Below are 57,671 nucleotides of genomic sequence, written 5' to 3'. Positions count from 1 at the left end.
TTCTTATTGGGAGATAATAAAGAACCTAAAGTCAAAGTACCGTTAATATCTCAAGTCAAAGTATTGGCTAAAAATTATAAATTATACTATTTGAGTTTTTGGTACTTCATAACTTTTGGTGCGTTTGTTGCATTTGGATTATTCTTACCAAATTATTTAGTGCATCATTTTACTATCGATAAGGTAGATGCAGGGATTCGATCAGGTATTTTTATAGCTCTTGCAACATTTTTACGTCCACTTGGTGGCATTTTAGGGGATAAATTTAATGCTGTGAAGGTACTCATTATAGATTTTGTAATAATGATTATTGGAGGTTTAATTTTAACTTTATTCGATGGAATCATCTATTTTACTATTGGTTGTTTAACTATAAGCGTTTGTGCAGGCATAGGTAATGGCCTCGTGTTTAAGTTAGTACCTTCTTATTTCTCGAAAGAAGCAGGCTCTGCAAATGGAATTGTTTCTATGATGGGAGGTTTGGGTGGTTTCTTCCCACCTTTAGTGATTACATTTGTCACAGGACTAACAGGTTCAAGTCATCTTGCATTTGGTTTATTAGTACTATTTGCACTTATCGCTTTAATCACAATGGTTCATTTATATAAAAAAGAGACTGTAATAGGTACAACACTCTATAGTGACTAATGTTAGTTAATATGTAGATAAATAATTGTATTTAACATATTTTTGCATATTATACAGTAAAAACCCTCAACTTTTTTCAGAGTTGAGGGTTCTTTTATTATTATTGAATTGAAATTGTAGTAGCTTTGTCATCTTCATTGATTTGTTTAGGTAATGTGACATATAAAACGCCATCAGTGTAATTAGCTACTATACCTTCTTTATCAATATCATCGAATTCAAAGCGTCTTTCTAATTCACCATTAGAACGTTCATTAAGTTGTGATTTATAATTTTCATTATTGATTTTTTTGTATGCTTTAATAGTTAAAATATGTTGTTCAAATTTAAGTGAAATATCTTCTTTGCTTAAACCAGGAAGTTCAGCTTCTAATACATAAGCATCATTTTTATCATAAATATTAGTAGGAAATGCTCTTGATGAAAATTGATTGTATACTTGTTTCCCTAAGTCTTTAAATAATTCGCTAGGATCATTTTTGAAGAAATTATTATTGAAAAAATCATTATTATTCATTAGAATTCACTCCTTAAAGTGTTAAATGAGTAGTTAGAATATATTAGAATAATTTTTCAACTACATTATATTAAGAGAGCGAAAAGAGGTAAAGTGATAACACTTAATAAAAAATAGGTATTCTATAAGTTTAGTAGGAATTAGGGGATAAAAAAAGTCAAAAATTGTACGAGAGAATAAGACAAAAGCTTACTATACATACTGATGTTATTAAATTGTGTCGTTAATGCTGAAGTTGAATTTGCCTAAGATTTTCAAAAAGTCTACTTTTGTCTTTTTCTCTACAAGTATCACTTTTCTATACTATTGTCAAAATTTTTAGATACAAAATTTTGCAAGTTTTCAATTAATTCTTTAGCTTCATCTTGATTAATATCGAATTCACTATAGACTTTCATTGATATTTCAGATAACGGTTTTTTAATTTCTTTACCTCGTTCAGTTAGTGAAATTTGAAGATTTCGTTCATCTTTTTCTTCACGACTTCGAACAACGTAATCTTTCTTTTCTAATTTCTTGAGCAGTGGTGTAAGTGTGCCTGAATCTAAAAAGACTCGCTCACCTAGTTTTTTAATATTAAGTTTCTCATCATTTTCGATCGCCATTAGTACAATATACCCTGTGTATGTTAATTCATACTCTTTGAGGTAATTTGTGTACTTCTTTATGATTTCTTTTGAAGAAACATAAAATAAAAAACATAATTGTTTACTTAAATAACTATTCTCTACATACATTTAATCACTCCTTGTTAAAGTAACAATATTATGAAGTGTATGACTTGTCAAGTGCCGATTTCATCACTATAATCAAATTGTTTTAAATTAAATTTAGACGACATTTGAATATATTTTGTTTGATTTTGAAACTCAAATAAATACAGAATAAAGGAGTATTATCTCATGACAAGATTAAATAATTTCAATGAAGTACTTAACGGAAGAAAATCAGTAAAGGTATTCGATAGTGGATATAAAATTCCTCACGAAGAAATGGATGAAATGATTACTAAAGCTACAAAAGCGCCTTCATCAGTTAATATGCAACCATGGAGAATTGCTGTTGTAGAGAGTGACGAAGGAAAAGAAAAAATCAAAGAAGCTTTTGGTTTTAATTCAAGACAACTTATTACTTCTTCGGCTATGGTGATTATTTTCGGAGATTTACAAAATTACGAAAAAGCTGAACAAATTTATAATGATGCAGTAGACCAAGCCCATATGACAGAGGAAATTAAAACTCAAATGTTAGAATGGATTCTTCCTTATTATAAAAGTTTGTCAAGAGAAGGTATGAAGGACATTGTAAATATTGATAGTAGTTTAATGGCTATGCAATTTATGCTAACTGCTAAAGCTTATGGATATGACACAAATCCTATTGGTGGCTTTGATAAAGAAAATATCGCTAAGATTATTGGTTATGATTCAGATAGATATGTCCCAGTATTAGCAATTGCTATTGGTAAAAAAGCCCAAGAGGCTCATGGTTCTGTAAGACTACCTGTTGATGAAGTGAGAGAATATTTATAAAGCAATATTCATGGGATGAGAACATTTTGTTACAATGTTAAATAATCTCTTTTCTATAACCAACTTTTAGTTCATACTTAATAAGATAAGTATAAAAGGAGTTTCTATCATGAGTAGAAAACAAGTCATTTTAAGAATAATTATTATATTAATCATTTCACTTATTTTAGCCATAGTATTTTTCTTTGGTCTAAAAAGTTATCAAGGTCATAAAAATATCGAACTTATGGATAGTTATATCAAAGAACATCATTTACAAGATAAAATTAAAAAGCAAGATAACTTATATAGTGCTAAAAAAGGGATGTATTACAAAGAAATCGTTTTCAAAGATGAATCTAATGTCACTTATGTTATGCAACCAATTAGTACGAATAAAGGTATATTTGTAGAAGGCTTTGATAGTGAAACGAAGAAAAGCATAAAGAAAGCGAAACATAGTGATTTTGATAAAAATTATAAACCATCTAAATAAATAATTTAGAGTACACACGACTTCATGATCCACTTTGAAGTCGTGTGTTTTTTCACTATTAAGAACATATTTGACTTCAAGTCATAAATATTTTATTTATTAATAGCTTTAAAATTTAAGTAGCTATTTTAATATTATCTGATATAATTAAGTGATGTCAGATGAAGGGGAGTTTGCATTATGGCTCTATTCAAGAGAAAAATAAGTTTACCAACGCAAGTTATTATTGCTTTGGTACTAGGTGTCATCGTAGGACTTTTATTATTTGGACAAGATAATTTAGCAAATTATATAAAGCCTTTTGGTGACATATTCTTAAATTTAATAAAAATGATCATTATTCCGATTGTATTCTGTGCACTTGCTTTGTCTATATCGAATTTAGGGGATTCGAAAAAGGTAGGCAGTTATGGATGGAAAGCAATCCTTTACTTTGAAATTATAACGACAGTTGCTATTGGGTTAGGTATTATAATTGGTAACCTGTTCAAACCAGGTGCCGGATTAGATTATAATAAACTACCTAAAGGTGACATTTCTAAATATCAATCTTCTGCACATTCAGCTGAACAAGCTTCTACATACGGTAATCATTTAATTGATACTATTGTAAATATTGTGCCAACCAATCTATTTGAATCATTAGCTAAAGGTGATTTATTACCAATTATATTCTTTGCAGTATTTTTTGGTTTAGGTCTCGCAGCAATAGGAGAAAAAGCTGAACCAGTTAAAGGTTTTCTAAGTGGCACATTAGAAGCAGTGTTTTGGATGATTAATAAAATCTTAAAACTTGCTCCAATAGGAGTATTTGCATTTATATGTACAACTGTTATGACATTTGGAGTATCAGCTTTAGTTCCATTATTAAAACTTTTATTAGTAGTAGTTGGAGCAATGATTTTCTTTGTTGTAGTTGTATTAGGAATTGTTGCTCGAATGGTTGGAGTTAGTATCTTCTCAATCATGAAAATTTTAAAAAGCGAGTTGTTACTAGCATTTTCAACTTCAAGTTCAGAAGCAGTATTACCAGTTATTATGAAGAAAATGGAAAATTTTGGTGCGCCAAAAGATGTAACGTCATTCGTTATTCCAATAGGTTATTCATTCAACTTAGACGGATCCGCATTATATCAATCAATTGCAGCATTATTTGTAGCTCAAATGTATGATGTACATTTATCGTTAACAGAACAAATAGTGTTAATGGCTACGTTAATGATTGCTTCTAAAGGTATGGCTGGGGTTCCAGGTGTTTCTATTGTAGTTTTATTAACAACATTAGGCTCTATGCACTTGCCAGCACAAGGTCTTGCATTAATTATCGGAATTGACCGATTACTAGACATGGTTCGCACATGCGTTAACGTAATGGGTAACGCTTTATCAACGATTGTTGTTGCGAAATGGGAGAAGGTATACGATAAAGAAAAAGGCCAAAAGTATCTTAATTCACTATAAAAATCTATATCTGACATTTTTTTAGCGAATCTTAAAACTTAAGTTTTTAGATTCGCTTATGCATTTGTCGTCAGACAAATGAAAACAATATACATAAATAAATTAAAAAGACCTTGAGGTGGGGAACATTATTCCACTTCAAGGTCTTTTTAGTTCTTTCAATATTCGTTTACATGCCGTGGTTCATGCCTTTCATATCATGAATTTTAGACATTAAACCATGAGGTACATCATCGTGTTTTACTTTTTTAACTTTTGTGATTTTTCCTGACTTTTCATCTTTAAAGATCATTACAAAGTCTTCTTTTTTTACAGAAACATTAGCGTTCGAAGGTAATTTAACATTCTTTTCAATTTTTTCATCTTTTTCGCTAATCATTTTATCTATAGTAGTACTATTTTTCATAATACCGTAGTATGTATCTTTTTTACCACCTACCATCATCATAATGACAAGTACGATACATAGCACAAGCATAATTGCGATAAGTCCAAAACCTAAAGCTTTTTTATTTTTCATAGTTGAATAAAACTCCTTTATTTATGTTACTTCATTTATACAGAACTTGAGATTACATTGCAATCATATTTTCAAAAATCACGAAATAAAACACTTTCAAAATTCATAAAATTATAATATTTAAAACGTAAAACTTGGCTAATATATAAACTATTTTAGTATTTTAAAACATTAGGAATAGATAACTAAATTGAAGATACGTCTTTATTATTCTTCTTACAATTATAGTAAACCTTACTGGTAAGGCCACCAATATACAGAGTTTCTTACAAAAGAAATTTAAAAACAAATAGGGAGAGGAACAAATCAATGTCATTGTCCTCTCCGGTATCTTTTAAAATATTAAATTTCAATTGTGATAGGAGTATCTAACTCATCATCATTCATTAATTTAATTGATTTAGGAATTACTTTTAAGACGCACAATTCTGGATCTTGTTTAGAATCGAAGAATGTCTTATCTTGTGTTTCCCATAACCAATCAATGACTTTCTGATCTTTAACTACTTCAATTTGAGCATCAATTTCAACAAAGCTATTATTAGTTGTCTCATTGTAGCCTAAAAGAATGTAAGCGTGTGGATTATCTTCAATTTCATCAACTTTTACTGAATTAATACTAGTTTTAGTATATAACGTTAAATCATCATTATAGAAAACCATATATCTACTATTAGGTTTGTTATTATAAGCAGTTGATAATACGCCAACTTTAGAAGTTTCTAATACTTTTTCAATTGCTTGAGTTGCTTTTTGTATATCCAAAATCATCATCTCCTTAATAGTTAATATATCCATTCATTGATGATGATAAACTCAGACACTTGTATCACTTAAATGGGTTTAAAACATATATATTTAACTTCATCATGCTTCAAAGTCATTTGGAATGGTTTGTTGTTTTCTTCTTGAATAGCTAATTCTGTTTTAGGGCGATTACATTTATCTAATTCTTCAAGTATATTACGTTCTATATATAATAATTCTTTGCTTTTAGGAAGTAGATTTTGGATTGAACCGTGCTCATTATTTAACGTTTTTATAATAATGAGTGAGTTCTTTTTTAAATTATTTTTGAAAATGAACTTCTGTTTACTATCAGATAAATAACGATCATTGATTTTATTAAATAATAAGATATGATAATTTCCATCTTTACGGCTTATTAGATAGTTATTCCCAAGTTCTAAAGGTTCGTCAACAAATGAATCACCCATTTTATAAATGTGCATTAAAGGTAAAGGGCTACCATAATTATTAAATAAAGCTATATATTGTGAGTGATCGTCGATAAGTTGATAACTTATGCCACCACCGTATCTCATAAGGGCGATAAGGTGACATACTAAATCTGATAACTGTAATGGATTAGTGCCATTATTGGTATATTTAAAACACTTAAGTGATAAATTATTGTATACAAAATTTGTAGTTGGAATTCCTGAATCTAGCATAAATTGCTTGTAATTTTCAAAATGAGTAGATGAATGATGATATGTCTTACGCTTGGTTAATAACAAATTTTTAGTTTCAAGATTCTCAATGTCAATGAAATAGTAATCAAAGTTAAGACGTTTCATTATATCGTAAGTTTGATCAATGGAAGGCGAATCACGAAGTAAACCTTCAACGGTGATACCATACCTAATTTCACGATTTTTATTTTTAATTTTTAAATGACATAAATGGATTTCGTTTACAGTCATATATTCTGAATTAAAAACAAGCATGAGCTTAACTAGCTTTTTATTATTCTTATAATCTTGATTGCTTTGTAAAAATGATAATATGATTTGATTAATTGCTTCAAATTGTTGCGTAGAATTAATTTGCATTGCTAGACCGATATCCATTTCGAATAACTTTTCAAAACAACGATTTAACAAATTAAGGTTAATATGACTAATTGCGATATCGTTAATATCTTGGATAAATACTACGGGTTGTGGCAAATAAGAGAAATCGATATCGTAGTACTCGTTAAAAACGAACTGGAATAATTTGTTAAAGTTTTCAAATCGGATAAATGCTTTAGAGCTTTTGGTATGATCTTTAGGATTAAATTGATTAAGATCTATCTCAGTAATTTCAGTTGCTAATTGATCATTAAATTCAAATTGATTGATTAAATCTTTGTAATCCCAAAAATGAGTTTGGCTAAAATCCATTACTGGATTTAATGAAATTTTAGAGATCATAGAACGGAATTGTTTGGGACTAAAGCCTAGATGATTTTTGAATTGATTAGTGAAGTTCGTATGACTACTAAAACCAGAGCGTTCAGAAATCGCATTGATTGAATCATCTGTAGATAATAGCAATTTTATGGCATAAATGACTTTTAAACTTGTAAAGTAATCTTTAAAGTTCATATTTAAGTAGCGAACAAATAAATTTGAACAATATGATTCAGAGATATTACAATAATTTGCAACTTCGCGTAATGATAACGTATCTGAAACTTTGGAATGAATGTAGCTAAGTCCTTGGATAAATATTGGATGATTGATAGCAACTTGAGGGATATATTTTTCCTTGTATCTTATCACTGTTTCCTTAAATAAAGTCTGAATAATTTTTGAAATAGCTTGAGTATCTTGCTCTTCTTCGTTCATATAATGATGAATTGATTGTAAAATAATATTTTTTACAAAACCGCTAGATTGAAGTAAATGTCGATCAAAATAACATTTGAAGAAATTTTCATCCTCACTATAGAAATAAAATACAGGAATAGAGAGCATAACCAAGTTCGAGGATTGATTTACATAAAAAATATCAGCTTGATTAATAATAGCAATATGATTATCTAAATCTTTAGTTTCACCATTAATCGTAATTTCTAGATGATTTGTAAGTGAGAACATTAAAATGATTCGATTGATATTTCGAGTTGGGGGTGAATGATACTGTTGATAAATATTTAAATGACATGTCATAATTCGGCACTGTGCTCCTTATAGAATAATAAATGTTATTATAATCGATTCGTCTTGAAATAGTAATAGAGAAATATAAAAATTTTTCCTTGTAAAGTTAAGCAACCAATCAAAAATTATAAGTAGCACACAATACAAATAATTATTTAGAAATATAGAGTTCTTATTTTGAAAATTTTGGATAGAGTGCAAACGAATTTTTTAGTACATAATAAATATAGATTTCGACCCAATTGAAATTCTAAAAAGAAGTTAATGTAAATTTTTAGACGATTTGCGATTAATTTTATAGTGAATTAATTTTTGGATGGAAATCGTAGCAATAAATGTACTATGTATGTTAATACATCAAGAATCAACAGCATAAAGAGAGAGACAACAAAGAATAGCACACATTTTCTATTATTTAATTGTTTAACTATACTAATAGAATAAACAACTAGAAAAATTCAGTTATACTTAATAATTTTCTCGAAACTTATTCATCAACCAACTCAAGTTAAGTCATCTAGAAAGAAATGACACCATGGAATAAGAAGAATGCATAACATCGAAGCATAAGATCAACAAGAATAAAATTCATTCTTCTCAAACATCAGGAATCAACATCAAGACTAATTAATGTTAAGACAAATTATTGAAACACATGAAATACTTACTATTTCAACAACAGGAATCAACATCTATGCACATTAAAGTATAATCGATCAACAACAATTGTTTAGTAGCAACAATTAGAAGATTTTTAATTAAAATTACTCTCCCCCGAAGTACTATTAAATTAAAGAAATATATTTCGTGTAGTGTCATGGTAAAGTTTTATATTTTATTAATTATCAGCTTAATGTTTTAATTATTCGAATGACATAGCTATAAGGCAAGATATTCCATTAGTGTTTTATTAACAAGCCTTAATGCTATTACAGTGTGAAACAACTTAGACAATTACTCTTTTTAGAAATAATATAACACGTACATTATTGCGAAAGACTTAGGTGTTTTCACCTAGGTCTTTTTTTAATTTAGTACTGTACTTTCTTGAAGGTATTTAATTTCATACTTATTAGCAAGTTGACTCAAATAACTTAGTAGGGCGTCCAATTCAATTTGATGATTCATAAAGTCATCCTTTAACATCAATGACTTATGTTTTTCATTATCAGTTGCTATATTTTTAAAATAACCCCACATGTGTTCATAGGCATTAATAATTGAGCCAGTTGTTGGAGAATGATTAATTGCTTCATTAATTTGAAATTGTACTTCTTCAAGAGAGGGTGATTCTTTTAGCAGTGCTCTAATTTTGTTATAGGCATTTTGATCATGTAGTAATACGCGATATTTCTCTTCTCGCCAAAGCTTTTCTATTTTTCCACGTTCTTTCATTAAATTATTCACCTCATCTTATATTATTAAGGTTACCCAGAAGTTAAGTTTCTAAATTAATATTATTACTAATAAACGATTGATGAGCTATTGCGTAAAATCTTGGAACCGGTTACAATAAAGTTAAATAAATGGAACCGGTTTCTAAATAGGGAGGCTTATTTAATGAGCTATAAGAAATCTGCTGAAGATATATTACAAGCAATAGGTGGGGAAGAAAACCTTGATGCTATTGCACATTGTGCTACAAGATTAAGATTAGTTCTTAATGATGAAAGCAAAGTAGATGAAGAAACGCTAAATAATATGGATGTAGTAAAGGGAACTTTCTCAACTGGGGGACAGTATCAAATCATTATTGGATCTGGGACTGTTAACAAAGTATTTAATGAATTAGAGAAAATTACTGGCAAAGAGGCATCAACGACATCAGATGTTAAAGATAAGTCGACTAAAAATATGAATCCTTTACAAAAATTTGTGAAAATGTTGTCTGATATATTTGTTCCTATTATTCCAGCAATTGTAGCTGGTGGTTTATTGATGGGATTGAATAACATTCTAACTGCCAAAGATTTGTTCTATAAAGGACAATCATTCATTGATGTTCACAGTCAATTTGCTGGCTTGGCTGAAATGATAAACGTCTTTGCAAATGCACCATTTACTTTACTTCCTATTTTAATAGGATTTAGTGCAGCTAAACGTTTTGGGGGTAATCCTTTCTTAGGTGCCGCACTAGGCATGATATTAGTTCATCCTAGTTTAATGAGCGCTTATGATTTTCCTAAAGCAGTTGAAGCAGGGAAAGCTATTCCCCATTGGGATATTTTTGGATTACATATTAATCAGGTGGGCTATCAAGGACAAGTGCTTCCCATGTTAGTTGCTGCGTATATTTTAGCTACAATTGAAAAGTGGCTACGTAAAGTGATACCGACTGTTTTGGATAATTTACTGACACCATTGTTATCTATATTTGTTACAGCTTTTATCACATTTTTATTCGTTGGACCTATTACACGTCAATTAGGATATTGGTTATCAGATGGACTAACTTGGTTGTATGATTTTGGTGGGGCTATAGGAGGCCTCATATTCGGCTTACTTTATGCACCAATTGTAATTACTGGCATGCATCATAGCTTCATCGCAGTTGAAACGACCTTGATTGCTGACGCCACTAAAACGGGAGGTTCGTTCATCTTTCCAATTGCTACTATGTCTAATGTTGCTCAAGGTGGTGCAGCCATTGCAGCATTCTTTATAATTAAACATAATAAAAAACTAAAAGGTGTGGCATCTGCAGCTGGAATTTCTGCATTATTAGGTATTACGGAACCAGCGATGTTTGGTGTCAATCTTAAATTAAGATATCCATTTATAGGTGCTGTTGTGGGATCTGGATTAGGTTCAGCTTATATTTCATTTTTCAAAGTGAAAGCTATTGCACTGGGTACTGCAGGTTTACCAGGATTTATATCTATTAATCCAGCGCATGCAGGTTGGTTACACTATCTCATAGGTATGATGATTGCCTTTATTGTGTCAATCGTTGTTACATTTGTTTTATCGAAAAGAAAGACCTATAAAGCTGCAGCTAAATAATTAAAAAGTCCCGCTTGAATTTAAAATCAAATTCAAGTGGGACTTTTTATATAAAATATGATTTAAAGCTTTTGTTTACGCCATAAATAGATACTCACTATTGCAACAAGTATCAATGATATACCTACAACGATTACCCATGAGACATAACTATGGTCGTCTATAGGTAATGGTACGTTCATACCGAAGAAACTAAACACGAGCGTAGGAAGAGTAAGTAGTACAGTAAACAGTGTTAATGTCTTCATTATTGTATTCATGTCGTTAGATAATAATGAAGCATAAGATGTTGTAATACTTTCAAGGATACGTTGATGTAATTCGGTTGTTTCAATAGCTTGATTATTTTCGATTACTAAGTCTTCAAGTAATTCTTCATCTTCTTCAAAACGTTTGATTGCAGGTAAACGAAATAGTTTTTTAATAATTGTATCATTACCTTTTAATGCCGCTAAGAAATAAACTAAGCTTTTTTCAACTTCCATAAGTTTAAATAATTGTTTGTTAGTAATGTTATTCTTTAAATCTTTCTCGATACGAATTCGCGATTTATTTAATAATCTTAAATTTCTATTATAGTGATTTGCAATTGTTAATAGAATTTCAAGTGCAAAGCGACTATGAAATTTTAAATTAATATCATCTTGTCTTGCAAAATTTTCAAGAAATTCATTTTCGGCATCACAAACGGTCATGATAATGCCATTACCTATAATGATACCTAGTGGAATAGTAACAAACGAAAGTACGCGACGGTTTGTAGAGTTGACAATAGGTAAGTCGATAATAATGAGTGAATAGCCAGTATCTTCGTCATATTCTATACGTGCACTTTCTTCAGAATCTAATGGGTCACGGATAAAGTCCTCTGGAATGTTGTAGAATTCCATTAACTCTTCAATTTCTTCACGTTCAGGTTCAACAACGTTAATCCAAGACGCGCTATGATCCACTTTAGTTTCAATGATTTCATTTGAATTTATACTTTCATGTTTATAAGCAGTAATCATAACTATAATTCCTTTCAAAGTCTTCTATATTCAATTTGATTAACAGTTAGATAGTATTTGAACGATTAAGTTAGGCATGATTCATTTTATATTTATATTCTGCCATAATTCGTAATGGTCCATTATAAACAATTTTATAAATATGATGTGTTAATTCATCAACTGAAATACGATTTGGGTCTAAAACCCAATATTTAATAGTATTTATTGTAGCGCCTGCGACATAGCTATGAAAATACATCTCTGGTATACCATCTATTTCATGATTAATACTCATATATCGATTCATATTTTGTTTAATTAATAAACTTATTTTCTCTTCAAGTTTACTTCGACGATCTAACTGTAGAATGATTTGATAAAAATCTAAATTATCATCTATATGTTGAAGGATTTTAGTAAGAACTCTATCTATAAAGAGTTCTGAAATAGCTTCAACAGTGTCCCCATCTATTTGATTAAAATCCGTTAGATGAGCTAGCTCTGAAATACACTCATCTTCCATATCTGAAAGCAACATATATTTATCTTCATAATGTAAATAGAAGGTTCCTCTATTCACATCAGCTTCAGTTGTAATATCTCTAATCGTAATTTTATCGAGCTCTTTGTGTTGTAATAATGTTGTAAATGCCTTCTTAATGGAAGATTTTGTCTTTCTTATTCGCCTATCTTCTTTCAATTACATATAACCTCCCAATGATTTAATAGACAATTTACAACAAAGTGTTCAATAACAGACGTATTTTATTAAATTGATTATTGTTAAATTGTTCTTACCTATTATAATAGACAACGTAAAAAATATTCAACACATTGTTCAATAAAAAAAGGAGGTCATTTCATGAATATCTTTAAAAGCAAATTATTATGGTTAGCACCAATTGCTGCGATTTTAATCTTAGTTATTTTTTCACTAGCATTTTATCCAGCATTTAATCCAAAACCTAAAGATTTACCAATTGCCATCGTCAATAATGATGAAGGTACAACTATTCAAAGTAATAAAGTTGATATTGGTAAGAAAATAGAAGATAAATTATTAGATAGTGATTCAGATAAAATTAAATGGGTCAAAGTTGATAAAGAATCTGATTTGAAAAAAGGATTCGATAATGAGAAATATTATGGGGCAGTTGTATTTGAAAAAGACTTTTCAAAAAATGCAATGAGTAAAACTCAAAAAGTTGTTATGGATAGTAAAAAGTCAGAGATGAAAGAAAAAGTTGAATCTGGTGAAATTCCAGCACAACAAGCTCAAAAAATGAAAGAAAAAATGGGTAATCAAAGTGTTAACGTAAAACAAGCTAAACTTAAAACGATTGTAAGCCAAGGTTCAAATTTACAAGCATCAAACATTGTTACAAATGTACTATCAGGTGTCGGACAAAACTTAAATAAACAAATTACTAAACAAAGTTTATCTACACTTCAAAAACAGAATGTAGATGTAAGTCCTAAAGATATCCAAGGCATCACTAATCCGGTTAAAGTTGATGATCACAAAGTAAATAAAGTTAAAGATCATCAAGGTGGCGGTAATGCACCATTCTTAATGTTTATGCCAGTTTGGATGGGCTCAATGATTACTTCAGTGTTATTATTCTATGCGTTTAGAACTAGTAAAAACTTTGCGATACAACATAGAATTATTGCATCTGTAGGACAAATGGTAACTGCAGTACTTGCAGCTTTCCTAGGCAGCTTTGCATATGTGTACTTTATGAAAGGTGTATTAGGATTCCATTTCGATCATCCTAATAGAGTTGCATTGTTCATTGCTCTAGCAATAATGGGATTTGTTGGATTAATACTAGGAATTATGGTTTGGTTAGGTATGAAATCTCTACCTATCTTCATCTTACTCATGTTCTTCAGTATGCAAATGGTTACTTTACCAAAACAAATGCTCCCAGAAGGTTATCAAAAATGGGCTTATGGATGGAATCCATTTACACACTATACTACTACGCTCAAAGAGCTTATTTATATGAATAAAACAATTGAGTTAAATAGTACAGTTTGGATGCTAATTGGCTTTATGATTTTCGGTATCATTTCAAGTTTAATCGCAGCAATAGTTAGAAAACATAGTACTAAACGTACTGAAATACCTTCATAATATGAATTAAACAGCGTTAGTTTATTATTAGCTAACGTTGTTTATTTAGTAGTTGATAAAGTAGGGTTGCTTCCAGAAGCATAATTTTAAAAGACAAGTTTAAGAGACGTTAGAGATTAAGGTTTCTTACTTGTCTTCTTTTTTGTCGAAATAGTGAAAAATTAGAATTGTTATTGTTAAGTGGAAATGTAAGCTATATTATTGGAAACAGGGCAAAATTTAAAAGCACTTATATGGGGAGGTTTCAATGTTAGTACATAGTAAAATGACAAAGTACATGATTGCATTGATAGTTATAATATTAATGACATTGGTTCCAGCCTTTCAGCAACAAGCTTCTGCACATGCAACTTTAGAAAAAACAACACCGCAAGATAGAGGAGTTGTTAAAGATAAACCAGAAGACATACAGCTGGAATATAATGAGCCAGTCAATGCAAAATATTCAAATATAACTTTATATAATGATAAAGGTAAAAAAATAAGTGAAGTAAAACCTACAACTTCAGGATGGTCAAAAACTTTAGAATTTCCTGGAGATCAAATTGCTAAAGGGACAAATACAGTTGAATGGCATGCGATTTCAGCAGATGGTCATGAAGTGAGTAATAAATTTGAGTTTTCAGTAGGCAAGGTGACTGCTAAAAATGTTGATACCTCTGATTCTTTTTATGAACAACCAAGCTTTTGGTTTGGTGTATTTCGATACCTTACAGAAGGTGCAACGATTATTTTAGTTGGCTTGTTCTGGATGAATGGTATTGCTAAACGTCGAGGATTAAAGCAATTTAACATATTACCTAAACAGGTCGGTGTCGCATGGATAATGGGGATGTCGATTCTTATGTCGATACTCGTTTATATGATGACACTCACATCAGATGTGTTAAACGATATTTTATCTTTTAAAGCTAACGTCATTATGCAATTTCCATATATCATTAGTTCAATTGCGCTTATTGTATTATTTATATTAATGGTTCTTAAAGATATGGAAAAATTATGGTACTGGCTTGTGTCGTTTGCAATGATATTAGCTATAGCAATGTCTGGTCATGCGTGGTCACAACATGTGCCACTTTGGTCTATAGTAATTAGAACGCTACATTTAGCAGGAATGACACTATGGTTAGGCGCGTTAGTCTATCTGATTTGTTACGCTAAAAATGGACGTGGCAATCAATTAACAAATGTTAGACATATGCTTTTGAAAACTAATATTACAGCGGTAGCTATATTGATAATTTCTGGTGTCCTGATGGCTATTGACGAAACGAATGTCTTAGCTATATGGAATAATATACAAGCTTGGACAGTATTTATCATTATTAAAGTGATTGGTACATTAATCATGATGATTTTAGGATTTTACCAAACGTACCGTGCTTTAGGTAAAAGAAATCATGTAAACAAAGTAACTCTATTTATAGAACTTATTATCGGCATTATTTTAATTTTTGCCGGTGTGATGATGAGTCAAATTAATATCCCAAGTTAAGGAGGAAAATCATGTTACGCAAATTGATATCAATGACAATTGTTTTATTTTTTGCGATTGGATGTTTTAAATACGCCGATGCACACGTGACACTTAATCCCAACCAAAGTGAACCAGGATCTTATGACAAATATGATGTGAGGGTTCCAGTTGAGCAAGATAATAACACTGTCAAAGTTGAATTGAATGTCCCTAAAGGTGTCAACGTAGCAAACGTTGCACCTGTTGAAGGATTTAAACATCAATTTAAAAAAGATAAGAAAGGCAATATCACAAAAATTACATGGAAAGCTACTGGTAAAGGAATAGGACCTAACGAGTTTATAGAATTTCCGATTGTAGCAGCTAATCCTGAAGATGAGGGCACATTTAAATGGAAAGCATATCAAACGTATGATAACGGTGATGTTGTAAAATGGACTGGTAAAGAAAATAGTGAACATCCTGCTCCAACTACTACTGTGAAAAAAGGTGCAAGTTCAAATGATAATAAATCTGAAGCATCTACTTCAAATGGTGGAGGCTCAATCGCTTTATGGATTGTGTCCATCTTTGCAATAATTATTTCATTAGTTGCTCTATTTAAACATGCACGTAATAAAAAATAAAGAGCTCAAAAATTCCTAAAAAGTTTACGTTATCTTTTTAGGAATTTTTTGTAGTCATCTATATTCTTCGTGATTTTGTCACTTTAATATTTAGTAATATGTTCTATAATATAACCGTGAGGGAGGATTCATCATGCGTAGATTACTATATTCTTTTTTATTCTATATGATTATAGGACTATTAAGTGGTTTCTATTACAGAGAATTAACTAAAGCGCATCATTTTACGGGTGATACACAATTAGCATTAGTACATACTCATACACTTATACTCGGAATGTTTATGTTCTTACTTTTATTACCACTTGAAAAGGTATTTAAATTAAGTAGTTATTATTTATTTAATTGGTTCTTTATCGTCTATCATTTAGGTGTCATAGTGACAATAGGCATGATGACTTATAAAGGTACTTTACAAGTGATTGGTGCAAAATATTCACCAGAAGCTTTAGCAGGCTTTGCTGGTATAGGTCATACGGGAATGCTAGCAGGACTGTTATTATTATTCTTTTTACTTAGACAAGCAATTATTACTGAACCTAAGGATTAATTTTAACTCGTGAGTTTTTAATGACTCACGAGTTTTTTTATGTAGTGCTAATATGAATATCTTCAATACGCATTTCACATATAGTATAATATTGATGAAATAAATGATAATAATTATCACTGGGAATTAATTAATATGCTTTACATATTATAGGAGGAAGCAATATGGAAGACGTTACGATTATAGGTGGCGGTCCAGCTGGCTTGTTTGCAAGTTTCTACTCTGGGTTGAGAGGGATGTCAGTTAGAATCATTGATGTGCAAGATAAGTTAGGTGGTAAAATGCAAATTTATCCGGAGAAAATTATTTGGGACATTGGTGGTGTTGCACCTAAACCGTGCTACCAGATTATCGAAGATATGATTGAACAAGGTTTACATTTTAATCCTAAAGTAAATTTAAATGAACGTGTTACTGATATACGTAAAGTTTCAGAAAGACATTTTGAAATTGAAACAAGTGAAGGGCACATTTATGAATCCAAAGCAGTTATTTTCGCTATTGGAGGAGGAATCATTAATCCAAAACCGCTTGATATTAAAGGTGCAGAACGTTATCAACTTACAAATCTTCACTATGTCGTTCAGTCATTTTCAAAATTTAGAGATAAAGATGTCCTTATTTCTGGCGGAGGAAATACTGCATTAGATTGGGCGCGAGATATTGCGAAAATTGCCAAAAGCGTAACGGTGATTTATCGAAAATCAGAAACAAGTGGTTATGAAGCTATGAATGGGATTCTTAAAGAACTTGGTGTACAATTACTGCCAAACACTAAAATTAAACAACTTATTGGAAATTACAATGATACACGTATTCATCAAGTGAAACTGGAGAATGTTGAGAGCGGTAAAATCGAAACTCAAGCTTTTGATGAAGTCATAATTAGTCATGGCTTTGATCATGAGAATCCATTACTCAAAGATTGTACATCACAATTTGAACTTTATGATGAATACCGAGTTAAAGGCTTTGGGAATACGACTACTAGTGTAGAGGGTATTTACGCATGTGGCGATATCGTGCACCATGATGCTAAAGTACATTTAATTGCGAGCGCATTCAGTGATGCTGGTAATGCTGCTAATTTAGCTAAGACGTACATCGAACCTCATGCAGCAACTGAAGGTTATGTATCAAGTCATAACGATATCTTTAAGGAATCAAACAAAGATATTGTGAACCAATATCTATACTAAGTTTATTGAAAGGATAGCATAGTGATGGTAGAAATTAATTTTGAAGCACCTAAAGTTCAAGAATACTGTGATTTAAGAGTCAACGCTGGTATGAGTCCTAAGTCAATTGAAGCTGCTGAAAAGGGGTTACCCAATGCCTGTTTCAATGTTACTATTTATGATGACAATAAGCTCATTGGTATGGGGCGTGTTATAGGAGATGGTGGTACTGCTTTTCAGATTGTAGATATCGCAGTAAATAAAGAATACCAAGGTTTGGGACATGGGCGTACTATAATGGAAGAAATTATGAAGTATATTGATCGAGTGGCTGAAAAAGGAACATATATAAGTTTAATGGCAGATTATCCAGCTGATAAACTTTATGAAAAGTTTGGGTTCATAAGTACCGAGCCACATTCAAAGGGAATGTATATCAAGTATTAAAGATTTGAGCGCGAGTAGACTATGAGGTGTACTCGCGCTCTTTTTCTTATATTAATTATTTTGAAGCATTAAAATCTATTATAATGCGACCAGTATTTTCATGGTTAATCACTTTATCAATAGCTTGAGGAAGTTCATCAAAAGAAATGACATGCTTAATATCATGAAGTTGATTTGGTTTTAAATCTCTTGCTAATCTTCTCCATACACGACGACGTAACTTGATTGGTGTGAAAACTGAATCAATGCCAATAATACTTACACCTCTTAAGATAAATGGAAAAATCGAACTTTCAAACTCATTGCCACCAGTCATACCAATTACTGCTACACTGCCATTATTATCTAAACGTTTAACAATATAAGGTAAATTTTGACCACCGACAGGGTCAATGGCTGCTTGCCAAGTGCGTGATGCCAATGCTTTTTCATCATTATCTGGTAGGCGATTGATTACTTCAGTAGCACCAAGTTCTTTTAAATCAGCGTCAACATTCTTTCGTCCGGTACTAGCTATCACGTCATATCCCAGATTATCTAACATAAGCATAGCAAGTGTGCCAACGCCACCTGTTGCTCCTCTTACTAAAACTTCTTTTCCTTCAATAGTCATGCCAGCTTTTTCTAATTTTTCAATAGCTAAGCCAGCTGTATATCCAGCAGTTCCATAAATCATAGCTTCTTCTAGAGTAAGTCCCTCTGGTAAGTTAATAACCCACTCTGATTTCACACGTGCGTATTCACTAAAACCACCATAATGACTTACACCTAAGTCATAGCTTGTAACAATGACTTCATCTCCAACTTCTAATCCAGGTGCATTCGTTTCTTCAATCGTACCAGCCAAATCAATACCAGGCACCATAGGATAACTTTTTACAATTGCATTGTTATCTTGTGTAGCCAAAGCGTCTTTATAATTAATTCCAGAATAATGAACTTTAATGAGAACGTCACCTTCAGGTAAATCCTCTTTACTTATCTTTTTAAAATCATGAGAAACGTTACCTTTGTCGTCTTGATCAACTATAAATGCTTGAAACTTTTCTACCATAGTATAGCCACTCCTATAAGTATCTTTTTAAATTCTATAAATTATAGTAATCGTCAACTCTAAATTCCCTTATTCATAGTTTACCCAGTCATTTTATTTTTAAAAATAAATAACACATAAATGTCTCCTAATTTCTTTAAAATTTAAAAGGATTTTTAGATAAAAAATCAAAAGAGTTGTTATTGACACAAATATCACCCACGAATATAATATTCTTGATAATGATTATCAATTGAGAACTTTAACTCCAACTCGATGTGAGTCACAATAGGTTAATCATTTATTTATCAATCTATGAGGTGAAGTAATGAAAAAGTTACCGGTTATTTTATTAGCATCAACGTTAATGTTAGCAGCATGTGGAAACGACAATAATAGTAAAGATAGTTCAAGTTCAACAAATAATAGTAGTGGTGGTAATAAAAAGGAATTAAATGAAGCTACTAAGAAGTATGAAAAGTACACAGATAAGCAACTCGATCAATTCTTAAAAGGTACGCAACAATTCGTTGATGCAATTAAAGATAACAATATTCAAAAGGCTAAAGAATTATATCCTAAGGTACGTATGTATTATGAACGTTCAGAACCAGTTGCCGAGGCTTTCGGTGATTTAGATCCTAAGATTGACGCTCGTTTAGCAGATATGAAAGAAGAGAAAAAAGAAGATCAATGGACAGGATATCATAAAATTGAAAAACAACTTTATCAAGACAATAAAATTGACAGTACTACTAAAAAGGATGCTGATCAATTGTTAAAAGATGCTAAAGAATTACATGCAAAAGCTGATACATTAGATATTACACCTAAATTAATGCTTCAAGGATCAGTAGACTTATTAAATGAAGTTTCAACATCTAAAATTACAGGTGAAGAAGAAATTTATTCTCATACTGATTTATACGACTTTAAAGCTAATATTGAAGGCGCGCAAAAAATATATGAGTTATTTAAACCTACTCTAGAGAAAAAAGATAAAAAGTTAAGTTCAAATATTCAAAAGAACTTTGACAAGGTAAATAAATTACTTGATAAATATAAAGACGGTGATGGTTATAAATCTTATAATGATGTAACTAAGAAAGATAGAAAAGCATTGGCTGATGCTGTAAATGCTTTAGGTGAACCATTAAGTAAGATGGCTGTGGTTACAGAATGAGTAAACTAGACAAAGACCAATCATCACAAATGTCACGCCGATCATTTTTAAAAATGTTAGGCATAGGTGGCGCTGGTGTAGTCATTGGTGCAAGTGGAGTAGGAAGTATATTCTCTTTTAAATCAATGTTTGATACACCAGAAGATGAAGAGAAAGATGCATATGAGTTTTATGGCAAAGTTCAAGCCGGTATTACTACACCCACACAACGCTCAATTAACTTTGTAGCTTTAGATTTAAAATCGAAAGATAAAGCTGCAATCAAAGATATGTTCAAACAGTGGACGAAAATGGCAGCGCAGATGACGGACGGAGATTCTGTCGGTAAAGAGAGTAGTAACCCATTATTACCACCTGTTGATACTGGTGAAGCAATTGGCTTAAGTGCGAGTAAATTAACGCTTACGTTCGGAGTAAGTAAATCTTTCTTGAAAAAGATTGGTATGAAAGACAAGATACCGAAAGATTATAAAGATTTACCACATTTCCCTAATGATCAATTATCGGATGATTTTAGTGATGGAGATATCATGATTCAAGCATGTTCAATGGATGATCAAGTTACTTTCCATGCTATCCATAACTTAATAAGACCATTTAGAGATATTGTACAAGTTAAATGGTCTCAAACAGGTTTTGTTTCAGGACAACTTCATGAAACGCCACGTAACTTAATGGCATTTAAAGATGGGACTGTTAACCCTCGCCATACTGACGAATACAAAGATTATGTATTTATTGATGATGGTTGGGCTAAAAATGGTACATATTGTATTATTCGACGCATACAGATTCATATTGAAACATGGGACCGCACTGCACTCGAAGAACAAGAAGCGACGTTTGGACGTAAACGAATCTCTGGTGCTCCACTAACTGGTAAGAAAGAATTTGATGAAATGGATCTCGGTGCAAAGGATAGTAGTGGAGAGTATGTGATTCCTGCAGATGCTCATGCACGTTTAGCGCATGAAGCGAAGACGTCCATTAAACGTCGTGCTTATAACTACACTGCAGGAACAAATGACAAAACTGGAGCTTTAGAAACAGGGTTATTATTTATTAGTTTCCAAAAGGCGACTCAACAATTTATTGATATTCAAAACCATTTAGGTCATAAAGATAAATTAAATGAATACATTACACATCGTGCCTCCGCAACATTTATCGTATTACCTGGTGTGAAAAAGGGAGGATACCTCGGTGAAACACTATTCGATTAAGATACTTATCGTCTTAATTCTAATATTAAGTTTATTTAAAATAGCACCAGTACATGCTGAAAATGCCTCAATGAGTGAAGCATATGTTTCAATTACGGATGCTAAATCAACGATTAGTGATAATTCAAAAAAGGATAGCGATAAGAAAAAAGCTATCAAGCAAGTTAGAAAAGAAATTAATGCTTTAAAAGTAAAAGATAATAAAGAAGGTAAAGCAGTCAAGAATAAACTGAAGGAAGTTGAAAGTGCTAAAACTTCAGATGATCAAGCTGATAAGTTATCAGACTTAACTAAAGCATTAATTACATATGAAAATACACAAAGTTCTAAAGATGCATCAGGTCAAATTAAAGAATTAAAGCAAGCAGTAGACGCCAAAGATGAACCTATTCAAAAAGCGATTAAAAATAAAAATCGCTCAGAACTCGAATCCATTAATAATAGTTTGAACCAAATTTGGACTAGTCATGAAACTGTCATTCGTAATTACGATGAAGGGAAATATGGCACGATTGAAGTGAATTTAATGCAACTTCGTGTAGCCATACAAAAGGAACCATTAGATCCAAAGAAAGTTAAGAACGCTTGGGATACGTTCAAATCAAGTATAGATACTGTGGACCAAAAACAATCATCAGAAGAAAATGGTAAGTACAAAGTGACACAATTAAATGATGAGTTAGATAAGGCGATAACTGGTATCAATAAAAATGATTTAAAACAAACGGATGCGGCTTTATCTAAATTTATTCAAATTTGGCCATATGTCGAAGGTAAGATTCAAACTAAGAATAGTAGCTTATATACAACTATTGAAGATAAAATACCTTATTAAAAGTATTTTAGATGACAGTAACAAAGAGCGTGTCAAAGACGGTTTAAAAGAGATCAATAATGATATTAAAGATACGGTTGGAACAGGAGATTATACTTTCGTTGATGTAATGGTAATCTTCTTACGTGAAGGCTTAGAAGTACTATTAATCGTCATGACCTTAACAACCATGACCCGCAAGGTCAAAGACCATAAAGGTACATCTAGTGTGATAGGTGGTGCACTCTTAGGATTAGTATTAAGTATAGCGTTAGCAGTTGTTTTGATTTCAACAATTGGCAATAATGGTATTATTCGTGAGGGTATGGAAGCGGTACTTGGTATCGTAGCCGTTATTTTAATGTATGTTGTTGGAGTGTGGATGCATAATCGATCAAGTGCAAAACGTTGGAATGAAATGATTCAGTCGATGTACCAAAATGCAATTAGTAACGGTAACCTTGTTTTATTGGGAACAATCGGCTTGATATCAGTACTTCGTGAAGGTGTTGAAGTTATCATATTCTATATGGGTATGATTGGTAGTATTAAAACGCAAGACTTTATAATAGGAATAGTAATAGCGATTGTAATTTTAATCATCTTCGCTTTACTATTTAGATTTATTGTCAAGTTAATTCCAGTTCACTATATATTTCGAGTGCTTTCAATACTAATCTTCATTATGACATTTAAAATGTTAGGTGTAAGTATCCAAAAAGCTCAATTACTAGGTTGGATACCTCAACATAGTATCGAAGGTATGCCTACAGTGAGTTGGATTGGTTTCTATCCTAGTGTCGAAACAATAGTAGCTCAAATCATTTTAGTTATTTTAATACTATTATTTGTATTTAAACAACGTAAAAAGAATCAACAATAAAGAAAAATCACAAATGAGACTCATTTAGAGTTCATTTGTGATTTTTTGTTTTCTATAAGTGAATTTTGCGATAAACATGCTGATTTCAAATAAGAGAATTAATGGAAGTGTTAATGCTAAGTTTAATATTAAATCAGGTGGTGCAATAATACTTGCTGCAACAAAACAAGCAAAGTAAACATATTTTCTATAATGACCTAACTGATTAACATCTATAAGTCCAAAATGAGCTAATCCCATAAATAATATAGGTAATTGGAATATAAATCCAAAAACGAGGAGCCATCTAATTAGCTCTCCTAGGTATGCTTTAAATCCAATAACTTGGTCTATATTGAGCATATGAGATAGTTTTTCAGAGAAATTAATAATCATTGGAAAGCCAACAAAAAATGCGAAGGCTACTCCTATAATGAATAATAAAGCACAGAAAAAACTATATTTATAAATAAATTGTCGCTCATAAACATGTAGGCCTGGTGCTATAAAAGACCAAAGCTGATAGAAAATAATAGGTACAATTAAACATATTGCTACTGTGAAAATAATCATTACATAAATTTGTATCGTTTCGGTAAACGAGAAGGTATGTAAAGTAACATGTGCTCGTTTAATATATTTTATAAAAGATTGCATCCACCAATGTGATGAAATATAAACTAAGAAGACTGAAACGATAAGTGCGATCAATACAATGACAAGCCTGTGACGTAACTCTCCAAAATGTTCTAATAGTGAAGAACTATTTTGATTGTTCTCGCTGTGATTTAGAAGCTTTACTGGGAGTCTCGTGTGAATCTTCATCAATATGTTCTGCTGCGGATTTAAATTCTTTTAACGTTGAACCAACAGCTCTTCCAAATTGTGGTAATTTTGTAGGTCCAAAAATAATTAATGCGATAATTGCGATTACGACTAAACTTGTAGGACCAGTGATACCTACGACAAACATATTTTCAAACATATAATAACCTCACTCTATTTTTTAAACAATTTTCATTTATAACTTTATACTCATTGATAAAGATTATCAATAGAAAAATGATAGTATTATAAAATAAAAAAGCGTGACTCGTCCGATAAAATAAGTTAAAGTAGTTTAAACGACAAAAAGGGGTTGTTTGGAATGAGTGAGAGTATCCGTGAGGTAAGAAGTGATGAAGTTGAAATATTGCAGGATATAGCTAAGAGAACTTTTTATCATACATTTAAATCGTCTTATGATGATAGAGATTTTAATAAATTTTTTGAAGAGGCGTATAACATTAATCAATTATCTCGTGAACTTCAAGAGAAAGATTCATTTCACTATTTTTTTAAAGATGAACAAAAAGTAGTAGGATATTTAAAATTAAATATTAATCATGCCCAAACAGAAAAAAAGGGAGAAGATTATTTAGAAATTCAACGAATCTATTTCGATGAGGCGTATCAAGGTGGCGGGAGAGGTGAAAAATTCATTGACTTGGCTGTCAAAAAAGCAAAGGAATATCATAAAACTAAGATTTGGCTTGGTGTGTGGGAGCACAACCCACAAGCACTTCGATTTTATGAAAAAAGAGGGTTTGTTGTTACAGGCTCACATGAATTTTATACTGGTGATGTCGTAGATAACGATTTAATTATGGAAAAAAGTTTAATTTAAAATATACCAAAAAGTATATAAAATTAGAACGTTGAACTTGTTATTATTAGCGTAGGTATTAAAAATTAGATATAATTATCACGTTAAATTTTTATGAATTTTACGTAAAATTTTAGTAAAAGCAAGGCGTTGATTTTGTTATAACTAGTAATCATCATTGTCAATGTTTCAGTTGCTATGATGACAGTTAATCATTGAATTAAAATGTGTTTATGATAATCGTACATTTTATTTTAATGAGTATACTAGTTTTAATTATCCTAAACATTTCACTTATGAAGAATTAAATGCGTAATACAAAGTGAAAGAGGAATTACAAATATTAGATTTATAAAATCTAATATCATGTCTGCCAAATCACGTTATATTCATATAGAGTTATTAGAAAGGACGTATAACATGAGTACACTGACAATTATTGTCACATATTACAACTCAGAAGAGTACATAAAAAGTTGTATTGAAAGTATTAAACAACAAAGAACTCAAGATTTTGAAGTGATTATCGTTAATGATGGTTCTACTGACAATAGTGAACAATTAATGAATGAAGCTTTAAAAGATTATGATAAAGATATTAATTATATCAAATTAGAGAGTAATCAAGGACATGCACATGCACGTAATGTTGCTCTAGAACAAGTGGAAACACCTTATTTTATGTTTCTTGATTCAGATGACGTTTTAGCCTCATATGCAATAACATTTTATCTAGATAAATTTAATTATACTGATGGCTTGATAGCGCCTATTCATTCATTTTCACTTCAACGTCCTCAATACGTTGATTTAGATCGTGTTAGAGTTGAGTATTACAATGCTGACGCGAACGTTAATTCATTTTTAAGAAAGCAAACAGCTTGTAATATAATATTCCGAACTGCAATCGTTAAAGCACATCATCTAAAATTCAACGAAGATTTAAGTATTTATACTGATTGGTCATTTACGCTTGAATATATGAAATATGTTAATAAGTTTATGCGTATTTTTAACTTCCCGTTCTACTTCCGTGGAGAAGTTTACGATCCTTTTGAAACAGTGACGTTAAGTGAGCAAAGTTTTGATGTTCTTTTTGAAGAATATGTAAAGAGCTTCTATGATGCTTTAGAACGTACTTCGAATAAAATGACGCGAACATTTATTATTAATAAAATGGAAAATAGAATTTCCCGTGATTTTGATCCAACTCATTATGATATTAAAGCAAGATATGAGGCTCACAAAGATACACTTGTTGAATTAGCACAATATCTTAACGTCCAACTTGTTAAACATCAAAAACTCATCAATATCATAGAAACGGTTTTATTGATGAATCAAGATACAGAGAATGCTTTTAAAGTGAACCAATTTAGAAAGACATTGCGTCACGTTAAAAATGTCTTACTCAGAAGAAAAAATAAAGATCGTTCTATATATGAACTTACTGATAAAGAAGAAAATGTTAATCAAGGAACGATTGTTTTCGAGGCATTTGGTGGTAAAAATTATAGTGATAGTCCGAAATATATATATGAATATATGCAAAAATACTATCCAAATTACAATTATGTCTGGTCACTGAAAAAACCTGATAAGAGTGTAATTCCAGGTAATGCTAAAAAAGTGAAACGTGGTTCTGCTGAATACTATCAAGCATACTCTGAAGCAAGTCATTGGGTATCAAATGCACGTACACCGTTATATTTAAACAAAAAGGATAACCAAACTTATATTCAAACTTGGCATGGTACGCCATTAAAACGACTTGCAAATGATATGAAAGTCGTACGTATGCCTGGTACAACAACTTCAAGATATAAACGAAACTTCAACCGTGAAACGTCACGTTGGGATTATTTAATTTCGCCTAATAGATATTCTTCAGAAATTTTTAGAAGTGCATTCTGGATGGATGAACCTAGAATATTAGAAATAGGCTATCCAAGAAATGATGTATTAGTGAATCGTGCAAACGATCAAGACTATATCGATGAAATCAAGACAAATCTTAACTTACCAAGTGATAAAAAAGTAATTATGTATGCTCCAACTTGGAGAGATGATGAATTTGTTAGTAAGGGTAAATATTTATTTGAGTTAAAAATTGATTTAGAAAATCTATACAATGAGCTAGGGGATGATTACGTTATCTTATTACGTATGCATTATCTTATCTCTAATGCTCTTGATCTAACAGGATATGAAAACTTTGCAGTTGATGTGTCTAATTATAACGATGTTTCAGAGTTATTCTTGGTAAGTGATTGTTTAATCACTGATTATTCATCTGTTATGTTTGATTATGGTATTTTAAAACGTCCTCAATTTTTCTTTGCATATGACATTGATAAATATGATAAAGGATTACGTGGATTCTACATGGACTATATGAAAGATTTACCAGGTCCAATTTATACTGAACCATATGGATTAGCTAAAAAACTCAAAGACTTAGATAAAGTTCAAAATGAATATCAAGATCAAATTGATGCTTTTTATGATAGATTCTGTTCAGTTGATGATGGTAAAGCTTCTCAATATATCGGAGAGCTTATTCACAAAGATATCGAAGAAAACAAGTAGAAATATAATATTTATATATAAGGCTGTGACTTATTTTATTGTCACAGTCTATTTTGTATCTAAACTTAAGAAAATTCATTTGAAAGTTAAATCAATATATGGGACAGATGTCTCGAAAGTAATTTGAAAATGTTTATTTGATACTAATTAGATGGGAAAGGACTTCTTATAGTCTGTATATAAATTTAATACTCAATTAATAAATATAGGGTATAATATTAATAAGGAATTAATATTATACTCTTTTTTATACTTTTTATAAAAATACGATGTTATAAAATGAGAGTGATGGTAGATAGATTCAAAAGCTGGAGGAGATATTCATGAAGAGATTATTCGCAAGTATCACAGTTCTAACATTAATACTAGCAGCATGTTCTCATAGTGGAAGTGATGAAAATGAGAAAAATGATGATAGTTCGAAGAAGGAACAAAAAGAGAAAAAGTCTAAAACTGATTCAAAGGATAAGTCTAAAAATCATAAAGATAAAGACAGTACATCTAAATCTAGTAGTAATAATAATGAACTTTCGTCGTCTGATTCACAAACTGAAAATACTAATACATCAAAACAGCAACCTCAATCTAACCAAGATAATAGTAAAAATAAGGACTACGTTGCACCTTATCAAAGCAACCACGCCACACAGGTCGCTAGAAGCTTGTCTCCATTTAATGGAAATGAAGGTCAAGCACTACAACAACTTCCAAATTTTGAAACAGCCCTAGATATAGCAAAGAATGAGGCAAACATGTTTGGTAACTCACATAAAAAATATAATGACTACTCCCTCGAGGCTACTAATGATGGATTTAGATATGTATTTAGCTTTAAAGATGCCTCAAAAGACAATAGTTATTCGATAGTCACAGTGAATCGACAAGGTCAACCAACACTTATAGATCCAAACTATCATCAATAGTATATAAATAACGCGTTCACTTAATTTAAAAGTGAGCGCGTTATTTAAGTAATTATCAATTTATTTGCTGAGCTATTAAATGACTAAGTTTGTCTAATGAATGATTTTGTCTATTAATATATTTACTATTTACATGTGGTACTGAATCAGAAATTAAATGATTTGTAAGTAATTCTGCATCTGTATACCATACTTCTTTTAAGCTATTGAGTACATCTTCATATACACCACGTTCTTCAACATATTGCGCATGATTTGGCGTATATAAACATACCTTTTTATTAAGAGTGAGTGCATCAAAAATAATAGAAGAGTAGTCGGTTAGAACAATATCAGCTATCATAATTAAATCTTGTGTTTCTACACTTTCAGGTGGGACAATCACGCCATCAGGAATGTAATTATCTTTACTTTCAACGTGCCCTTTGAATATCACATTATATTTATTGAGTAACTTATCAGATAAAGGTAGTATATCTTCTTCAGATGTATTTGATTTCCAAGTTGGGGCATACAACAGAACTGGCTTAGAGGTATCTAATTGTAACCCTTTGATAATTCTTTTTCTTAGGGTGAGATCTTGAGATTTATTTAATAAATAATTGACTCTTGGATAACCGATAGGTAGGATATCTAATTTATGACTCGGAAAAGCAGATTCAAAATATTTTACAACCTCTGTAGAATCAACGACAAGATAATCTTGATGTATCCATTTATTATATTTACGTGCTCGATAGTTATAAATGTTTAGATTTTGATGCGGTTCTTTACTATCTAAAAAGAGACGCTTAATAGGTGTTCCATGCCATAATTGAATGACCTTTCCATTAGGACGAACATCATCAGGTAGATAGCTTTCTATGATTACAACACTAGCAGTTTCAATGACTTCCTTTGCACTCTCATCATTAGGAGATATGAAATGTGGGCCAGTTCTATCATCAGTAATAAAATATGATTCTACTGTAGCGTTATGTTTTACAAAGTAATTAAATAGATACTTAGAATTACCTCTATAATGATAATCAAAACCTAAAAATACGACATGTGATTTAATTTTAGAATCATCTTTATCATAAATATAACTAATTTCCTTATGTTTACGTAATGAATAATTTTTAATTGGATTTACGAGCCATCTTGGTGCTTTGAATTTAGTACTTAATAACACGGAATCAGAATAACGTATACTATCATGATCATTGAAAGGTACACGTGTGAAAGGGATTCTACGTTGATGTTCATATGCAATTTTATTAAGAAAGAATTGATCTCTATAATTTAATCCATTACGGTCAAAACTTCTCCAGAATACCTTGCTTGTTCGGAGGGAGTCTTTAAAATCAAGTGCCACATGTCCTTCTACAGCTACATGGCCCTTAAGAATAGTAAATAAAGCTAAGTCAAATATCGTTTCAACCTCAAATTTATTCAATATCTTAAGCGCTGAATTGATTTCGTAAATAACATTAGGATATAAATTAATATTTTGTACCCAATCTTCAAAGTTAATATATGTTTTACCAAAGTATCTACAGTCATTAAGATACGTATTATGTATTGTATAATCGACAACAAATGAAGTTGAAGGTAGCTCAATGGATTTTAACATTGATTGATGAATCTGAATTTCATTTGAATAGGGTACAAAATGTGTGTAACCCTCATGTAAAGCTTTTTCTAATAGTCCTTCCAACTTCTCCATATGTGAAATGTTTATTTGTTTTATCATTCGTTTTCCTTCTATCTATTAAACTTTTATTACTACTATTTTATCATGTGGCTCACTATAATTCATGAATTCACTGCTTAAAAATGACTTTCAATGTAATAAATCTAAAAACTTAGTACTATATTTTTTTTAGGAAAATATTAAACTTTGAGGTTTTGAAATCTTCTTGAATAAACTATAAAAAGTCTATTGTATTTTTAAAAGAAAGATGATATATTTTTCTTGTGAAAAAGTTCACAAATATTTGTAGGGATGACATACTAATTTTTATTTAATTTTTGTTAACTGTTAAAAATTAGTATGTTGCTAGTTAAATTCATAGAAAATTTTTTAGGAAAGAAGAGTCAAAATATGTTAGTACAAACATTTAATCCATTTGGTAATTTAATATTATCAAGTTTAGTAGCAGCAATACCTATCATTTTATTTTTACTATGTTTAACAGTTTTCAAAATGAAAGGAATTTATGCAGCGATAACTACACTTGTAGTGACATTGCTCATTGCAATTCCATTTTTCAAATTACCAGTGGGAATCGCTTCTGGTGCAGTTGTAGAAGGTTTCTTCCAAGGGGTTATACCTATTGGTTATATTGTAATGATGGCGGTATTACTTTATAAAATTACTTTAGAGTCTGGGCAATTTTCAACTATACAAGATAGTATAACAAGTATTTCTCAAGACCAACGTATTCAATTATTACTGATAGGATTTTCGTTTAATGCGTTCTTAGAGGGGGCTGCAGGTTTTGGGGTGCCAATTGCAATTTGTGCTTTATTATTATCACAACTTGGCTTTAAACCACTTCAAGCAGCAATGTTATGTTTAGTAGCTAATGCAGCGTCAGGTGCCTTTGGGGCAATAGGTATACCAGTTGGAGTGGTCGATACATTACATTTACCGGGAAATGTTACAGCTATGGGTGTTTCACAAACCGCAACACTGACATTAGCCATTATTAACTTCTTTATTCCGTTTTTATTAATTTTTATTATTGATGGCTTCAAAGGTATTAAAGAAACATTACCATCTATTTTAGTTGTTTCTGTCACTTATACAGTTTTACAAGCACTATTAACTGTATTCAATGGACCAGAGTTAGCAGATATTATTCCGCCACTCGCATCTATGCTAGCTTTAGCTTTATTTTCTAAAAAGTTCCAACCTAAACATATCTTTAGAATTCAACAAGATGTTGAACCAGAACCAGTTAAACATCATAAAGGTAAGGAAATATTATATGCATGGAGCCCATTCGTTATCTTAACAATCATTGTCATGATATGGAGTTCTCCATCATTTAAAGGGTTATTCTTACCAAAAGGTAAATTATCATCACTTGTGTTTAACTTTAATCTACCAGGTACATTCAGTGATATAGCACACAAACCAATTGTATTATCACTTAATATTATTGGCCAAACAGGTACAGCTATTCTACTAACGATAGTTATTACTATATTGATGTCTAAGAAAGTAAACTTTGGAGATGCTGGTCGTTTATTTGGTGTCACTTTTAAAGAACTTTGGCTACCAGTCCTTACTATTTGCTTTATTCTGGCAATCTCTAAAATTACAACATATGGTGGATTAAGTAGTGCGATGGGTCAAGGTATTTCTAAAGCAGGTAGTGTCTTCCCAATCTTATCACCTATACTTGGATGGATTGGCGTATTCATGACAGGTTCCGTCGTCAACAACAACTCATTGTTTGCACCTATTCAAGCATCAGTTGCTCAACAAATAGGTACTAGTGGATCATTGCTTGTTGCTTCAAATACTGTAGGTGGTGTAGCAGCCAAACTCATCTCACCACAATCTATAGCGATTGCAACAGCTGCCGTTAAAGAGGTTGGTAAAGAATCTGAGTTACTTAAAATGACATTACGATACAGTATCGGTTTACTCGTATTCGTATGTTTATGGACATTCATCTTATCATTATTACTATAAAAAATAACATCTCCAAGCCTTTAAAAGTTCTTAGTAGGCTTGGAGATGTTTAATTATTTGAACATATTCATAAAGTCTTCATATACTGTATCCGGGTGATATAATTTTAAGGTTTCTTTACTATTTTGAATAATATGATCAAGTTCATGATAATTATGTGTTGTTAAATCAATTTGCTTGGCTAATTGTGATACATTTTCATACTCTACAAGATAACCATTATGGCCATTTTTTATAATAGCTTCAGGACCTACATTGCCTTTAAAACTAATAACTATATTATCCTGAAGCATCGCTTCTAAAATAATCATCCCAAAACCTTCATTACGTGAAGGTACAACAACAATTTTGCTTTGCGCTAATTTACTATTTAATTCTTGTGTAGACGCATTGATTTGAATAATATCGCTTAAATTATATTGATCGATAAATTCTTGTAATTGGTGTTGTTCTTTTCCATCCCCATAAAGATGTACTTCATAGTTTAACCTTCTTAAATAATCTTGTATAAGTCTCACACTCTCAAGAAGTAAATCAAATCCTTTTTCATATTCTAAACGACCAGCGGCCAAGATAATATTTTTCTTCGGTGCAGCAATTTTTTTCTCAGTTACCATATTTGGTACGACGTATACAGGAGTTTTAAGTCGAGATTGATAGTTTTTTTGATCACTTTCAGTTAATGTAGTGACTTTATTTAAGTTTCTATAGGCAGCAATAATTTCTCTTTGATATTGCTCAGGATGAGCATCAAAATTCATATGTTCCATACCTATTTTGGTGATATGTGTTTTGGCATATTTTGAAATTAAAATATTGAAGCTCGCACGAGTACCAATTAATACATCTGAAGACACATTTTTGATGGCTTTAATCATTTTCTTTTCGACATAACTTGAAAACTGATTTAATCCTGGTTCATATTGAGAAATTTTTTGCGGTTTTAAAAGTGGAGTATAAGATTTTACACGATTAGCGACAATCGCTTTGAAATTTTTGGCTTTAAAACGATAGTCAACTAATACTTTAATATTAATATCTTTGTTTAATTTAAAATAGGGCGATTGTGCGCCTCTAAATACTGAGATGATTGTAACTGAGTGACCTTTTTGAGACAGAGTATTAGAGAGTTGGGAAATAGATTTTACTGTTCCACCCATAGCATATATATTATGCATGAAAAACGTGAACGATTTCATGTAAAACACCTCATTGTTTCTATAATCTTGTAGTTCATTATAACATTAGTCAGACTACTAAAGGTAATATGTTAGAATGGATTAATAGCATTATTTAAGGGTAAGAGTTTAACAATTTATAGATATCTGACTTTTTATCCTTTTGTGAATAGCAATTTATAGTATATAATTAAACTAGTTTAATCAATGGTTATGATGAGGGAGAATCAAGCCTTCCTTAAATAACTCTTGGGATATATTTTTTATAGGTTTAGAAAGCGCTTTAATATAGAAATCTATATTAAAACAAATCCATTAGAGTCAATCGTTCCATTTATTCATTGAAAAGGGGGACTGTATTTGTTATGAGTACACAACATAGCAAAACAGATGTCATCTTAATTGGTGGCGGCATTATGAGTGCAACATTAGGAACATTACTTAAAGAATTATCACCTGAGAAAGAAATTAAATTATTTGAAAGATTGGACCAACCTGGTGAGGAAAGTTCAAACGTTTGGAATAACGCTGGTACAGGGCATTCAGCATTATGCGAGCTGAATTATACTAAAGAAGGTAAAGATGGCTCAGTTGATATCACTAAAGCGATAAAGATTAATGAACAATACCAAGTGTCTAAACAGTTTTGGACGTATTTAGTACGTACGGGTCAATTAGATAGCCCAGGTAAGTTTATCCAATCTGTACCACACATGAGTTTTGTTAAGGGCGAAAATAATGTGCGTTTCTTGAAAAGTCGTGTAGATAGTCTTCAAAAGAATGTTCTTTTCGAAAAAATGGAAATCTCTGAAGATCCTGAAAAAATTAAGAATTGGGTACCATTAATGATGGAAGGGCGTAAGTCAGAAGAGCCTATTGCTATCACTTATGATGAAACAGGGACAGACGTGAATTTTGGTGCTTTAACGAAAAAATTAATTAGCAATTTACAAGAAAAACATGTCGAAGTGAATTATAAGCATGAAGTTCAAGACATTAAGAAACAGGATAATGGTAATTGGAATGTTATTATTAAAGATTTAACATCTGGTCAAATAACAAATTATGAAACGGAATTTGTATTTATCGGTGCTGGTGGCGCTAGTTTACCTTTATTACAAAAAACAGGTATTAAAGAATCTAAACACATTGGCGGTTTCCCAGTAAGTGGATTATTCTTAAGATGTAAAAATCCTGATGTTATTAAACAGCATCATGCAAAAGTGTATGGTAAAGCAGAGGTGGGAGCACCTCCAATGTCTGTACCTCACTTAGATACACGTTTTGTTAACGGCGAACGTTCTTTATTATTTGGACCTTTCGCAGGTTTCTCACCTAAATTCTTAAAAACTGGCTCATATTTAGATTTAATTAAATCTGTTAAACCAAATAATATAGTAACGATGTTAAGTGCAGGTGTTAAAGAGTTTAATTTAACTAAATATCTTGTATCTCAATTAATGTTATCTAATGAAGAACGTGTTGATGACTTACGTGTGTTCTTCCCTGAAGCTAAAGACGAGGATTGGGAAGTAATTACTGCAGGACAACGTGTTCAAGTGATTAAAGATACTGATAAATCTAAAGGTAACCTTCAGTTTGGTACGGAAGTTATTACTTCTGAAGATGGTTCACTAGCAGCTCTTCTAGGTGCTTCACCAGGTGCGTCAACAGCAGTAGATATTATGTTTGATGTACTACAACGTTGTTATCAATCAGAATTTAGTGGTTGGGAATCTAAAATCAAAGAAATGGTACCTTCATTTGGCTTGAAACTCTCAGAACATGAAGATGTATACCATGCTGTAAATAAAGAAATTACAAAGTATTTAAATGTTAAATAATTTGTAGAAGCTAAGTTAATGATAAAGTAAGTCAATTAAAAACAAAGGCTCTAAGATGGTTTCAAACTTGAAATCATCTTAGAGCCTTTTTTATGAAGATAAAGTATAAACTAAAACATGGTTAGGAGTTAGTTTATACAGTGTTTTTAATTGGTAATTGAATTGTGAAGATTGTAGCGTCGTTAGATTGAACAGAAATAGTACCATTGTGCAATTCTATGATGGACTTTGTAATTGCGAGACCTAAACCATTACTACTCTGATCATTGTTTAATTTATAAAATCTTTCGAAAATGTGAGACATATCTTTATCTCTGACTGTGCCCTCATTTTCGATGGTAAAAATAATATTGGATGCTTCTATTGATAGATGTATCTGGATTAAGCCATATTGTGGTGTGTATTTAATGGCATTAATGATAAGATTGCTCAACGCTTGATGAATAAGTCTTTCATTTCCTAGGAAATATACCTCATCTAATTCTGTCATAATTACTAAATCTTTTTCTTCAATATGGAATTGCTCATGTCTAATAATATCTTTAATTAAATCATTTAAGTGGATGCGCTTATCTAAAGTTAAATGTTCTGCGTTATCTAATTCAGATAGTAATAATAGTTCTTGCGTTAAATCACTGACTTGAGTAGTAATATTAAATAGCTCATTAACATGCATTTGTCTTTCTTCTTTACTTTTAGAAAATTGTAGTTGAGTTAATATACTTTGAATGTGTGTCAGTGGAGTTTTGATTTCATGAGATACATTTTGGACAAAATGTTGTCTCATTTCATCTACTTGTCCTAAACGTTTGCGCATTGTATCAAACCTTGATTGTAAGGTGCCAATTTCATCTTGACGTGTTTGATTGATAGGAGTTTGAAAATCGCCTTTCATCAGTCTATGGGTTGCACTTTTCAGAGCAGAAACGGGTTTAATAATTGAATACGTAGAAGCAATAACTAATGAAATTGAGATGACAAGTAATAGACCAAGTAACACGGCTAAAAATATTCTAAACTCACTAAATGTTTCACCAATATCAGGACGCATAAATACTGCAACTGGTTTATCGTTAGATTTAAAGCGTAAGCCTACCGTGTTATCCGTTTCATTATCGAAAAAACCTGTGACAAATAATTCAAATGGCTTATTTTTAATACCGTGATAATTTTTACCATTCATTACAGATTGAATAGCAGATTGTGGTAATGTATCTCGACGGAATGGTTCTCCATAAAAATGTTTTGTACCAAGATTATCTACAGTAAGTATTTGATAATTCATATCTCCCAAATGTTTAAAATAAGAGGAGAGTGATTGAGTGTTTTGTGCGTTTTCATAATTGCGTGCTTCTTTTAAGGTTTTCATAATTTTAGCATCATTAGAGGCTTTTAAATTAAAATGATAATAGATATTTGTAAGGACAAAGCTTATAAAGGCGCTAAAAAGTATCACTGTGATGGTATAGATTGCAATTCTAGAATAAAGTGTTTTAAACATCTTGATTCACCTTATACCCTTGTCCACGGACTGTATGTATTGAAATTGATGCACCTAATCTAGACAACTTTTGACGGAGTCTTTTAATGTGTACATCAACAGTTCGATCATCTCCTTCGTAATCAAATCCCCAAATCTTTTCAATGATGTCATTTCGAGTGAAAATGTGTTTCGGATTAGACACTAATAAAAATAATAATTGGAATTCTTTATTAGGAAGATTTATCGTTTTAGCATCAACATTTATCTCCATATATGGTTGATTGAGTGTTAAATTTCCAAGTTTAAGTTCAGACTCAGCATTAATTTGATATCTTCTTAACACCGCTTTGATTCTAAATAGTAATTCTTTCACCTCAAATGGTTTAGTTACATAGTCATCTGTCCCGCTTAAGAAAGCACGTTCTTTATCACTTAAAGCGTCTCTTGCCGTTAACATAATAACGGGTATATCATAATCCTCTTTTAAAGTTTTACATAATTCGAAACCATTTATGCCATTCATCATAATATCAACGATAGCTATGGCGACATTCTCTTTTTCAAGAAAATGAAGTGCCTCCTCACCACTTAAAAAAGCGTGTGTTTCAAAATGTTCATTTATTAGATGAGATTTTACATAATCTAATATTTTTCGATCATCATCAACAACTAAACAGCTCACCATCATCTTTTCGCTCCTAAGTTTTTTATTTATTATACTATTTCCGATTTTAATTTAACATATCGAAGTTCGTTCATATTCAGTTCACATTCACTTCTTAAAATTTTGGTGACAAAGATAAAGGAGTGACTATAAATGAATTTAGCATGGAAAGAAATTAAATTTTATAAATTCAGATTTATACTTATAATGCTTATCGTATTTTTAATGTCTACGATGGTTTTATTTATCAGTGGGTTGGCTCAAGGACTAGCCAGGGAAAACATTTCTCTATTTGATCACCTCAAAGGGAACCAATTTATTATTCAGAAAATGAAGGAACCACAACTAGAAAAATCTTCATTAAACTCTAAACAACAATTTAAAATAAACAAAATCGTTAACGAGCAACCAATAAAAATGATGTCAAAAACTTTAAATGTAAAAGGTAATGAAGCAAATGTCGTTGCATTAAACTATACGACCGAAAATAAATTTAATCTAAAATCTGGAACATACCCAAATCATAAAAATGAAATTGTAGTGAATGAAAAACTTATCGCAAAAGGGATTAAAAAAGGAGATAAAGTGAAGTTCACAAAAGAAGGTAAGCCATATAAAGTCGTAGGAATTCTTAAAGATGCTATGTATTCGCATAGTAATGTGATTCTTATGAATCAAAACGTATTTCAAAATAAAAATAATGGTGTGGCTTCATTTTATTCATTGAGTCATTTATCTAGTAAACAGAAGCATGAAATCAATACAATTAAAGGTGTGCAACATGTAAAAGCACAAGAATTAACGAATCATATTGCTAGCTACAAAGCTGAGCAAAGTCCATTAAAAATGATGATTTATAGTTTATTTATTATCACAGCAATAGTATTAAGCGCATTCTTTTATGTAATGACGATACAGAAAATTTCCGAGATAGGAATACTTAAAGCTATAGGCATTTCCACACCACATTTACTTATTTCATTAATCGTTCAAATTTCAGTAATTACTCTGATTGGTGTAATTATATCTGAAGCTTTAATTATATTAATAAATCAAATTTTACCGGTTACAATGCCATTTCATTTAGAAGTGAGCAACATGTTAGTTGTATTAATAATATTTTTATTCGTTGGTTTAATTGGCGCGTCACTCTCGTTCATTAAACTTTTAAAAATTGATCCGATAGAAGCGATAGGGGGAAATGAATAATGACATTAATGGTAGATAATATTGTTAAAACTTTTGGAGAAAATGAATCTGAAACGCAAGTTTTAAAAGGAATCAATTTTGAAGTTCAGGATGGAGAATTCGTTATCTTAAATGGTGCTTCTGGTTCCGGTAAAACTACATTATTAACGATACTAGGCGGTTTATTATCACCTACATCTGGTAAACTCATCTATGAAGAAAGCCCTTTATTTAATAACAACAACAATACTAAAATGAGGCTCAACGACATCGGCTTTATATTTCAAGCGTCACATCTCATCCCGTACCTCACTGTAGAAGAACAACTGATCACTGTTGGTAAAGAAGCGGGAATGTCTAAAAGAGAAGCAAAGTTACGGGCTAATGAACTACTTGATGAGATTGGTTTAACACATAGGGTGAAAAGCTATCCCTATATGTTATCAGGTGGAGAAAAACAACGTGTAGCGATTATGAGAGCATTTATGAATCATCCTAAAATCATACTAGCTGACGAACCTACCGCAAGTTTAGATGCAGAGAGAGCTAGACATGTCGTAGCAATGATTAAAGAACAGATTAGTGACAAACGTATGATTGGTATAATGATTACACATGATGAAAGTTTATTTAAATATGCAGACCGTGTTATAGAACTTTATGACGGTAAAATAATCAACTAATAAAAAGAGCGAGGTAACGTTAGTCTACTTGAATAGTAGTTTTCGTTATCTCGCTTATTCATTTCTTAGACGATGATCATGCGTATAAGACTTACCCAAAAGATAATCGCAAAATAAATAGTTAGAATTACTTTATATTGATACATTAATCCTAAAAAATCTTTGATAAGCGCTATACTGAAAAAATGATAGGGTGTATGGCTCCCGAGACCATAGAATTCTAAACCTACTTTATTAGCAAGACGCAATGATCTTAAAATATGGAATTGGCTTGTAACACATAAGAATTGTGCTCGTCTTCCAAAATGTTTTTCTATGATTGGCTTTGAATATTGAAAATTGGTATACGTATTAGTAGATTGTTCTTCCATTAGAATACGTTTCTCCGGCACACCCTTCGCGATGAGATAGCGTTTCATTGCTAGCGCCTCAGTAATGGGTTCATCGGGACCTTGCCCACCACTTACTAACATATATGGAGAATGCTTTTGAGATTCATAAACTTTGATTGCACAATTTAACCGTTCAGCAAGCATAGGAGTGACTTCCTCTGTAAAAATACCTGCTCCTAGTACCATAATTAGGTCTACATTTTTAGAAAATAAATGACTACCATAAGCTGATGACCAAGAAATATAACAAATAAAAGCGAATATAGTACTATAAGCGATGGTAGCGAACCATAAGGCCAATCCATTAATAATTGGGATGTCTACCGTACTAATATATATACATGCTGATAGGAATAACATGATGCGATAAAGGTAAATAAACATGTGTTTCAAAAATAGACGTCCACGTTTAAAGTTAAATAAATGTCGATGTTTAATGAGAATGAATAATGAAGCAATCAACATTAAGCTTGTTAAATCATACGGAATAGTTAAATGAATTAAATGATAAATTGTAATGATAAATCCGATAATAATAGTAGAAATATAAAATCTTAAATTAAGAGTGAGTGGTTGATTGACATACAAAGATGCAATAAGGATAAAAGCAATGATTGTTAGTATAATTGATATCATGAATGGATTACCTCTACATTTATTGTATATATAATGTAGACTAGCTATTCATAATTAGCAATCTTTTAGCTATAAAATACGTGAGCTCATTAGAGGTTTCAATTTGATAGTATTCTTGCTATTATTTAAAAGTATGAAAAATAATTTTTTTATATAAATAGATAAAATAAATTAGGAGATTCTACATGGTAAGACGAATAGAAGATCATATCATTTTTTTGGAAAAATTCATAAATGACGTAAATACATTAACTGCAAAGCTACTTAAAGATTTACAAATTGAATATGGCATTTCTATAGAGCAATCTAATGTGTTGAATATGTTAAGTAATGAATCATTAACAGTGAGTCAAATTACTGAAAAACAAGGCGTCAATAAAGCAGCAGTAAGTAGAAGAGTTAAAAAATTATTAGATGCTGACTTAGTTAAACTCGAAAAAACAAATGCCAATACTGACCAACGCTTAAAAATTGTAATTTTATCAGAAAAAGGCAAAGAATATATTGTAAAAAGAAAAGCAATCATAAGTAATATTGCTAATGATATGACAAGTGATTTCTCAACAGAGGAAATAGAAAAAGTTAGACATGTTTTAGAGGTCATTGATCATCGTATCAAATCGTTTAATTCTAAATTATAAATATTCTGAGAATTGGACTATACACTGAATCATTGATAGGAATATAATGAAAAGTGTAAATTATTTTAAGTATTTAGGACTAATTATGTATTTAACTTAAGCTGTTTTATTAATATAATTCGAATAAGTGCGTAAATGCTTTTTAATTAAAATAAAATGAAAACTACATATATTAGAAATTGTAATTTCAAATCAAAATCTGTAAAATAAACCAGGTTGATAAAATAATTATATAATATAAAAATTAAGTGAATGTAGTGTGGGAATAAGAGGTGATATAATGAATCAATGCCCAAACTGTGGACATACAGTTAGTGGTGATAATGAAAGCTGTCCAAATTGTGGGCAATCATTATCAAGAAATAAGAAAAGAAAAAATAAAACTAAACAGCAATCATCTCAATCGCAAAATAATAACGCTACGAACCTCAAATTACGTAGAATTGTTCCACTAGGAATCGTCTTTTTTATTTTAATACTTATTGTGGTTTTATTTTTCCTATTAAAGAACTTTAATTCTCCAGATGCACAAGCTAAGATTCTTGTTAATGCAGTAGATAATAATGATACGCAAAAAGTAGCAACTTTATTAAGTACTAAAGATAATAAAGTAGATCCAGATGAGGCGAAAGAATATATTAAATATATTAAAAACGAAGTAGGTATGAAAAGTTTTATTAGTAATATTCGAGAGACAGTGGACAAATTGAATAAAAATAATTCAAGTGTCGCATCGTATATCCAAACGAGAAGTGGTCAAGACGTTCTGAGAATTAGTAAAAATGGTACGAGATATTTGTTCTTTGATAATATGAGCTTTACTGCACCCACGAAACAACCAATTATTAAACCTAAAGAAGAAACAAAATATGAATTTAAAACAGGTGGTAAACGCAAAACTGTCATTGCAGATGCACATAAGAATACACCATTAGGTGATTTCATACCGGGTACTTATCACATGCCTGCTAAAAAGATTACTAAGAATGGCACATTCAATGGCTATTTAAATTTTGATTTTAGAGAAAGTAGTTCTGAGACAGTAGAAGCTTCGGAAGATTTTGATCAAACCTATTTAAATATCAAATTAAAAGGTGCAAGTAAATTAAGTGATAGTTCAGAAAAAGTAAAAATTAATGATCGTGAAATGTCATACTCAAATTCTAAAGAGTATGGTCCGTATCCGAAAACGAAAGATATTACTATATCTGCCACAGGTAAAGCAAAAGGTAGAAAATTTAGTTCAGAAACCAAAACAATTAGTGCTGATGATTTAAAAAATAATACGACTGTGACATTAAATTTTGAAAGTGATAAAATCAATAGTTATGTTGAGAAAAAAGAAAAAGAAGAGAATAGTCTCAAAAATAAATTAACGGAGTTCTTCAGTGGTTACTCAATGGCGATTAATTCAGCTTTTAACATGAATAATTTTGATTTTATATCAAGTTATTTTAAAAAGAATTCTTCTATTTATAAACAAATGAAAAATAACTTTGCAAATCATACAACTGTTTCAATGCTATCACCACAAGTATTAAGTGCGAGTAGAAGCGGAGATAAAATTAAAACCACGATTCAACAAATTGATAACTCAGGTAACTTTGTTAACAAAGACTATGAACTAGAAATTGACTCTGATAATAGTAATATGCAACTCACAAAAGGTGATGAATAAAAGCCAAATGCAAAATGCATTTGGCTTTTATTATAGCTATTTAGTAATATAATTAATTATCAGGAAAAGCTTAAGAAAAAAGCTTGATTTCCTTTTAAATGTATAAAGGAGGCTTCACTTTGGAGCAATCACAACCCAAACATCGCAATTCCCTATTATTTATCATCATTTTAGGTGCACTTACTGCTATAGGTCCATTGTCAATTGACATGTTCTTACCAGGTCTACCTAACATTAAGAATGATTTTCATACAACAGCATCAAATGCTCAATTAACAATTTCATTTTTCATGGTGGGATTAGCATTCGGTAACTTGTTTGCTGGACCTATTTCCGATTCTAAAGGTCGTAAAAAGCCTCTTCTTATTGCGATGGTTATTTTCACGCTGGCAAGTTTAGGAATCATTTTTGTTACGAATATTTGGGTGATGATTATATTACGTCTTATACAAGGTCTAACTGGTGGGGCAGGTGCAGTCATATCCAGAGCAGTGGCAAGTGATAAATACTCAGGAAATGATTTAACCAAATTCTTATCACTTCTAATGTTAGTTAACGGTGTTGCACCAGTTATCGCACCAGCACTTGGGGGATTGATACTAAGTTTTACTGGTTGGAGAATGGTCTTTATTATATTGACCATTTTCGGTTTACTTATGTTCATAGGAACACTCTTCAAAGTTCCAGAATCCCTTGAAAATGAACACCGTGTTAATAGCAACCTTGGCACAATGTTTAAGAACTTTAAAGATTTATTTGCTACACCAAGATTTGTATTACCTATGTTGATACAAGGTGTGTCATTTGTTTTATTATTTACTTACATTTCAGCCTCACCATTTATTGTTCAAAAAATATATGGATTTTCGCCTTTACAGTTTAGTATCATGTTTGCATCCATAGGTATTACTTTAATTATTTCAAGTCAACTGACCGGTAAGTTAGTAGATTACTTTGATAGACAATCTGTACTTAGAATGATGACTGTAATCCAAATTTTAGGTGTCATCATAGTAAGTATGACATTAATCAATCATTGGAATTTCTGGTTATTAGCGTTTGGCTTTGTAATACTTGTAGCACCTGTAACAGGTGTAGCAACACTTGGTTTCTCTATTGCAATGGATGAAAGTAAAAGTGGAAAGGGGAGTTCTTCAAGTCTTCTTGGACTATTTCAAACATTGTTAGGTGGACTGATGTCTCCGCTCGTAGGTATTAAAGGGGAAAATGATCCAACACCCTACATTATTATTATTGCTATAACAGCTGTAATTCTGATTATATTACAACTTTTAAATAGACGCGTATTTAAAAAAAGCTAAACCGTTTAAGATGATTTAATCTAAGTCTACTTCAGAGTTAAAATTAACTTCGAAGTAGACTTTTTTCATCTTCAGTTTAGCTTTAAATGTTTACCTTTGCAGTTTAATAGTATTTGCGAGTAAGACTTCTGCTATGACTTTTGGAGACTCTACACAACCACGTCGTAACCAATCGATAATAATACCGGCTTGGCCTCCTACAGAATAAACAACAAACATGTGTTTATTCTGAATTGAGGTTTCATATCTATTCATCACCTTTTCATAACAATCTCTAGTTTCATTAATATAATCCAAAGCAATATCTTTATTAGGATGAGTAATTAATGTTGCTTTATAAAAGGCTTCCCTACGTTTGATATAACTTGCAACAAGTAAAAAGAATTTATACATTTTCTTTTGATCTTGCTTAATGCTATGAAAGTCATGATAAAAAGAATTAAGTAAAGCTTTATATTTATTGAGATGATAATTTTGTATACGTTCTAATAAATGATATTTATCTTGAAAATGATCATAAAAAGTTGAGCGATTTACGTTACTATATGCACAAATCATTTTGATAGTAATGTCCTCAAATGGATATTCTTCAAGTAATTTAATAAGACTTTGAATGATTTTATATTTAGCGCGTTGCTTCATTGTTTCACCTGATTAATTTTTTTATATAAGTTTTTATCCAACACAATTATAAAAATTGTTGGTGTTATTTTTAGATTCACATCTCTATAATAGATAAAGTGAATTTTAAAAGCAAATAGGAGGATATATTCATGAAGAAAATGGTATTAGTGAATGTCATTACTATCATTGTCTTAGTAGTTATAGGTGTTCTAGCTTTCTGGTTCTGGAACAATGCGACTAGCTACGTAACTACTGACAACGCAAAAGTAGACGGAGATCAAATTAAAATCTCAAGTCCAGCTTCAGGACAAATTAAATCTCTTGATATTAAACAAGGAGATAAACTTGATAAAGGTGATAAAGTAGCTGAAGTTTCAGCTCAAGGTGAAGGTGGTCAATCTAAAGATATGAGCATCAAAATGCCTCAAAAAGGTACTATCGTAAAAACTGATGGTATGGAAGGGTCTATGGCTCAAGCTGGTAACCCAATCGCTTATGCATACAATTTAGATGATTTATACATTACTGCTAACGTAGATGAAAAAGACATTTCTGATGTAGAAAAAGGAAACGATGTAGACGTTGATATCGACGGTCAAAAAGCTTCTATCAAAGGTAAAGTTGAACAAGTTGGTGAAGCAACTGCAGCTAGTTTCTCATTAATGCCTTCATCAAACAGTGACGGCAACTACACTAAAGTGTCTCAAGTAGTTCCAGTTAAAATTTCTCTAGATTCTGAACCATCTAAAAATGTTGTTCCAGGTATGAACGCTGAAGTTAAAATCCATAAAAATTAAGGGGGTCATTTTATGACAGCGACCTTCATTATTATTTATATTGTTATAGCGCTCATACTTATTGGTCTTATTAATGTTTTTCTTTCTAAATCTAGGAAAAAAGCAAAAGGTCAAAAAGCGGAACAACGTTCGACTAAGGATTCTAAGAATCAAAGTTATCAATCTAAATTTAAAGCAAGTGATCTAGATAAACAATCTGAGTCTAACAATGCTTCAAGTCGTGTCAGAAATCATTCTGATAATATCGAAGATGATAAAAGAAAACATCACTTCGAATCTACTAAAGAGGGAGATCAAAGATCTTCTAATGCAACACATTCAGAAAGTAGATATGATGACTATCCTGGTTCTTTACGTCGTTCAGATCAACATGAAGAAGAAAACGTAGAGAAACACGATAATCAAAATAATCATTCTACAGAATCAAATGAAGAATCAGATGAAGTTTTAAATCCTATTAACCCTAATTCTGTAGAAGGTAGAGTTAATGAGAAGATTAAAAACCAAGAATCTAACTTCATTTTTGGTAAAGGTATTTCAAGAGGTAAGATTTTAGCTGCAATGTTATTTGGTATGTTTATTGCGATTTTAAACCAAACATTATTAAATGTGGCATTGCCTAAAATTAATACTGAATTTAATATTTCTGCATCAACTGGACAATGGTTGATGACAGGTTTCATGTTAGTCAATGGTATTTTAATTCCAATTAGTGCTTTCTTATTTAACAAATATTCGTATAGAAAATTATTTATTGTGGGCTTAGCGCTCTTTACGATTGGTTCACTTGTCTGTGCGATTTCGTTTAACTTCCCAATTATGATGGGAGGACGTGTGTTACAAGCCATTGGTGCAGGTATCTTAATGCCATTAGGTTCTAACGTTATTGTAACGATTTTCCCACCTGAAAAACGTGGTGTCGCAATGGGTACAATGGGAATAGCTATGATCTTAGCGCCAGCCATTGGTCCAACACTATCAGGTTATATCGTTCAAAACTATCATTGGAACGTCATGTTCTATGGTATGTTCTTTATCGGTTTAGTTGCAATTATTGTAGGTATGTTTTGGTTTAAACTTTACCAACGTACCACAAATCCTAAAGCCGATATACCAGGAATTATCTATAGTACAATAGGTTTCGGTGCTTTATTATACGGTTTCTCTGAAGCTGGTAATAAAGGCTGGGGTTCTACTGAAATTGTAACAATGTTTGTTATTGGTATTATCTTCATTGTTCTATTTGTAATTAGAGAGTTAAGAATGAAGGCTCCAATGTTAAATCTTGAAGTATTAAAATATCCAACATATACACTTACAACAGTTATCAATATGATTGTAATGATGAGTTTATATGGCGGTATGATTTTACTTCCTTTATATTTACAAGATTTACGTGGCTTCTCAGCATTAGACTCAGGCTTACTCATGCTTCCGGGTGCCTTAGTCATGGGTGCTTTAGGTCCTATAGCTGGTAAGCTATTAGATACTATAGGTATTAAACCATTAGCAATCTTTGGTATCGGTATTATGACTTATGCTACATGGGAATTAAGTAAATTGAACTTAGAAACGCCATATCTTCATATTATGGGCATATATGTATTGCGTTCATTCGGTATGGCATTTATTATGATGCCTATTATGACAGCAGGTATGAATGCTTTACCTGCAAGATTGATCTCACATGGTAACGCATTTGTTAATACAATGAGACAATTAGCAGGTTCTATCGGTACAGCTATATTGGTAACAGTAATGACGACTCAACAAACCAATCATGTTGCAGCATTCGGGGATGAATTAGATAAAACCAATCCTGTTATCCAAGATCATATGCGTGAATTAGCACAACAATATGGTGGCGAATCAGGTGCATTAAAAGTGTTATTACAATATGTTAATAAACTTGCATCTGTTGAAGGTGTTAATGATGCATTTATCATTGCTACTGTTATTAGTGCTATCGCATTAATCTTAAGCTTATTCTTACAAAGTAAGAAAAAAGCAGAAGCGTCAGCTAAAAAAGCTAACGCAGAAGATAAAACAGCTCACCAAGAGTAAAAACTAATTAAGAGATAAAAATGTGTTGTGGGGACACTTAGAGCCACTTACAATCGGAAGATTGTTAGTGGCTCTTATGCATGCGCGAGAGCGCAGGCGAACGTAAGGAAACAATCGGAAGATTGTTAGTGGCTCTTATGCATGCGCGAGAGCGCAGGCGAACGTAAGGAAAGAGTCGGAAGATTGTTAGTGGCTCTTATGCATGCGCGAGAGCGCAGGCGAACGGATTAAATTATTAATACGAATAAAAGGCCAATCCTTAACTTGATTAAAAGTTATGGATTGGCCTTTTGCATTATCTTATACGTGCTAGTCGATTACGGAAGAATAAACTAATGAATAAGAGTGCAATACTACAAGCAAGTAAAATAAGTGCATTATGTATTGCATCAGCTTCATTAATTACTTGGTCTGGAGAAACAGTTAGATAATATTGTTTGAGTGATTCAGAAATTTTTTGCGCAATTGTATGAATAATATAGCTAAAATACAAAGTAATCAGTAACATAGCTGCTAAAATAAATAAATTGAAAATCTTCAATAAAGTTCTATTAAGAATAATTGTAATTACAGTAATAAACATACTAACTAAACAAAGAATAAAGAATACATTAAACACCATTATGAGGTTATCTATAGATTTTTGTAGATCATCCATATTACCTAAATTAATATTTAAATTACCAATTTTAGTTAGAGTATCTTGGAAGTTTTGAATTTCATGGAAATTAATAGTTTTATTTGCAAAAGCAAGGTTAAAAATAGGTTGTTTCAACATACTATAACCTGTTATAGCAGTTAAAATGAGTATGATCAGATGGATGATAATACTAACCCATGAACGCTTTTTCTTCCCATATCTTTTGCCTCGGTGTATTTCTTGCTCATGAAATTGAGCATTGAAGTTACTTGGATTTTGATTAGGTTCAGACACTAAGATGCCTCCTTTAATTTTGCTGTCCTATATTTATCATTTTCACTTTATGTTTGTTATAATTGGCTTTATTCAAGACATATACGCGCACACATAAAGTGGTTTAAGATTCATCTAACTCATATAATATTATATCTTTTTTAGAAAAATGAATATAGCACTTTAAACAAATTGTTTTATAAATTTAAAATTTGAAAAGAGGTAGGTCTAGCAAGCTATGAAAAATCGTTTAATGAATAGAGTAGTCAATAAATATATACTTCATAACAGATCAATATTTTTCGAAAATGACGATGAGGTAGAGCAATTTTTAGAAAAAAGAAGAGACGAAAATAGTAAAAAACATAAACAACCCTCATCATTAAATGTAAAAGCTAATCTTGATAAATTATCTTTAGGAGATATGCAAGTATTCAGATTTAATTTCAGACATGAGTCTAATAATAAAATTCTGTATTTACATGGGGGATACAATACATTGCAACCCTCACCATTCCACTGGAGATTGTTAGATAAATTAGCATTAAATACATTACATGAAGTTGTGCTACCTATCTATCCTAAGGCGCCGGAATTTCACCTAGAAGATACATACAACGCGATTAAGGAAGTTTATGATGAATTAGTAGCTGAAGTTGGTGTTGATCATATCGTCATCATGGGAGACGGTTCAGGTGGCGGATTAGCTATGCGATTTGTACAATCCTTAATTGAGGAAAATGAACCTGTTCCAAGTAAACTATTCTTAATTTCACCACTTTTAGATGCGACACTATCAAATAAAATGATTACCGAAGACTTAGAAGACGAAGATATATTAGTAAGTCGATTTGGTGTGAATGAACTTATGAAAGTATGGTCTAATGGTCTACCATTAACGGATAAACGTGTTTCACCACTCTATGGTGAGCTAAGAGGATTACCTCCTGTATACATGTATGGAGGAGGTAAAGAAATACAAAATCCTGATATGAAAGAGCTCGCACGTTTACTAGAAGGCTATGGACAATTTGTTGAGTTTAATGAATATCCAAAAATGGTGCATGATTTTCCATTATATCCAATAAGACAATCACATAAAGTAATCAAACAAATTACGAAGGCTATTCGGAAATAAAGAACAAGGACTTTGGTTAAATCAAACTACCAAAGTCCTTGTTCTTTAGTGTTATTCTATTATCGAATTAATATGTGTGACAATAAAATTTTGTCCCTTTAAATAGTAAAAAGATGCCATAAAATCATCAAATTGACGTGGTATGTCAGTAAAATTACTAAAAGTAAATTTCTTTTCTAAGTTTTGATCTTGAACATATTTTTCAAAATTATTATATTGAATAAGAAATTCTTCATCGATTTGGTTCTCATCAATAAGCGTAAATATTTCATCAATCGCAAACTTTTGTCCTTGTAAATAACTCATATGAATTGCTCGTTTAAAAAGTTGAGATGCAGGCCCATTAATGACTAATTCTTTCTGATTGTTTAACTCACTCAACTCAAATTTAACGTCATCTTTCAAATCTATAAGCTCGTTTTTTATACGTTTCCTAGTAGGCATAACTATTCTCCTTTCTTAGGTATACCAATGCGATGTCCTAGTTGTTTAGGCCACTCAATTTTTTCCTGTTCTAAATCATAAGCTTCTATAAATTCCATATATTTCTCAGGAAATGGTGCAGAGCGCCGTTGATTCTTGTCGATACCCATCATCATTACTTCATTTGTAGCAGCTATAGTTCCATCTTCATGCAACATTCTTAAAAATAAGTGCGTACGTTTATAATCATAGTCGTAAAGGTATAATTCTACAGTGAATGACTGATCAAGAGACAGTTCTGCTAAATATGTAGTATGTGCTTCTATTGTAAATACTGTATATTGACTTTCTTCTCTTTCTTTAAGAGATAGCCCATGACTATAATTAAACTCATTAATTACATCGCTAAAAATTACATTATAATATGCATCATGCATATGGTTATTATTATCAATCAAATCTTCAGTTACTTTTCGTGTTACAGTAAATGTTTTAGACATCTCTTATCCCCCTTGAATATAACTCTATCTTACTAAATTAAATTAACACATACACGTGATTGATTTCATGATAGAATGTAACTGAGATAATTGGAGGGGGAAGTAAGATGACAATGACCGTAAGATATCAATCTTTAACACAACCTCTTACGGAAGTATCAAATATTCAAGACGTCCCTAGTGATGCGACAATTATTTGGTATGATTTTGAAAATGCTTCAAATAAAGAAAATGAATTTCTAAGAAATAAATTCGATTTTAACTATTTAGAAATTGATGATGCTATTACAGGTATACCACGAGTTAAATACAAAGAATATAAAGAATATCAATATATGATTTTTCATAGTATTATTGATAAAGATTATTCACCCATCGCATTAAATGTATTTCTTCAAAATAATATACTTGTCACGTATCATCATAAACCTTTTCAATCTTTAAAGAGGGTCGCCGAATATAATGCTGAAAACCATGATTCAGAATTAGATTGCGCGGATATAGTGATACATATACTTGATAGTATGGTAGATAAATATTTCGATTTCGTATATGGTATTGAAGATAAAGTTTATAATTTTGAAGCTCGTCATGTTGATGATCGCTATAGTAAAAATGTGATGGAAAACGTTTTTCAGTTACGTTCAGATTTGATTAAAATTAAACGAGTTATGTTTCCAATGCAAGAAGTTGTTGATACGATTAAGAGTGAAGGTAATATCATTAAAGATGCTAAACACTCAATGTACATTCAACATATTGATGACCACCTTATTAAACAGAGAAATGTCATTAGAACAGCTCAAGAAATGACAAATGAAATTCGAGAAAATTATGAGTCATTCACCTCATTTAGAATGAATAGTATTATGCAAATACTCACACTTGTATCAGTTATTTTCTCACCTTTAACATTTATAGCTGGTGTTTATGGAATGAACTTTGATTATATGCCAGAGTTAAAATGGCATTATGCTTATTTTATATGTTTAGGCGTAATGCTTGTGATAACAATTGTTTTAGTCGTCTTTTTCAAAAGGAAAAAATGGTTCTAAAACTTTAACAAAAATATTTGAATTTAAACAAAGGAAGGTATTTCAATGAGTGATTCACTGAGAGAACAAAGAAAAAATGAACATGTAGAAATTGCTATGTCTCAACATGATGCGCCTCAATCTGATTTTGATAAATTAAGATTTGTTCATCATTCCATTCCTAGCATTAATGTCGATCAAGTTGATTTAACAAGTCATACTTCTCACTTTGATATGCAATCCCCAGTGTATATTAATGCGATGACGGGTGGTAGTGATTGGACGAAGCAAATTAACGAAAAGTTAGCAGTAGTCGCTAGAGAAACTGGACTAGCAATGGCGGTTGGATCTACACATGCTGCTTTAAGAAACCCTAAAATGGCAGATACATTTAACATTGTAAGACAGACTAATCCTGAAGGTATGATATTTAGTAATGTTGGTGCAGATGTGCCTGTTGAAAAGGCGTTACAATCAGTTGAATTACTTGAGGCACAGGCATTACAAATTCATGTGAATTCACCACAAGAATTGGTTATGCCAGAAGGTAACCGTGAATTTGTAACTTGGATGGATAATATAGAAGCTATTGTGAATCGCGTGGATGTACCAGTAATTGTTAAAGAAGTTGGGTTTGGTATGAGTAAAGAGACCTTTAAGTCTTTAGCTGAAATTGGCGTTCAATATGTAGATGTAAGTGGTCGTGGTGGAACGAATTTTGTTGATATAGAAAATGAACGTCGTTCAAATAAAGATATGGATTACTTAACCCAATGGGGGCAATCGACAGTTGAATCTCTACTTGAAAGTACAGATTATCAAGATAAATTAAATGTATTTGCAAGTGGTGGGTTACGTACACCTTTAGATGCAGTAAAAAGTTTAGCCTTAGGTGCTAAAGCTGTTGGTATGTCTAGACCATTTTTAAATCAAGTAGAGCAATCAGGTATTACTAATACGATTGAATATGTAGAATCTTTCTTAAATCATATGAAAAAAATTATGACGATGTTAGATGCTAAAGATATTGATTCACTTACTCATAAAGATATTGTATTTAGTCCTAAACTACTTTCTTGGATTGAACAACGTGGCTTAGATATTCACAGAGGCTAAAGTTTAATATATAAAATGTACGAAAGTATAAATTAAAGGCTGAAAGAAGGCTTCATTACGAAGCTTTCTTTCAGCCTTTTTTAGTTTAATTATATGCATGATTGTTTTAATGCTATTAGACGTTACGTATTAACTAAAGAATTGTATAAAGCTCATTACAATAATAACGCCGATTAGATCTATTAAAAATGCACCAACTATAGGAACTACAAGATATGCTTTAGGTGAGCTACCATACTTTTTAGTAATAACGTCAAGGTTAGCCATTGCATTAGGTGTCGCACCTAAACCATGACCAATAAATCCACCAACCATTACTGCAGCATCATAGTCTTTACCTAGTCCTCTGAATAATACGAAGATAGAGAATAGTACCATGAAGGCAACTTGTATCAATACAATGATGATTAAAGGAATAGCGAGTGAATAAATTTCGGTAAGCTGAATACTCATTAATGCTAAAGATAAAAAGATACCAAGTGAGATATCACCAATTTGGTCGTTAATTTTTAAATCAACAATGTTTAATCCAGCAAATTCTGATACATTTCGAATGATAACGGCAACAAACATTGAACCAACATACATAGGAATGTTGACGCCAGTCATGTGAGTGAATGTATCTCCGATATATGTCCCTAAAGCCATACAAAATACTAGAATTGTAAATTGAATGAAAAATATTTGTGTTGGTTTAAATTTATTATGAAGTGATTGGTTATATTCTACTTCACCATAATTTTTATATGATTCATCACGATGTTCTGGAGTAAGGTTATATCGTTTTATTAAGTATTTAACAACTGGACCGCCGATTAATCCTCCAAAAACAAGACCTAGTGTTGCGGCAGCAAGTGCTGCGGTTACAGCGGAATCAACACCCATGTCTTGGATTGTTTTACCGTATGCAGCTGCATTACCATGTCCACCTTCCATTGACATAGAGCCAGCAGTTAACCCTAATAAAGGTTGGATATTTAAAATTTTAGCGAGAGATACACCTATAATATTTTGACATATCGCCATGATTCCACAAAACATGAAATAAAGAAGCATGACTTTACCGCCAATTTTAAACAACTTTAATGATGCGCCTAATCCAATAGTAGTGAAAAAGGCCAACATAAAGAAATCTTGTATAAATGATGCATCGAGTTTGATTTTAACAATATGTAAAGAATCAAGAATGGCTACGAGAATTGAAAAGAGTAAACCGCCTATAACTGGAGCAGGTATACATATTCTCCTTAATATCGATACATGATTAATGATTGATTGTCCGATTAAATATAGAACACATGCTAAACACAAGGTTGTGATTGCATCTAACTCTATCATAAAAATGCCCCCTTAGAAGTAGTCCCAAAACCTATGTTTAATACTTAATCTATATAATTATGTAAGCGTTATAAAAAGCCATAATAACCATTATACATGTAGAATTTAAATAAATCTAGGAAATCAAATAATATTATTTATATATATCTAGTATTCAGAACATTTTAATTTGAATTAAATATAAGTTTAACAATAAATTAAAAAATGCTCGTTAGATTTACATAATGTTAATAATCAGTACCTTGCAATGTACAGTAGTGGGTGCTATATTAGTTATAACAACTACTGTGTATTGTTCAATACTGAATAATACATAAAGGAGGTAGATACATGAACACTCAATTTAAAAAGGGCGCTCTAGAGTTAATTGTCTTATTAATTATTAAAAAAGAAGATCAATATGGGTATTCTTTAGTTCAAAATATCTCACGCTATATGACTATTGCGGAAGGGACTGTGTATCCATTGTTAAGACGTTTAGTCAAAAGTGGAGAACTTGCTACTTATTATCAACCATCATCAGAAGGTCCATCTCGAAAGTATTATAGTCTTACTGAACAAGGGCTGGAAAGATTAGACATACTTAAAAAAGAATGGGATTTATTCTCTAAAGCAGTCAATCAATTTATAGAGGAGAGTGAAGCAAATGAATAAAGATCATTATTTAAAGTTATTAAAGAGATATTTAGGACATATCAATAATGATGAGAAGCAAGATATTCTAAATGAGTATGAAACACATTTCTATAGTGGAAAACAAGAAGGGAAATCTGAAGAACAGATTTCTCAAGAACTAGGTAATCCAAAATCTATTGCAAAAGAATTAAGAGCAACTGCAGCGGTCGAGAGAGCAAAAAGTAATAGCTCAATAAGTAATATTTTTTCTGCGATTATTGCAGTTATGGGACTCAGTTTATTCAATTTCTTTATTATATTGTTCCCCGCTGTCATGATCTTTTTTGCAATTGTATCTTTAATTCTCTTCACTATTTCAATGCTAGCTGCACCAATAATGCTAATTGTTAAAGGATTTATTGATGGTTTTAGTTCAATTATTCTTTACGATGTTTTTATGGCTGGACTAATGTTCGGCATTGGATTAATGGTCGTAGTTATAACTATTTATATTATTAAATGGATATATATTATGATTGTGAAATATCTAAAATGGAATGTCTCAGTTGTGAAAGGAAGTGTTCAGTCATGAAGAAATTTCTTATCACATTATTTATTTTTGGCTTTGCTTTAGTTGTTATATGTGGTATAGGTCTGTATGCACAAGGAGAAAAACTTGAAAAAGAAGATAGCTACAACGATAAAGTAACGACAAATCTCTCAAAAAAATATAAAAAAGATATTCGCTCGATTGAAGTCAATTCTGACATGAGCGATGTTACAATCAAAAAAGGAAATCACTTCTCAGTAACATCTAGAGGTGATGATAAGAATGTAAAAGTTAAGAGTTACATTAAAGATAAACAGTGGATTCTTAAAGAAGAAACTAAAGAATCAGTGATTAACTTTAGGCCTTTAAATAATGTCGAAAATCATATCACTATAACAGTTCCTAAAAAAACTAATAAATTGTCTGTGAATGCGAATGATGGAGATTTAAAAGTAAATAATATTAATGTTGAAAAAGCAAAATTGAATGCTGATTCAGCTGATATATCAATTAACAAAGGTAAGTTTGATCAGCTTTATGTGAATAATGATTCAGGAGACATTTCAACATCAAATATTAATTCCAAAAAACTTATAAAATTGATCAATGACTCAGGAGATATTAATTTGCAAAAAATGCAACCTGATGTAAATACAAATATTAAAAATGATTCAGGAGATATTTCATTACATTATAAAGAAAAGCCTAAAGATACCCTTTTAAAAATACATAATGATTCAGGTGATTCTTATGTAGGGTTAAGGGAATTAAAAGATAAAAAAGTAGGTAATGGTAGTAAAAAACTACAATTATTTAATGATTCAGGAGATATTAAAGTGAATTAAATGCAAAGAAGCGAGGATGCTCTTAACGAGTTCCTCGCTTTCTAATTATTTCCAAGTATGATCTGGGTTTTGAAAGTCTGATTTACGCATTCGTGATACATAGGGATTTCCTTTGACAGTATAACGTAAGGGTTTATCAGTCCATTCTCCTTTATTAGGGATGCCTATTCTTCCACTTTCAATTATTTCTTTAGGAAATTTTCTATTTTTAGTATCTATGGATAATCTGCAATCATTTAATGTTGAGCCATCGATAGCTCTTGGTATATTTAAAGCTTTAGTCCATTTACCTGGACCGTTAGTTATCTCATATCCAGTTTTTCCACGATTAGCTTTCATTGCTTCAATACCGTCTTCTGGTTCAATTGCACGGATGAGTACTCCTTCTGGAACACCCTCAGTGCGAGTAACAAAATTAATCAATAAATGAGTATGCATGACATGTGCGTATATAGTCCCACCATTTTTGTATAGTGAGGTGACTTTGGGAGTTTGCTTTCCACCATAACCATGTGCAGCCTTGTCTTTAAAACCTAAGTAGGCTTCAGTTTCTACAATGTAACCAGAATAATATTGGTATTCATCTTGATATATGATTTTAACCCCTAATAAATCTTTTGCTGTTTGAATCGTTTGTTTATTAATAAAGTCCACTGTGATCTCACCTTAGAAATTTATAATAAGAATTCTTTTTGACTTTTAAAATTGAGAATTAAATTTAATTATATATTTTGATTAAACATATGTTTTGATATACTCAAAATGCTAGTTACTTTCCAAGTTTACTCTTCTTAATTTATCAAAGAGTAAATAAATTTAAAACACTTTTACATAACAGAGCATAAAGGAGATTTGAATATGCGACAAAAAGCGAGATTTGGACAAGCGCTTAAATTATTTTGGTCTAACTATGTGAACTTCAAAGGACGCTCAAGACGTAGTGAATTTTGGTATGCTATGTTGTGGAATTTAATATTTATGATTCCTGGAATCATAGGACTATTTCTTGGGTATGTTTTTATTATTTCTGGTGCAATAAGTAATAAAGAAGGTAGTCTTCTCTTCGGTGGAGCGTGTCTTATTATAGGTGGTTTATGGTATCTAATCTATTCACTCGCAACATTAATTCCCAATTTAGCTATTTTAGTGCGTAGATTTCATGATTTGTCACTTTCAATGTTGATACCTATTTGTTTTATTGTTGCCAATTTTATCATATATATCATATCTAATATTATTGTGGAAAATCCTAATACGTCTGAAAATGGATATGCTTTAACTTTTATTATGATATTAAATATATTCATCTGGGCTTTCTCAATTTATGTTTTAGTGATGACATGTTTAAATAGTAAAAAAGAAACTAATAAGTATGGTCCAAGTACTAAATTTACAGATTTCAATCATAGTTTAGATGGCGAAAATCATAATCCATTAGATAAAGATGAATAATTTCAAATTTTAAGCGATCTCTTTATGAGGTCGTTTTTTTAGGTAAGGATGTCGTATATAATTGACTATTCATTGTTCATTTTATTATGATAAA

General features: G+C 31.1%; 54 protein-coding genes and 1 pseudogene (1 of these 55 running past the window's edge). 33 read left to right on the top strand and 22 right to left on the bottom strand.

Annotated elements, in window-relative coordinates; all coding sequences use genetic code 11:
* Nucleotides 1-648: the 3' portion of a nitrate/nitrite transporter gene (locus MHI13_RS19575; protein ID WP_002432809.1), read on the top strand. It extends 525 nt beyond the left edge of the window; 648 of the gene's 1,173 nt are visible here — the last part of the coding sequence; the start codon falls outside the window, past its left edge; it ends in the stop codon at nt 646-648.
* A gap of 100 nt (nt 649-748) precedes the next feature.
* On the opposite strand, the gene MHI13_RS19570 is transcribed toward MHI13_RS19575, so the two are convergent.
* Together MHI13_RS19570 and MHI13_RS19565 are read right to left on the bottom strand one after the other, a co-directional pair.
* Nucleotides 749-1,165 (bottom strand): Hsp20/alpha crystallin family protein, encoded by a 417-nt coding sequence (locus tag MHI13_RS19570; protein WP_002432517.1) that lies wholly within the window; start codon nt 1,163-1,165, stop codon nt 749-751.
* A gap of 290 nt (nt 1,166-1,455) precedes the next feature.
* A complete protein-coding gene (locus MHI13_RS19565; RefSeq protein ID WP_002432941.1) occupies nt 1,456-1,902 on the bottom strand; it encodes a MarR family winged helix-turn-helix transcriptional regulator in 447 nt (148 codons plus the stop codon).
* Between the two features lie 165 nt (nt 1,903-2,067).
* On the opposite strand from MHI13_RS19565, the gene MHI13_RS19560 reads away from it, so the two are divergent.
* The 3 genes from MHI13_RS19560 (at nt 2,068) to MHI13_RS19550 (ending at nt 4,633) form a co-directional block, all read left to right on the top strand.
* Complete coding sequence (locus MHI13_RS19560; protein WP_002432670.1) at nt 2,068-2,697, top strand: nitroreductase family protein; 630 nt, start codon at nt 2,068-2,070, stop codon at nt 2,695-2,697.
* A gap of 109 nt (nt 2,698-2,806) precedes the next feature.
* Nucleotides 2,807-3,172 carry a DUF3139 domain-containing protein gene (locus tag MHI13_RS19555; protein WP_002432567.1) on the top strand — a complete coding sequence of 122 codons (366 nt, stop codon included), beginning with the start codon at nt 2,807-2,809 and terminating at the stop codon, nt 3,170-3,172.
* A gap of 180 nt (nt 3,173-3,352) precedes the next feature.
* A complete protein-coding gene (locus MHI13_RS19550) occupies nt 3,353-4,633 on the top strand; it encodes a cation:dicarboxylate symporter family transporter (protein ID WP_002432290.1) in 1,281 nt (426 codons plus the stop codon).
* Between the two features lie 169 nt (nt 4,634-4,802).
* Here MHI13_RS19550 and MHI13_RS19545 read toward each other — a convergent pair whose 3' ends face one another.
* From MHI13_RS19545 to MHI13_RS19530, 4 genes are all read right to left on the bottom strand, one after another.
* Nucleotides 4,803-5,153, bottom strand: coding sequence for a DUF4889 domain-containing protein (locus MHI13_RS19545; RefSeq protein ID WP_002432288.1), 351 nt, complete (start codon nt 5,151-5,153; stop codon nt 4,803-4,805).
* A 342-nt stretch (nt 5,154-5,495) separates the two neighbouring features.
* Entirely contained in the window at nt 5,496-5,924 is a 429-nt protein-coding gene (locus MHI13_RS19540; protein WP_422785080.1) for a pyridoxamine 5'-phosphate oxidase family protein, read from the bottom strand.
* A gap of 62 nt (nt 5,925-5,986) precedes the next feature.
* On the bottom strand, nt 5,987-8,092 hold the full coding sequence (gene rsp / locus MHI13_RS19535; RefSeq protein WP_002469680.1) for an AraC family transcriptional regulator Rsp: 2,106 nt from the start codon (nt 8,090-8,092) through the stop codon (nt 5,987-5,989).
* Between the two features lie 1,017 nt (nt 8,093-9,109).
* Complete coding sequence (locus MHI13_RS19530) at nt 9,110-9,478, bottom strand: UV damage endonuclease UvsE (RefSeq protein ID WP_002432854.1); 369 nt, start codon at nt 9,476-9,478, stop codon at nt 9,110-9,112.
* Nucleotides 9,479-9,643: 165 nt separating this feature from the next.
* Between MHI13_RS19530 and MHI13_RS19525 the strand changes: the two genes are divergently transcribed.
* Nucleotides 9,644-11,086 carry a sucrose-specific PTS transporter subunit IIBC gene (locus MHI13_RS19525; protein WP_002432683.1) on the top strand — a complete coding sequence of 481 codons (1,443 nt, stop codon included), beginning with the start codon at nt 9,644-9,646 and terminating at the stop codon, nt 11,084-11,086.
* Between the two features lie 62 nt (nt 11,087-11,148).
* On the opposite strand, the gene MHI13_RS19520 is transcribed toward MHI13_RS19525, so the two are convergent.
* Both MHI13_RS19520 and MHI13_RS19515 read right to left on the bottom strand, forming a co-directional pair.
* Nucleotides 11,149-12,096, bottom strand: coding sequence for a magnesium transporter CorA family protein (locus tag MHI13_RS19520; RefSeq protein WP_002432912.1), 948 nt, complete (start codon nt 12,094-12,096; stop codon nt 11,149-11,151).
* Between the two features lie 70 nt (nt 12,097-12,166).
* A complete protein-coding gene (locus MHI13_RS19515) occupies nt 12,167-12,778 on the bottom strand; it encodes a TetR/AcrR family transcriptional regulator (RefSeq protein ID WP_002432775.1) in 612 nt (203 codons plus the stop codon).
* A 162-nt stretch (nt 12,779-12,940) separates the two neighbouring features.
* Here MHI13_RS19515 and MHI13_RS19510 point away from each other — a divergent pair, with 162 nt between their 5' ends.
* The 6 genes from MHI13_RS19510 to MHI13_RS19485 all read left to right on the top strand — a co-directional run bounded on the left by MHI13_RS19510 (nt 12,941) and on the right by MHI13_RS19485 (nt 18,499).
* Nucleotides 12,941-14,218, top strand: coding sequence for a YhgE/Pip domain-containing protein (locus MHI13_RS19510; protein WP_064210174.1), 1,278 nt, complete (start codon nt 12,941-12,943; stop codon nt 14,216-14,218).
* A 247-nt stretch (nt 14,219-14,465) separates the two neighbouring features.
* Nucleotides 14,466-15,716, top strand: a complete 1,251-nt coding sequence (locus MHI13_RS19505; RefSeq protein WP_002469678.1) for a copper resistance CopC/CopD family protein — start codon at nt 14,466-14,468, stop codon at nt 15,714-15,716.
* 11 nt (nt 15,717-15,727) lie between these two features.
* Nucleotides 15,728-16,324 carry a YcnI family protein gene (locus MHI13_RS19500; protein WP_002432601.1) on the top strand — a complete coding sequence of 199 codons (597 nt, stop codon included), beginning with the start codon at nt 15,728-15,730 and terminating at the stop codon, nt 16,322-16,324.
* A 133-nt stretch (nt 16,325-16,457) separates the two neighbouring features.
* On the top strand, nt 16,458-16,874 hold the full coding sequence (locus MHI13_RS19495; protein ID WP_002432207.1) for a DUF2871 domain-containing protein: 417 nt from the start codon (nt 16,458-16,460) through the stop codon (nt 16,872-16,874).
* Between the two features lie 164 nt (nt 16,875-17,038).
* On the top strand, nt 17,039-18,073 hold the full coding sequence (locus tag MHI13_RS19490; protein WP_340761844.1) for an NAD(P)/FAD-dependent oxidoreductase: 1,035 nt from the start codon (nt 17,039-17,041) through the stop codon (nt 18,071-18,073).
* 24 nt (nt 18,074-18,097) lie between these two features.
* Nucleotides 18,098-18,499, top strand: a complete 402-nt coding sequence (locus MHI13_RS19485; RefSeq protein ID WP_002432719.1) for a GNAT family N-acetyltransferase — start codon at nt 18,098-18,100, stop codon at nt 18,497-18,499.
* Between the two features lie 55 nt (nt 18,500-18,554).
* Here MHI13_RS19485 and MHI13_RS19480 read toward each other — a convergent pair whose 3' ends face one another.
* Nucleotides 18,555-19,553 (bottom strand): acrylyl-CoA reductase family protein, encoded by a 999-nt coding sequence (locus MHI13_RS19480; RefSeq protein WP_002432943.1) that lies wholly within the window; start codon nt 19,551-19,553, stop codon nt 18,555-18,557.
* Between the two features lie 307 nt (nt 19,554-19,860).
* On the opposite strand from MHI13_RS19480, the gene efeO reads away from it, so the two are divergent.
* The 3 genes and pseudogenes from efeO (at nt 19,861) to MHI13_RS19465 (ending at nt 23,635) form a co-directional block, all read left to right on the top strand.
* Nucleotides 19,861-20,715 carry an iron uptake system protein EfeO gene (efeO, locus tag MHI13_RS19475; protein WP_002432505.1) on the top strand — a complete coding sequence of 285 codons (855 nt, stop codon included), beginning with the start codon at nt 19,861-19,863 and terminating at the stop codon, nt 20,713-20,715.
* The gene (gene efeB, locus MHI13_RS19470) at nt 20,712-21,938 is read left to right on the top strand and encodes an iron uptake transporter deferrochelatase/peroxidase subunit (protein ID WP_002432933.1); all 1,227 of its coding nucleotides are present in this window, start codon (nt 20,712-20,714) and stop codon (nt 21,936-21,938) included. Before efeO ends, efeB begins: the two co-directional genes overlap by 4 nt.
* Nucleotides 21,919-23,635 (top strand): annotated as a pseudogene (locus MHI13_RS19465) (FTR1 family protein). The gene efeB and the pseudogene MHI13_RS19465 overlap by 20 nt, the downstream one beginning before the upstream one ends.
* 24 nt (nt 23,636-23,659) lie before the next feature.
* Here MHI13_RS19465 and tatC read toward each other — a convergent pair.
* The gene (gene tatC / locus MHI13_RS19460; RefSeq protein WP_050775585.1) at nt 23,660-24,439 is read right to left on the bottom strand and encodes a twin-arginine translocase subunit TatC; all 780 of its coding nucleotides are present in this window, start codon (nt 24,437-24,439) and stop codon (nt 23,660-23,662) included.
* The gene (tatA, locus tag MHI13_RS19455; protein WP_002432296.1) at nt 24,378-24,599 is read right to left on the bottom strand and encodes a twin-arginine translocase TatA/TatE family subunit; all 222 of its coding nucleotides are present in this window, start codon (nt 24,597-24,599) and stop codon (nt 24,378-24,380) included. The genes tatC and tatA overlap by 62 nt, the downstream gene beginning before the upstream one ends.
* Nucleotides 24,600-24,761: 162 nt before the next feature.
* Between tatA and MHI13_RS19450 the strand changes: the two genes are divergently transcribed.
* From MHI13_RS19450 to MHI13_RS19440, 3 genes are all read left to right on the top strand, one after another.
* Entirely contained in the window at nt 24,762-25,280 is a 519-nt protein-coding gene (locus tag MHI13_RS19450; RefSeq protein WP_002469694.1) for a GNAT family N-acetyltransferase, read from the top strand.
* A gap of 399 nt (nt 25,281-25,679) precedes the next feature.
* Complete coding sequence (locus MHI13_RS19445; protein WP_002432794.1) at nt 25,680-27,848, top strand: bifunctional glycosyltransferase/CDP-glycerol:glycerophosphate glycerophosphotransferase; 2,169 nt, start codon at nt 25,680-25,682, stop codon at nt 27,846-27,848.
* Nucleotides 27,849-28,171: 323 nt separating this feature from the next.
* Nucleotides 28,172-28,771: a hypothetical protein gene (locus MHI13_RS19440; protein WP_002432721.1), complete on the top strand. Its 600-nt coding sequence runs from the start codon at nt 28,172-28,174 to the stop codon at nt 28,769-28,771.
* 55 nt (nt 28,772-28,826) lie between these two features.
* Here MHI13_RS19440 and MHI13_RS19435 read toward each other — a convergent pair whose 3' ends face one another.
* On the bottom strand, nt 28,827-30,506 hold the full coding sequence (locus MHI13_RS19435; protein WP_002432543.1) for a CDP-glycerol glycerophosphotransferase family protein: 1,680 nt from the start codon (nt 30,504-30,506) through the stop codon (nt 28,827-28,829).
* A 351-nt stretch (nt 30,507-30,857) separates the two neighbouring features.
* Between MHI13_RS19435 and MHI13_RS19430 the strand changes: the two genes are divergently transcribed.
* On the top strand, nt 30,858-32,459 hold the full coding sequence (locus MHI13_RS19430; RefSeq protein WP_002432694.1) for an L-lactate permease: 1,602 nt from the start codon (nt 30,858-30,860) through the stop codon (nt 32,457-32,459).
* Between the two features lie 53 nt (nt 32,460-32,512).
* On the opposite strand, the gene MHI13_RS19425 is transcribed toward MHI13_RS19430, so the two are convergent.
* Complete coding sequence (locus MHI13_RS19425; protein ID WP_064210175.1) at nt 32,513-33,658, bottom strand: glycosyltransferase family 4 protein; 1,146 nt, start codon at nt 33,656-33,658, stop codon at nt 32,513-32,515.
* 344 nt (nt 33,659-34,002) lie between these two features.
* Between MHI13_RS19425 and MHI13_RS19420 the strand changes: the two genes are divergently transcribed.
* The gene (locus MHI13_RS19420) at nt 34,003-35,481 is read left to right on the top strand and encodes a malate:quinone oxidoreductase (RefSeq protein WP_064210176.1); all 1,479 of its coding nucleotides are present in this window, start codon (nt 34,003-34,005) and stop codon (nt 35,479-35,481) included.
* Between the two features lie 133 nt (nt 35,482-35,614).
* Here MHI13_RS19420 and MHI13_RS19415 read toward each other — a convergent pair whose 3' ends face one another.
* Together MHI13_RS19415 and MHI13_RS19410 are read right to left on the bottom strand one after the other, a co-directional pair.
* Nucleotides 35,615-36,982, bottom strand: coding sequence for a sensor histidine kinase (locus tag MHI13_RS19415; RefSeq protein ID WP_002432703.1), 1,368 nt, complete (start codon nt 36,980-36,982; stop codon nt 35,615-35,617).
* Complete coding sequence (locus MHI13_RS19410) at nt 36,975-37,649, bottom strand: response regulator transcription factor (protein WP_002469685.1); 675 nt, start codon at nt 37,647-37,649, stop codon at nt 36,975-36,977. Before MHI13_RS19410 ends, MHI13_RS19415 begins: the two co-directional genes overlap by 8 nt.
* Nucleotides 37,650-37,781: 132 nt before the next feature.
* On the opposite strand from MHI13_RS19410, the gene MHI13_RS19405 reads away from it, so the two are divergent.
* Nucleotides 37,782-38,837: an ABC transporter permease gene (locus MHI13_RS19405; protein WP_002432666.1), complete on the top strand. Its 1,056-nt coding sequence runs from the start codon at nt 37,782-37,784 to the stop codon at nt 38,835-38,837.
* Nucleotides 38,837-39,499: an ABC transporter ATP-binding protein gene (locus MHI13_RS19400; RefSeq protein WP_002432508.1), complete on the top strand. Its 663-nt coding sequence runs from the start codon at nt 38,837-38,839 to the stop codon at nt 39,497-39,499. The genes MHI13_RS19405 and MHI13_RS19400 overlap by 1 nt, the downstream gene beginning before the upstream one ends.
* Before the next feature lie 65 nt (nt 39,500-39,564).
* On the opposite strand, the gene MHI13_RS19395 is transcribed toward MHI13_RS19400, so the two are convergent.
* Entirely contained in the window at nt 39,565-40,527 is a 963-nt protein-coding gene (locus tag MHI13_RS19395) for a YdcF family protein (protein WP_002432936.1), read from the bottom strand.
* A gap of 185 nt (nt 40,528-40,712) precedes the next feature.
* On the opposite strand from MHI13_RS19395, the gene MHI13_RS19390 reads away from it, so the two are divergent.
* The 3 genes from MHI13_RS19390 to MHI13_RS19380 all read left to right on the top strand — a co-directional run bounded on the left by MHI13_RS19390 (nt 40,713) and on the right by MHI13_RS19380 (nt 44,168).
* Complete coding sequence (locus MHI13_RS19390) at nt 40,713-41,168, top strand: MarR family winged helix-turn-helix transcriptional regulator (RefSeq protein ID WP_002453883.1); 456 nt, start codon at nt 40,713-40,715, stop codon at nt 41,166-41,168.
* Nucleotides 41,169-41,448: 280 nt separating this feature from the next.
* On the top strand, nt 41,449-42,846 hold the full coding sequence (locus MHI13_RS19385) for a zinc ribbon domain-containing protein (protein WP_002432636.1): 1,398 nt from the start codon (nt 41,449-41,451) through the stop codon (nt 42,844-42,846).
* Between the two features lie 119 nt (nt 42,847-42,965).
* Entirely contained in the window at nt 42,966-44,168 is a 1,203-nt protein-coding gene (locus MHI13_RS19380) for a multidrug effflux MFS transporter (protein WP_002432658.1), read from the top strand.
* A gap of 90 nt (nt 44,169-44,258) precedes the next feature.
* Here the strand turns inward: MHI13_RS19380 and MHI13_RS19375 are convergent, their stop codons facing one another.
* Nucleotides 44,259-44,810, bottom strand: coding sequence for a TetR/AcrR family transcriptional regulator (locus MHI13_RS19375; RefSeq protein ID WP_002432804.1), 552 nt, complete (start codon nt 44,808-44,810; stop codon nt 44,259-44,261).
* Nucleotides 44,811-44,941: 131 nt separating this feature from the next.
* Here MHI13_RS19375 and MHI13_RS19370 point away from each other — a divergent pair, with 131 nt between their 5' ends.
* Together MHI13_RS19370 and MHI13_RS19365 are read left to right on the top strand one after the other, a co-directional pair.
* Nucleotides 44,942-45,589, top strand: a complete 648-nt coding sequence (locus tag MHI13_RS19370) for an HlyD family secretion protein (RefSeq protein ID WP_002432737.1) — start codon at nt 44,942-44,944, stop codon at nt 45,587-45,589.
* A gap of 12 nt (nt 45,590-45,601) precedes the next feature.
* Nucleotides 45,602-47,653 (top strand): DHA2 family efflux MFS transporter permease subunit, encoded by a 2,052-nt coding sequence (locus MHI13_RS19365; RefSeq protein WP_002432550.1) that lies wholly within the window; start codon nt 45,602-45,604, stop codon nt 47,651-47,653.
* Nucleotides 47,654-47,948: 295 nt separating this feature from the next.
* Here MHI13_RS19365 and MHI13_RS19360 read toward each other — a convergent pair whose 3' ends face one another.
* Nucleotides 47,949-48,587 (bottom strand): hypothetical protein, encoded by a 639-nt coding sequence (locus tag MHI13_RS19360; RefSeq protein WP_002432807.1) that lies wholly within the window; start codon nt 48,585-48,587, stop codon nt 47,949-47,951.
* A gap of 217 nt (nt 48,588-48,804) precedes the next feature.
* Between MHI13_RS19360 and MHI13_RS19355 the strand changes: the two genes are divergently transcribed.
* Nucleotides 48,805-49,704 (top strand): alpha/beta hydrolase fold domain-containing protein, encoded by a 900-nt coding sequence (locus tag MHI13_RS19355; protein WP_002432792.1) that lies wholly within the window; start codon nt 48,805-48,807, stop codon nt 49,702-49,704.
* A gap of 51 nt (nt 49,705-49,755) precedes the next feature.
* On the opposite strand, the gene MHI13_RS19350 is transcribed toward MHI13_RS19355, so the two are convergent.
* Together MHI13_RS19350 and MHI13_RS19345 are read right to left on the bottom strand one after the other, a co-directional pair.
* The gene (locus MHI13_RS19350) at nt 49,756-50,148 is read right to left on the bottom strand and encodes a hypothetical protein (protein WP_002432953.1); all 393 of its coding nucleotides are present in this window, start codon (nt 50,146-50,148) and stop codon (nt 49,756-49,758) included.
* A gap of 2 nt (nt 50,149-50,150) precedes the next feature.
* Nucleotides 50,151-50,627, bottom strand: a complete 477-nt coding sequence (locus MHI13_RS19345) for a thioesterase family protein (RefSeq protein ID WP_047796625.1) — start codon at nt 50,625-50,627, stop codon at nt 50,151-50,153.
* A 107-nt stretch (nt 50,628-50,734) separates the two neighbouring features.
* On the opposite strand from MHI13_RS19345, the gene corA reads away from it, so the two are divergent.
* On the top strand, nt 50,735-51,682 hold the full coding sequence (gene corA, locus MHI13_RS19340) for a magnesium/cobalt transporter CorA (protein ID WP_002432313.1): 948 nt from the start codon (nt 50,735-50,737) through the stop codon (nt 51,680-51,682).
* Between the two features lie 45 nt (nt 51,683-51,727).
* Nucleotides 51,728-52,777, top strand: coding sequence for a type 2 isopentenyl-diphosphate Delta-isomerase (gene fni / locus MHI13_RS19335; RefSeq protein WP_037550155.1), 1,050 nt, complete (start codon nt 51,728-51,730; stop codon nt 52,775-52,777).
* Nucleotides 52,778-52,906: 129 nt separating this feature from the next.
* On the opposite strand, the gene gltS is transcribed toward fni, so the two are convergent.
* Nucleotides 52,907-54,115, bottom strand: a complete 1,209-nt coding sequence (gltS, locus tag MHI13_RS19330; protein WP_002432341.1) for a sodium/glutamate symporter — start codon at nt 54,113-54,115, stop codon at nt 52,907-52,909.
* A gap of 330 nt (nt 54,116-54,445) precedes the next feature.
* Here gltS and MHI13_RS19325 point away from each other — a divergent pair, with 330 nt between their 5' ends.
* The 3 genes from MHI13_RS19325 to MHI13_RS19315 are packed head-to-tail and all read left to right on the top strand — an operon-like array spanning nt 54,446 to nt 56,125.
* On the top strand, nt 54,446-54,769 hold the full coding sequence (locus tag MHI13_RS19325) for a PadR family transcriptional regulator (protein WP_002432916.1): 324 nt from the start codon (nt 54,446-54,448) through the stop codon (nt 54,767-54,769).
* A complete protein-coding gene (locus tag MHI13_RS19320) occupies nt 54,762-55,322 on the top strand; it encodes an HAAS signaling domain-containing protein (protein ID WP_002432644.1) in 561 nt (186 codons plus the stop codon). Before MHI13_RS19325 ends, MHI13_RS19320 begins: the two co-directional genes overlap by 8 nt.
* Nucleotides 55,319-56,125: a DUF4097 family beta strand repeat-containing protein gene (locus MHI13_RS19315; RefSeq protein ID WP_002432679.1), complete on the top strand. Its 807-nt coding sequence runs from the start codon at nt 55,319-55,321 to the stop codon at nt 56,123-56,125. The genes MHI13_RS19320 and MHI13_RS19315 overlap by 4 nt, the downstream gene beginning before the upstream one ends.
* A 45-nt stretch (nt 56,126-56,170) precedes the next feature.
* Here MHI13_RS19315 and MHI13_RS19310 read toward each other — a convergent pair whose 3' ends face one another.
* Nucleotides 56,171-56,779 carry a DNA-3-methyladenine glycosylase gene (locus MHI13_RS19310; protein ID WP_002432906.1) on the bottom strand — a complete coding sequence of 203 codons (609 nt, stop codon included), beginning with the start codon at nt 56,777-56,779 and terminating at the stop codon, nt 56,171-56,173.
* Between the two features lie 204 nt (nt 56,780-56,983).
* On the opposite strand from MHI13_RS19310, the gene MHI13_RS19305 reads away from it, so the two are divergent.
* Entirely contained in the window at nt 56,984-57,577 is a 594-nt protein-coding gene (locus tag MHI13_RS19305) for a DUF805 domain-containing protein (RefSeq protein WP_002432520.1), read from the top strand.
* Nucleotides 57,578-57,671: the final 94 nt, after the last annotated feature.

Source organism: Staphylococcus sp. FSL K6-0223, assembly GCF_038008285.1.
This window is presented reverse-complemented; position numbering and strand designations above follow the sequence as displayed.

Excerpts from the sequence above, each read along its gene's own strand:
- MHI13_RS19325 (WP_002432916.1), top strand. The coding sequence starts at position 54,446 with ATGAACACTCAATTTAAAAAGGGCGCTCTAGAGTTAATTGTCTTATTA.
- MHI13_RS19485 (WP_002432719.1), top strand. The coding sequence starts at position 18,098 with ATGGTAGAAATTAATTTTGAAGCACCTAAAGTTCAAGAATACTGTGAT.
- MHI13_RS19490 (WP_340761844.1), top strand. The coding sequence starts at position 17,039 with ATGGAAGACGTTACGATTATAGGTGGCGGTCCAGCTGGCTTGTTTGCA.
- MHI13_RS19500 (WP_002432601.1), top strand. The coding sequence starts at position 15,728 with ATGTTACGCAAATTGATATCAATGACAATTGTTTTATTTTTTGCGATT.
- efeB (WP_002432933.1), top strand. The coding sequence starts at position 20,712 with ATGAGTAAACTAGACAAAGACCAATCATCACAAATGTCACGCCGATCA.
- MHI13_RS19565 (WP_002432941.1), bottom strand. The coding sequence starts at position 1,902 with ATGTATGTAGAGAATAGTTATTTAAGTAAACAATTATGTTTTTTATTT.
- MHI13_RS19550 (WP_002432290.1), top strand. The coding sequence starts at position 3,353 with ATGGCTCTATTCAAGAGAAAAATAAGTTTACCAACGCAAGTTATTATT.
- MHI13_RS19480 (WP_002432943.1), bottom strand. The coding sequence starts at position 19,553 with ATGGTAGAAAAGTTTCAAGCATTTATAGTTGATCAAGACGACAAAGGT.
- MHI13_RS19355 (WP_002432792.1), top strand. The coding sequence starts at position 48,805 with ATGAAAAATCGTTTAATGAATAGAGTAGTCAATAAATATATACTTCAT.
- gltS (WP_002432341.1), bottom strand. The coding sequence starts at position 54,115 with ATGATAGAGTTAGATGCAATCACAACCTTGTGTTTAGCATGTGTTCTA.
- MHI13_RS19395 (WP_002432936.1), bottom strand. The coding sequence starts at position 40,527 with ATGATATCAATTATACTAACAATCATTGCTTTTATCCTTATTGCATCT.
- corA (WP_002432313.1), top strand. The coding sequence starts at position 50,735 with ATGACAATGACCGTAAGATATCAATCTTTAACACAACCTCTTACGGAA.
- MHI13_RS19430 (WP_002432694.1), top strand. The coding sequence starts at position 30,858 with ATGTTAGTACAAACATTTAATCCATTTGGTAATTTAATATTATCAAGT.
- tatC (WP_050775585.1), bottom strand. The coding sequence starts at position 24,439 with ATGAAGATTCACACGAGACTCCCAGTAAAGCTTCTAAATCACAGCGAG.
- MHI13_RS19560 (WP_002432670.1), top strand. The coding sequence starts at position 2,068 with ATGACAAGATTAAATAATTTCAATGAAGTACTTAACGGAAGAAAATCA.
- MHI13_RS19400 (WP_002432508.1), top strand. The coding sequence starts at position 38,837 with ATGACATTAATGGTAGATAATATTGTTAAAACTTTTGGAGAAAATGAA.
- MHI13_RS19425 (WP_064210175.1), bottom strand. The coding sequence starts at position 33,658 with ATGAAATCGTTCACGTTTTTCATGCATAATATATATGCTATGGGTGGA.
- MHI13_RS19345 (WP_047796625.1), bottom strand. The coding sequence starts at position 50,627 with ATGTCTAAAACATTTACTGTAACACGAAAAGTAACTGAAGATTTGATT.
- MHI13_RS19525 (WP_002432683.1), top strand. The coding sequence starts at position 9,644 with ATGAGCTATAAGAAATCTGCTGAAGATATATTACAAGCAATAGGTGGG.
- MHI13_RS19390 (WP_002453883.1), top strand. The coding sequence starts at position 40,713 with ATGGTAAGACGAATAGAAGATCATATCATTTTTTTGGAAAAATTCATA.
- MHI13_RS19445 (WP_002432794.1), top strand. The coding sequence starts at position 25,680 with ATGAGTACACTGACAATTATTGTCACATATTACAACTCAGAAGAGTAC.
- MHI13_RS19305 (WP_002432520.1), top strand. The coding sequence starts at position 56,984 with ATGCGACAAAAAGCGAGATTTGGACAAGCGCTTAAATTATTTTGGTCT.
- MHI13_RS19405 (WP_002432666.1), top strand. The coding sequence starts at position 37,782 with ATGAATTTAGCATGGAAAGAAATTAAATTTTATAAATTCAGATTTATA.
- MHI13_RS19520 (WP_002432912.1), bottom strand. The coding sequence starts at position 12,096 with ATGATTACTGCTTATAAACATGAAAGTATAAATTCAAATGAAATCATT.
- MHI13_RS19385 (WP_002432636.1), top strand. The coding sequence starts at position 41,449 with ATGAATCAATGCCCAAACTGTGGACATACAGTTAGTGGTGATAATGAA.
- MHI13_RS19510 (WP_064210174.1), top strand. The coding sequence starts at position 12,941 with ATGAATATCTTTAAAAGCAAATTATTATGGTTAGCACCAATTGCTGCG.
- MHI13_RS19415 (WP_002432703.1), bottom strand. The coding sequence starts at position 36,982 with ATGTTTAAAACACTTTATTCTAGAATTGCAATCTATACCATCACAGTG.
- MHI13_RS19495 (WP_002432207.1), top strand. The coding sequence starts at position 16,458 with ATGCGTAGATTACTATATTCTTTTTTATTCTATATGATTATAGGACTA.
- MHI13_RS19350 (WP_002432953.1), bottom strand. The coding sequence starts at position 50,148 with ATGCCTACTAGGAAACGTATAAAAAACGAGCTTATAGATTTGAAAGAT.
- tatA (WP_002432296.1), bottom strand. The coding sequence starts at position 24,599 with ATGTTTGAAAATATGTTTGTCGTAGGTATCACTGGTCCTACAAGTTTA.
- efeO (WP_002432505.1), top strand. The coding sequence starts at position 19,861 with ATGAAAAAGTTACCGGTTATTTTATTAGCATCAACGTTAATGTTAGCA.
- MHI13_RS19410 (WP_002469685.1), bottom strand. The coding sequence starts at position 37,649 with ATGGTGAGCTGTTTAGTTGTTGATGATGATCGAAAAATATTAGATTAT.
- MHI13_RS19315 (WP_002432679.1), top strand. The coding sequence starts at position 55,319 with ATGAAGAAATTTCTTATCACATTATTTATTTTTGGCTTTGCTTTAGTT.
- MHI13_RS19435 (WP_002432543.1), bottom strand. The coding sequence starts at position 30,506 with ATGATAAAACAAATAAACATTTCACATATGGAGAAGTTGGAAGGACTA.
- MHI13_RS19320 (WP_002432644.1), top strand. The coding sequence starts at position 54,762 with ATGAATAAAGATCATTATTTAAAGTTATTAAAGAGATATTTAGGACAT.
- MHI13_RS19365 (WP_002432550.1), top strand. The coding sequence starts at position 45,602 with ATGACAGCGACCTTCATTATTATTTATATTGTTATAGCGCTCATACTT.
- MHI13_RS19555 (WP_002432567.1), top strand. The coding sequence starts at position 2,807 with ATGAGTAGAAAACAAGTCATTTTAAGAATAATTATTATATTAATCATT.
- rsp (WP_002469680.1), bottom strand. The coding sequence starts at position 8,092 with ATGACATGTCATTTAAATATTTATCAACAGTATCATTCACCCCCAACT.
- MHI13_RS19450 (WP_002469694.1), top strand. The coding sequence starts at position 24,762 with ATGAGTGAGAGTATCCGTGAGGTAAGAAGTGATGAAGTTGAAATATTG.
- fni (WP_037550155.1), top strand. The coding sequence starts at position 51,728 with ATGAGTGATTCACTGAGAGAACAAAGAAAAAATGAACATGTAGAAATT.
- MHI13_RS19370 (WP_002432737.1), top strand. The coding sequence starts at position 44,942 with ATGAAGAAAATGGTATTAGTGAATGTCATTACTATCATTGTCTTAGTA.
- MHI13_RS19545 (WP_002432288.1), bottom strand. The coding sequence starts at position 5,153 with ATGAAAAATAAAAAAGCTTTAGGTTTTGGACTTATCGCAATTATGCTT.
- MHI13_RS19420 (WP_064210176.1), top strand. The coding sequence starts at position 34,003 with ATGAGTACACAACATAGCAAAACAGATGTCATCTTAATTGGTGGCGGC.
- MHI13_RS19505 (WP_002469678.1), top strand. The coding sequence starts at position 14,466 with ATGTTAGTACATAGTAAAATGACAAAGTACATGATTGCATTGATAGTT.
- MHI13_RS19530 (WP_002432854.1), bottom strand. The coding sequence starts at position 9,478 with ATGAAAGAACGTGGAAAAATAGAAAAGCTTTGGCGAGAAGAGAAATAT.
- MHI13_RS19375 (WP_002432804.1), bottom strand. The coding sequence starts at position 44,810 with ATGAAGCAACGCGCTAAATATAAAATCATTCAAAGTCTTATTAAATTA.
- MHI13_RS19440 (WP_002432721.1), top strand. The coding sequence starts at position 28,172 with ATGAAGAGATTATTCGCAAGTATCACAGTTCTAACATTAATACTAGCA.
- MHI13_RS19540 (WP_422785080.1), bottom strand. The coding sequence starts at position 5,924 with ATGATTTTGGATATACAAAAAGCAACTCAAGCAATTGAAAAAGTATTA.
- MHI13_RS19570 (WP_002432517.1), bottom strand. The coding sequence starts at position 1,165 with ATGAATAATAATGATTTTTTCAATAATAATTTCTTCAAAAATGATCCT.